This is a genomic window from Endozoicomonas sp. ALB115, assembly GCF_049310245.1.
Classification (GTDB): domain Bacteria; phylum Pseudomonadota; class Gammaproteobacteria; order Pseudomonadales; family Endozoicomonadaceae; genus Endozoicomonas.
In genome coordinates, this window is sequence record NZ_JBLYZG010000044.1 from 1 (window position 1) to 45293 (window position 45293).

Sequence of the window (45293 nt, forward strand, 5' to 3'; positions counted from 1 at the left end):
TCATGAAGGGGCTGATATTGCAGGGAGCACCTGAACCAAAAGCAAAAGGCAAGCGAGTTAAACCTGGTGAACAGCCAAAACGAAAAATGATCAGCATCCGGAGTTTATTTCCTGATACGGCATAGTTACCAATAAAAAACCATTTTCTTCAGTGTATTTAAATTAACCTATTGATCAGTTTTTTTTCTGATGGTTCTGGTTGTGTCTAAAAAATCAATAAAACAATTAAGGGAAAATCGTAGCTTCTCAAAAAGTGCTGGGAACCGATAAAAATATACAAAACAATAGTACTGTATCGGTGATTACCAAGGGCTTTAGATACTTGGTAGTTTGGTTACCCAGCAGTTTTTGAGAAGCTACGGAAAATCTTCATTTTTCTATTTTTTGCGGGAATTGCTGGCCTGGTTACGGTTATGATTCTCCGAAATGTCGTGACTATATTCAATGAACCGAGAAACCTATGTACGGGACAAAAAATCTGGAGGCCAGAGCTGGCAAGAGTTTAGATGGGATGAGCTGACTTCCCATGTAAGGTAATCTATGCGGTCTCTAACCTCCGAACAGATTATCGTAGTAGAAGTACATGGAAGAAGTCAGCTCATTAGCCAAGGAGCTTAAAGCTCATCTGCCCTGGCATCAAGCCCGGATTATATTTCTTGCACAATTCATTCTCGGCTTGATACGTGGGCGCTCATGCAATCTTTATCGTGTGGCAGAAGAGTTCCAAGGTCAGTCTCAGGCAGAATCAAGCTATCGCCGCATAAAGCGCTTTTTTGCCGGTTACACCTACTGTTATGAGCAGCTGGGTAAACTGATACTTCACTGGCTGAATCTCGACAGATACACACTCTGCATGGAGCGAACCCTGAAATTGATTCCAGCGGATAAGATAGATGAGCTACTTGCTGATCGTGAATTCATTGGCCGTGACTGGTTCAAATGGCTGGACAATCAGGGCATCGTCTGTCGACTGCGAATCAAGGAAAGCACTACTGTACTGGGTAACTGTGGCAAGAATATCAAAGCCGCACAATTATTTTGGAACATAAAGCTTGACCAGACAGTGACCTGGCACAGCAAACGCAAAGTCTCAGGTATTTATCTGTATATTGCTGCAAGGCGCACAATCAAGGGGCTTTTAATTGTCGTGGCAACCCAGAAACCAGACACCATGATTGAGGACTACTTTAAGCGTTGGTCGATAGAAACGCTGTTTGGTTGCCTGAAAAGTCGAGGCTTTGATCTTAAGTCTACCCACATGACGGATCTAGACCGCATGGAAAAGCTAATGGGCATGCTTGCATTGACATTTGCCTGGTGTTTGATTGCTGGTCACTGGCATTATGGTGAAGCGAAAGAACTCCCTCTGAATAAGCATATGCGGCCAGCCAAAGCTCTGTTCAGACTGGGAATAGACATGCTCCGCAGGGTTTTGAAAAACGAAGGTTCAAAAAATGATCAGATTGGATTTCAGACCCTGCTTCAGGTTTTGTCCCGTACATAGGTCTCAGATAAAACCGGGTAGTATAGGCTCTGCTTTGTCAACAGCCCCCTGTCCAGCGGTAACTTTGTCCAATTGCTTCTCAAGACCATCCCAAAATCTTATTCGTGCTGAAATAGCCTCTTTCGCCTTGGCAACGGCCGATGCTTCGGCAGTTTTGTCCCCATTTATAGACTGTTTCAGCAGGTTCTCTGCTGCCGGGCCATGCTCATTCCCATCAAGGTCAATATGTCTCTCAAGGTAGTAGGTCATGGCAGGAACGGACGCCGGGGGGATTTCCCAATGATTCAACAGGGAAGAAAACATCTGCGGAATGGCATCTTCACGGCCGAAAAGAAAATAACTGGCCACTTCCGGTAACGAACCATACTGGGCGATCTTCAGCGTATCCGAAACAAATGCCTGAATGTATTCCGGTACCTCAGCAACCACCAGGGCCTGCTGCCAGGGAACCCCTGTCTTGATGCTATAAATTACCTGTTCGATTTTGCTGGTATCCGCGGATACTTCATTCATGGCAGCGAGATACATTTCCAGATGACTCATGGGCGTGCCATGAAGATCCTTATCCGTCTCTTCATAGAGAATAATTTCATTAATGAAGCGGGCAGACGGGGCATCCGTAACTGGCACCCAGGGTAGCTGCATGGAAGTAAACTCAAGCTGCAATCTTTTCGCCAGCGACATAAAATCCCATACAGCAAATACATGAGCTTCCATAAAGGCCGACAACGTCTCCACACTGTTAATTTTCTGGTAGATGGAGTGATTGAAAAGTTGTTCTTGAAGAGGGCGTAAGTCTTCTGTAAACATGATAGTCTCCCGCTATAAGCAATTTGCTCTGGTAGGCCGACAAGACTACATAGATATTGGACACATGGCAGCCTGTGCTCATTTTTTTATCGGCAAAACATGTGTCGGCTGGAAGGCCCTGACTATATTTCCAAAACACAGAACTCCAAGGGCGCAGATGAAATTTATACAATCGATAACAGGCGCTGATAAATGTGCAGAGCTGCTGGATCAGCACGTACCACGCTGGAAAGACTTTATTCAACTGGCTCGCCTTGATCGCCCCATTGGCATTTATCTACTGCTATGGCCAACACTCTGGGCGCTCTGGCTCGCGGCCGAAGGCATACCCTCTGTTGGTAATCTGGTGGTTTTCATTCTTGGGGTGGTGCTGACCCGCAGCGCTGGCTGTGTTGTTAATGACTATGCTGACCGACATTTTGATGGTCATGTAAAACGAACCCGGCAACGTCCGTTGGTGACCGGAAAGATAACCCCGAAAGAAGCCCTGATATACGCCGCCAGCCTGTTTTTCGTGGCCTTTCTCCTGGTGTTGACCACCAATGCCCTGACCATCTATCTCTCCTTTGCCGCCCTGCTACTCGCCTCAGCCTACCCTTTTGCCAAACGACACACGTATCTGCCGCAAGTGGTATTGGGTGCCGCATTTGGCTGGTCCATCCCCATGGCATTTGCCGCCGAGGCCGACACACTGACCACTCAGACATGGCTGTTGTTTATCGCCAATCTGTTATGGACTGTCGCCTACGATACCCAGTATGCCATGGTGGACCGAGATGATGATCTGCAGATCGGCATTAAGTCCACCGCCATTTTATTTGGCGAAATGGATAATCTGATTATTGCCTGTTTTCAGACGTTTACCCTGATAGCCCTGCTGATGCTGGGTTTACAGCTGGAATTAGCCTGGCCATTCTATGTCAGCCTTGTTGCCGCCGCCGCAGGTTTTACCCACCAGCAATGGTTAACCCGCAACCGTGAAAGGGATCCTTGTTTCAAAGCCTTTCTTTCTAATCATTGGGTTGGTGCCGCCATATTTCTCGGTCTGGTCTGTTCTCTGTGATGACTGACTGAAACACCTGAATTTGAAGGTTGAGCCGAAAGCGCTCAACCTTCACCTCCCCTTTATCACTTCAACGACGGGAAAACAGTAACTCATGGGTTGGACAACCCGCAAAAAGTCCATCAAATTTTCCTCAACGTCATTTTTCTGTAACATTCCCTCGCTGTAATACCTGTCATAAAGATAAACGGTTACCAAAGCAATCTTCTCTCATTCAACCCCGGGGTATTCTCATGTCTGGCAAAACAATTCTAATTGTGGATGATGAAGCACCCATCAGGGAAATGGTCGCTATGGCGCTGGAAATGGCTGGTTATCAGTGCCTGGAAGCAGCTGATGCAAAGCAGGCGCACTCACTGGTGGTGGATAACCGACCCGATTTGATCCTTCTGGACTGGATGCTACCGGATATCTCGGGTATCGAACTGGCCAGACGACTTAAGCGTGACCAGCTGACAGCAGAAATTCCGATCATTATGTTGACCGCCAAAGGGGAAGAAGACCATAAAATCCAGGGGCTGGAAACCGGTGCGGATGATTACATCACCAAGCCTTTCTCCCCCCGCGAGCTCGCTGCCCGACTTAAGGCCGTACTGCGCAGAACTCATGGAATGGACGAACAGTCGGCTATCGTCGTCAAAGGACTGGAACTGGACCCTGTCAGCCACCGGGTCAGTATTGATGGCAACCCGGCCGAAATGGGGCCAACGGAATACCGGCTGCTGCAGTTCTTCCTGACTCATCAGGAGCGAGCCTATTCCCGTGGGCAGTTGCTTGACCAGGTCTGGGGTGGCAATGTGTATGTTGAAGAGAGAACGGTGGATGTCCATATTCGCCGCCTGAGAAAAGCGCTGGGCAGTGGCTATGAGAATTACATTCAAACCGTCAGAGGTACTGGCTACCGTTTTTCCACTAAAGCGTAGAATGCTGGAATTCAATGAAAATGGCTTCAGTGACGTTTTCCTCATCACCACCTGATGACATAAGAATGATGGTCAGGATCAATCACCATAAGCTCAACAAACTGCGGAACTGCCTGTGACCACCTCTGCCCGATCCTGGTTTACTGGTCGAATAGTGTCAATGCTTGCCATCGGGCTGCTGGTCGGCTGGCTGGCGGACCGGATTTTTCTGGGGCTTTTTCTTGCCACATTATTCTACCTTCTCTGGAGCCACCAGCAACTGCACCGATTGCTGATATGGCTTGATAAGGCTGCCCACAAAGAGCTGGATCCCCCGGAAAGCACAGGCGTATGGGGTGAGATCTTTGACGGTATTTATAGAATTCAGCGCAAACACAACCGCTCAAAACAGCGACTTGCCAGCGTGATAGAACGCATACAGGATTCAACGGCAGCATTAAACGACGGAATCGTCATGGCCGACCAGAATGGTTCCCTTGAGTGGTGGAACCGTGCCGCCGGAGAGTTACTGGGCCTGCAAATGCCCGATGACCAGGGACAGCTCCTGACAAACCTGGTCAGAAATCCAAAATTTGCCCGCTATATGAACAATAGCCACGGCAAAGAGCCCATTAAGATCGATTCACCGGTGCATGAGAGCCGACAGCTTCAAATAGCCATTACCGTTTATGGGCAGGGCAATCGACTTCTATTGGTCAGGGATGTCAGCCGGTTGCATCAGCTTGAAATCATGAGAACCGATTTTGTTGCCAATGTTTCCCATGAATTGAGAACACCTCTAACCGTGATTTCCGGTTACCTGGAGACCATGAGTGACGGTATAGCAATGAATCCGGATACACCGCCCATCTTTAATCGTGCCCTTGGTCAAATGCAGGAGCAGGCAACCAGAATGCAGCGACTGATTGAGGATCTTTTGTTACTTTCACGGCTTGAAGCGACGGAACCGGAAAGAATAAGTCAGTCAGTGACGCTTAAGTCTCTGCTTGCCGGTATCGTTAACGACGCCAAAGCATTGAGCGGTGAAAATCAGCACCAGTTACAACTTGAATGCGACGATGATGCCTTATTAACGGGTGATGCCGTGGAGCTGCGCAGTGCCTTTTCTAACCTGGTTTATAACGCTATCCGCTATACCCCGTCTGGAGGAAAGGTGCAGGTGAAGTGGTGGCAGGATCAGGAAGGTGGACACCTGATGGTTCAGGACAATGGTGTTGGCATTGACCCCGTTCATATTCCAAGACTGACTGAGCGTTTTTATCGGGTGGATAAGAGCCGCAGTCATGCCACAGGGGGGACCGGTCTTGGACTGGCGATTGTAAAACATGTGTTATTAAGGCATGAAGGTCGTATCAGTATCAGTAGTCATCCGGGAAAAGGCAGTCGTTTTATATGTCACTTTCCCCTGTCGAGAATCAAGCATGCCAACGTCGTCAACGTATAGCAGGCCGGTTGAACACGATCTTTCCGGTAAATGATGATATTAACGCCGTATTTGCCAAAATAGAAAATAAAAAAGGGTCTGCAAGACCCTTTTTTATTCAGAGCGAATAAAACTTACTCTTCGATCTGTTCCAGAGCGCAGTCCAGACGCTTCTTGCCAGTACGCTCCAGGTACGCCTGGAAATCACGTGGCAGACGGCCAGTAGTGGCACCTTCCCACTTAATGCGCTCACCCGCTTCGTTCTCGTATTCAAAAGTGTACTTTTGAATGTTTCTGCGACGCTTCTGTACTGTCTCTTCCGGTTCCAGATTACCCACACCCAGATCATTCATGGAAACACCACGGTCGGCCATAATCTGCTTGATGGCTTCAATGCTTTCCTGCTTCTTCTTACGCTTCTCTTCGTCTTTGGCACGCGCTTCCTGCTTCTCAGTCAGCACATCGTTCAGACGGGAAATGATGCGCTCCAGATCTTCCGCGTGTACATCTTTAAACAGTGAGCGAATACGGGTTTTGCTGCTGAGGCGATGCAGAACTTCTTCAAAAATATTCATTTACTCTACGACTCCTTGGTCTTGATAGAACTTCCTACTTAGGAATAAAGATGTTCAATTCGATGAACTTTATACAGCAAGATTTTTTTAGATGGAAGTACCATTATATAAATTTTAAAAATAATGTGAATCACTGATAGTAAAAACTGTCAGTTTATTAATCCAAAATCAGGCAGGTTGTTTTTTTGATCAAAAGGAATAAGTTGTATAACTCCGATATGGATCATGTTGAATGGGAACCACAAAGGACACAAAGAGCACGAAGAAGAGCTTTTCTTTTCCTTTGTGCTCTTTGTGTCCTTTGTGGTTCAAAAATTAATGGATAGTTACTTAATATTTACCGTAAGCGTACCAGCAATCAATCGACGTTTATTTGCGTTTCTTATTCTCACTGCACTGCCAGCTTTGAGTGACTGCGCCATTTTCAAACGACTCAATCTCCACATCAAACTGCCAGATCCGGTGTATATGCTTCAGCAGCTCATCGGTCTCTTTTCCCAATGGCCGACCTTCATGCTGGTAATGACGGAGGGTCAGCATGCGGTCACCCCGGATATTGACATTATAAACCTGAATGTTTGGTTCCCGATTGCCGAGGTTATACTGAGCGGCCAGTGACTCACGGATGGCTTTATAGCCTGTTTCATCGTGAATACTGTCCACCTCAAGATAAGTGCGGGACTCATCATCCAGAATTGAAAACAGTCTTAAATCTCGCATCACTTTGGGTGACAGAAACTGCAGAATAAAGCTTTCATCCTTAAAGTTTTTCATGGCAAAGTGCACAGTATCCAGCCAGTCGCTACCGGCAATATCCGGAAACCACTCCCGGTCTTCATCGGTAGGGTTTTCACAAATACGACGAATATCCATAAACATATTGAAGCCGAGGGTGTATGGATTGATACCACTGTATTGCGGGCTATCAAAAGGCGGCTGATAGATAACACTGGAATGGGAGTGAAGAAACTCCAGCATAAAACCATCGGACACCTTGCCCTCATTGTATAGCTCATGCAGAAGGTGGTAATGCCAGAAACAGGCCCACCCCTCATTCATCACCTGAGTCTGTTTCTGAGGGTAGTAGTATTGGGCAATTTTTCTGGCTATTCGCAACAGCTCCCGCTGCCAGGTTTCCAATAACGGTGCATTCTTTTCCAGGAAGTAGAGCAGGTTTTCTTCCGGGTCTTTAGGAAAGCGCTCTTCCTGTTCCTGCTCATCTTTCTCAACCTTTGGAATGGTGGTCCAAATGTCGTTCAGAGTCCTCTGGATATACTCCGCCCTCTCTTCCTGCCGGGCCTGTTCCTGCTCAGCGGATAAGGGCCGGGGCCGTTTATATCGATTCACCCCCTGATTCATTAATGCATGGCAGGCGTCGAGTATTTCCTCGACCGCCTCAATGCCATACTTCTCTTCACATTGTGCAATATAATGTTTAGCAAATAACAGGTAGTCGATAATGGACTCGGCATCAGTCCAGGTTTGAAACAGATAGTTCCCTTTAAAGAATGAATTATGACCATAGCTGGCATGGGCTAATACCAGTGCCTGCATGGTCATGGTATTTTCTTCCATTAAATAGGCAATGCAGGGATTTGAGTTGATCACAATTTCATAGGCCAGCCCCATTCTGCCCCGTTGGTAGTTTTGCTGGGTATGAAGAAAGTGTTTACCAAAACTCCAGTGGTTATACATTAATGGCATACCCGTTGAGGCATAGGCATCCATCATCTGTTCAGAGCTGATAATCTCAATTTGATTCGGGTAGGTTTCAAGGCGGAAGCGATCAGCAAGACGGGCCAGTTCCCTGTCGTATTCCTGAATTAGCTCAAACGTCCACTCCGGTTCACTGGAAATCAACTGGCTGCTCATGCATTTTCCTTTTTTTCAAACAGTTTACGGAAAACCGGGTAAATATCACTGGGCGATTTAATCTGCTGCATGGCAAAGTGATCTTTAAACTTCTCCGCTACACTCTGGTACTCACGCCATAAATTCTGGTGGGCACGGTCGGTGATTTCCACATAACAGTAATACTGAACCTTCTGCATAATCTGCTCGGTGAGAATCTTGGTGCAGACACTGGAATCTCCTTCCCAGTTATCACCGTCCGATGCCTGGGCAACATAGATATTCCAGTCCACCGGGCTGTAACGCTTGTTGATCACATCACGGGTCATTTCCAGGGCACTGGAAACAATGGTTCCCCCGGTTTCCCTGGAATAGAAAAAGTCATCCTCATCCACTTCTTTAGCGGCTGTATGATGACGGATAAAGACCACTTCAATCTCTTTATAATTACGCTGCAAAAACAGATAGAGCAGAATAAAGAAGCGCTTGGCCATGTCTTTGATGTCCTGAGTCATGGATCCGGACACATCCATCACACAAAACATCACGGCCTTATTACTGGGCGAAGGCACTTTGACCATGTTGTTGTATTTCAGGTCAAAGTCATCAATAAATGGTAGTCTTTTCAGCTTGGCATTGAGCTCTTTTATCCGTTCTCTTAATTCAACAACTCGTTGCTGGTCCGTTTCATCCGGGCTGACTTCCATTTCCCGGAGCTCTTTTTTCAGTGCCCGTATCTCCCGGCGATCACCACCGGATAAGGCAATACGCCGGGCATGGGCTGAACGCAGGGAGCGCACCACATTCAGGCGGTCCGGAGAGCCTGCTGTCGTATACCCTGCCTGTCGAATCTTGAATTCCGTCATATCCTCCAGCTGCTTCCGAACCAGGTTTGGCAGCTCAAGGTTATCAAACATATGCTCCAGGAACTCATCATGATTTATCTGGAAGCTGAATTCATCCATCCCTTCGCCGCTGTTGCCAGCCTTGCCCTTACCGCTTCCGGAGCCACTGCCGCCTGATGGCCGCTTGATACGATCACCACTGACAAACTCCTTGTTGCCCGGATGAACCTGCTTATAACGCCCACCCTGACCGTGCCGGAATACCGGCTCAGAAAGATCTTTTCGGGGAATGGTGACTTCGCTGCCAGAAACCACATCAGTAATGGAGCGTTTATTCACAGCATCAGACACTGCTTTCTTGATGTGCTTCTTATATCTCTCAAGAAACCGCTGGCGATTGACGGTACTTTTGTTTTTTCCATTCAACCGTCGATCGATAATAATACTCATGAACACGCTCCTTGTGTGTCCTTTATGACAAACAGGGCGAGAATCCATTCGCCCTGCCTCTCTACCCGGACGGCAGTTACTGCGACTTGCGCACCCGGATATACCATTCAGCCAGTAACCTGACCTGTTTCTCGGTATACCCTCTCTCTACCATGCGCTTAACAAACTCATTGTGCTTGCGCTGATCTTCCTGGCTGCCTTTGGCATTGAATGAGATCACCGGAAGCAGGTCTTCCGTATTGGAGAACATTTTCTTCTCAATCACGGTGCGCATTTTTTCGTAGCTGAGCCAGCTCGGGTTTTGGCCATTGTGATTGGCCCTGGCCCTGAGCACGAAATTAACGACTTCGTTACGGAAATCTTTTGGATTGGCGATACTGGCCGCTTTCTCGATTTTCTCCAGCTCATCATTGATGGCCGAGCGGTCGAGAATATCACCGGTTTCAGGGTCACGGTACTCCTGATCCTGAATCCAGAAGTCAGCATAGGTGATGTATCGGTCAAAAATGTTCTGCCCATACTCGGAGTAAGACTCAAGATAGGCGGTCTGAATCTCTTTGCCCAGAGACTCAATGTATTTGGGTGCCAGGAACTCTTTCACATAGCGCAGATAACGCTCATGCACCTCTTTCGGATACTGCTGCTGCTCAATCTGCTGCTCCAGTACGTAGAGCATGTGCACGGGGTTAGCGGCAATTTCCGTAGGGTCAAAGTTGAATACCTTGGAAAGAATCTTGAAAGCAAAACGGGTAGACAAACCTTCCATGCCCTCATCAACACCCGCTGAATCCTTGTACTCCTGCAGCGGCTTGGCATTGGGGTCGGTATCTTTCAGGTTTTCACCATCATAGATCCGCATCTTGGAATACACATTGGAATTTTCCGGCTCCTTGATGCGCGACAGGACGGTAAACTTGGCCAGCATTTTCAAGGTATCCGGTGCACAGGGGGATTCCTTGAGTGAGCTATTAGCCAGCAGCTTTTCATATATATGAATCTCTTCCGTCACCCGGGTGCAGTAAGGCACCTTGACGATGTTCACCCGGTCAATAAAGGCTTCATTGGTCTTATTATTCCGGAATGATTGCCACTCGGATTCATTGGAGTGGGCAAGAATAATACCGTTATAAGGAATGGCACCCATGCCTTCGGTACTGTTGTAGTTACCTTCCTGGGTCGCGGTCAGCAGCGGGTGGAGTACCTTGATGGGTGCCTTGAACATTTCCACAAACTCCATCATGCCCTGATTGGCACGGCAGAGTGCGCCAGAGAAGCTGTAGGCATCCGGGTCATCCTGAGAGTATTCTTCCAACTGTCGTATATCCACCTTGCCCACAAGGCTGGATATATCCTGGTTGTTCTCATCGCCGGGTTCGGTCTTGGCAATACCCACTTGATTCAGAATACTGGGATGCAGCTTCACCACTCTGAACTTGGTGATATCACCGCCAAACTCATTTAACCGCTTAACCGCCCAGGGTGACATGATGCCGCCCAGGTAACGATTGGGAATGCCATATTCTTTTTCCAGAATGTCGGCATCTTCATCAGGATTAAACAGATTCAGAGGTGACTCAAAAACCGGTGAACCTTTGATTGCATAGAATGGGACTTTCTCCATCAATGCCTTCAGCTTTTCTGCCAGAGAAGACTTACCACCACCCACTGGCCCCAGAAGGTAAAGTATCTGTTTCTTCTCTTCCAGCCCCTGGGCAGCGTGCATAAAGTAGGAAACGATTTGCTCAATCGCCTCTTCCATTCCATAAAATTCACGGAATGCCGGATAACGCTTAATCAGTTTATTGGAAAATATACGACTGAGCCTTGGGTCCCTTGAGGTATCCACCATCTCCGGCTCACCAATGGCCATAAGCATGCGCTCTGCCGCATTGGCATAGGCAGAAGAATCCTGCCTGCACAGTGCCAGATACTCTTCGATGGTCAGCTCTTCCTGCTGGGTTGATTGAAATCTCTGCTGATATGTATTGAAGATGTCCATGCCTTCACCCACCTTTGTCTGCTTGAATTCCTGAACAACGACCAGGAACGTTTGACCGATAGCTCATCTGGAAGCTTATCCTTCTCAATTACGCTATCGGCAGAGTCAGAACTTTGACCACATTTTTTTATAACTTTTATTGAGTAGCTATGAATGCCAGAAAAGCAGTTCATGCTGATCAACAATGCTATAGAAAAAGGTGGCATATAATGCCCGTCCGACAAACCAGAGAACTCGGTGTCATGACCGGCAAAAGCGGGATACGAACATTCAGTCGAAAAAATCTGGCCTACATTGATGCACTTTTCATAACAACTTATAACAACGGACTTCCTTGCAGCATGCTGGCAGAGATATTATTCTTCATCGCTCACAACTTCTGGTGGTCTCGCACTTAGCCTTGGAAAAGCTGCCCGACAAGCGTGGCACTATCAAAACAACCCTGCGTTTTTAACCGCAAAGTGATAGCGCATTTTTTCTTGCCCCAGAATTTATAATGTGGATTTTTGACTACTTCTGCAACTGTTGAATCATTGCATGGAGGAAACGTGTTGCTTCACCACCCGTTGCTGCGCGGTGATCAAACGACAGTGACAAAGGCAGGGTACGGTGGCTCTCAGGCTTGCCATCAACGCTGACGATTTCTTCCCTTAACCGGCCAACACCGATGATACAAACGGTTGGCGGCACAACAACCGGTGTCGCGTATTTTCCGGCAAAGACACCAAAATTACTTAACGTGATGGTTGCACCCTGAAGCTCTGAGTTTGGCAGACTTCTGTCTTTCACCCCTTCCCTGAGCTTATTGATACTCTCTCGTACTTCTGCTTTCTTCATTTTTGCCACATCACGCATCACCGGAACGAGTAGTCCCTCGTCACTATCTACCGCCAGGCCCAGGTCAACAGCATCATGAAGCTGACGGCTCATGGAAGCGCCATCAAACCAGGCATTAAGCGCAGGCTCCACGGCACTGGCTTTGGCAATTGCCTGAATCAGACGAACAGTGATGTCTTCTTTATCATCCCAATGATCAATATCCACATCATCAAACAGCGTTACCTGAACGACGGAAGCATGAGATTTTGCCATGGTGCGGGCCATATGCTTGCGGACACCTTTCAATGGCTCTGGATTGTCCAGGGGATAGGCAATGGCAGGTTGTGCAGCGGTTCTACGATTTGTGACAGCACCCAGATCCACCTGGAATTGCTCAGCCAGTGATTGAAGCCCACTTTGAACCTTATGAGATGAAGACGACGGTGGCATCTGGCCATCCGCTGGTGAGCCAATAATAAAAGCATCATCGCTATTGGTGCTGGCATCATCACTGACCAGTTTGCCGACTACCGTACCGCTATCTTCCCCATCGGTGACAAACTCCACCAGCGGGGCTCCGGTAAGAATAGTGTCACCGGGTTGGCCAAAAAGACGGGCGATCACTCCGGTGCAGGGTGCAGGAACTTCCACAACGGCTTTGGCTGTTTCGACTGAGACCATCGGCTGATCTTCCCTGATGCTATCCCCTTCTCCCACATGCCATTCGACAATATCGGCTTCAGGAATACCTTCCCCTAAATCGGGTAAATTGAAAAAGCGCATGAATGTACCTTTTTATTATAAAAATACTGACTGCTTCTGGTTTTGCAGTCCTACAGGTTCCTAGTACATCGTTTCAATGAGTTTGACGTTTACAATCTCCGTTCACCCTGAGCGGAGTCGAAGGGTGCTTGGCACGATCTATCAGAGTCCGGAGTTTCCGCCTTTAGGCCCTATGGGTCCTTCGACAGGCTCAGAACGAACGGAGTATGGAGGCACGACAACCCGTCAAACTCATTGAAACTATGTACTAGTGCCTGGCAAGACTCTTGATCGATGCCCTGACAATATCATCGACCTGGGGCAGATAATGGTCTTCCATCCTGTAGTAGGGCATTGTCGTATCAAAACCGGTCACCCGTTCAACGGGGGCCTTCAGATCATCAAACGCCCTTTCCATAAGACCGGCAGCAATCTCGGCCCCCACACCAAAACTCCGACAAGCTTCATGAACAATGACACAGCGTCCGGTCTTTCTGACTGACGTCAGAATAGTCTCCATATCAAGAGGCTTGATGGTAGCCACATCAATCACTTCTGCAAAAATGCCATGCCCCTCCAGAATGTCGGCTGCCTCCATGGTTTCACGAACCGATGCCCCCCAACTGACCAATGTGACATCCTGCCCGACTTTTAACGTGAAACAGGTGTCCAATGGCAGCGGGTCACTGGCAGCATCAATTATCTGCTTACTTGCCCGGTAGATGCGCTTTGGCTCCAGGAAGATAACCGGATCCGGCTCATTAATGGCAGCACGAAGCAATCCATAGGCTCTGACCGGTGACGATGGAATAACCACTCTTAGCCCGGGAATATGGGCAAACAGTGCTTCGGTGCTTTCCGAATGATGCTCCGGGGCGTGGATACCTCCGCCGAAAGGAGCCCGCAGCACCAGGGGACACGCCAACCGCCCCCGGGTTCGGTTTCTCATGCGTGCTGCGTGGCAGATTAATTGTTCCATTGCCGGAAAAATAAACCCCATAAACTGTATTTCCGCCACCGGTTTCATCCCCTGGGCAGCCATACCCACACTGATACCGGCAATCAGGGTTTCCGCCAGCGGGGTATCCATCACTCGCTTGAGGCCATATTTATCCCGCAGCCCCTGGGTTGCCCGAAAGACACCACCATTGACCCCAATATCTTCGCCAAGCAACACAACATCCGGATCATTGTCCATAGCATGATCAAGCGCCAGGTTGACGGCCTCAACCATGGTCAGTTTGTTATCCATTGAGATGGCCTCCGGCTGATTTCATGTTTTCCTGACGCATCTGCTCTCTGGCAAGCGCCTCGTTTTTCTGTTGCTCCAGTTGGGCTGGCATATTCGCGTAGTGATAATCAAACAGGTCTTCAATAGCGGGCAGCGGAGTGTTCAGGTAGGTTGCCACGGCCTGCTCAATGATACGGTCAGCCTCATCTTTTAAAGCCTGTTCTTTGTGCTCATCCCACAACCCCCGGTGGTGCAGGAAGTTACGAAGCCGCTTGATGGGTTCTTGTTGCCAGGCCTCCTTGAGCTCTTCACTGGCACGGTAACGGCTGGCGTCATCGGCCGTGGTGTGATCGCAAAGCCGATAGCTGACCGCTTCTATCACGGTAGCGCCCTTACCCTGGCGTGCACGGTCAATAGCGGCGCTGACCACTTCATGGAGGGCAATAACATCATTACCATCCACCTGGTAAGACGGCAGGCCAGCGGCCAGCCCTTTCTGGGCCAGCGTCGGTGCACCGGACTGAATTTTTCTGGGAACCGAAATCGCCCATTGGTTGTTGTTAATGATATAAACCACGGGCAGCTGCCAGGCACCGGCCAGATTCAGGGCTTCGCCAAAATCCCCTTTCGACGTAGCGCCATCACCCAGTGCACATAAGGCCACTTGCAACGGGTCACCGGCCTCATGGCGGATTTTAATGGCGGTGGCGATACCGGCCGCGTGGCCAGCCTGTGTCGCAATGGGAACACAATTCGGTAGATCCTGACCCCAGGCCGGACTGGCACTCCCACGCTCATCACCACCCCAGTAGAGCATGACATCACTCAGAGCGATGCCTCGTCGCATCAACCCCGGAAGATCCCGGTAATAAGGAATCAGAACATCTTCTTTTTCCAGCAGGGCAGCACACACGGTGCTGATGGCTTCCTGTCCAAGACAGGAAGGGTAAGTGCCCATCTTACCGGTCCGCTGCAATGCCACCGCTTTTTGATCGGCCTGCCGGGCGATCACCATGGAACGGTAGTAATCAATGAGAATGTCGTGATTGCTGACCCAGGCTGGCAGCCGCTTGATGACTTCGCCTTCAGCATCCAGAAACTGCGCCATGGCGAGGGAAGGGTTTGCTGTTAAATCCATTTCTGTTCTCCCTATGCCGTCAACTGTGAAGGGTTATCATCATGCACAATGGCTTCTGCCATCTGGTCAGCAATAACACTGGCGGGTAACCCGGCCTGATTCTGTCGGCTGAAAATCTCTAACAGGGTGTCATGAATGCCACGCAGGCGATGGTGCATATCACTCTGACTGCTTTGCAGGTAAGTCATGGCGACAAAAATCAATCCACCGGAATTAATCAGGTAGTCCGGGGCAAAGAGAATGTCGCGGTCGAAGAGGGCAATACCGTCTTCCTCCGTCAGTAGCTGGTTATTGGCTGAGCCGGCAACAGCAGCACACTGTAACTTGCCAATGGTGTCGCTATTGAGAACGCCGCCAAGGCCACAGGGGCTGAACAGATCGCAGGGCACCGAATATATGTCATCCGGTGCCACCACTTTGGCACCGAACTCCCGGACACACTGATCAACACGATCCTGATTGATATCGGCAACAATCAATTGTGCCCCATCGTTAAACAGTCGCTGACAAAGGGCATAGCCAACATTACCCAGCCCTTGCACAGCGACCCTTAACCCTTTCAGATTATCTGGCAGTGAGGGATGGGCTTTAAGGCAGGCAAGCACGCCATAATAAACCCCTTCAGCGGTAAAAGGTGCCGGGCTGCCACCGGATGAAGTACAGGTCACATGGGCTGACTGAGTAGCAATGGTGTCCATATCCGCCACCGTTGTGCCACTGTCCATAGCCGTTGCATAACGACCGCCAAGCTCATTGAGAAAACGCCCGAACGCTTTGAAAAGCGCGGTTCGGTCATAGTCACCTTCCGGTTCCATAATGACCGCTTTGCCACCCCCGAGATCCAGGCCAGCCAGTGCTGATTTGTAGCTCATACCACGGGCAAGGCGAATGGCATCCGTGATGGCTTCGTCAGAGGAAGAATAAGGAATGATTCGACATCCACCGAGGGCTGGCCCTCTGCGGGTACTGTGAATAGCGATGACGGATTTGAGGCCGGATTCTTCATCGAATTTGCAATGAAGATCGTTGATACGCGCCTCGGCAATCTGTCTGAACATGACGGGATCCCTCCGTATGTTGCAGAGCAGCAGGCTCTGGTTTAATGCCCTGTCTATCGGCATCCCGGGGTTAGGGCAAGCTGACAGACGTGGCTATTTATTGTTGTTTTACAGGGTAGAACTTTCATCACATTCAGCGGTTTAAGCTCTATCAACAACCAGGCTTTCTGATAACGCCTTATTCGATTACAGAGGAAGTTAAGCCCTATTGTCAACAGTCAATAAGTTTTAGAAAACATCATGCTCTGCCGCCATTGGCCGCTATTTAAATCAACTAATTGACTGAAAATCTCACCATCCATAAACCACGTTTTCATAAACACCTGTTTTGGCAAAACAGGTAAAAGATGCATTTTGAAAACAAAAGGTGATAACTTAGTTCTTCCTTCCCTCTAATCCATGGAGGCCAAAATGTCGCAAATACAACAAGAAAAGCGTCGATTTCCCAGAAAAACACTGGAAAAAACCGCAGAAGTACTGGATAACGACACCGGTCTGTCTATCGGCATTCTTGAAGATGTCTCAAAAGGAGGATTCAGCATCCTGACCGATCGGGGTGTCAGGCCATCAGAAACCCGGAATGTCACATTGATCCTGCCCGGGCCGCAGGAAGGTGCTTATCGAGTGTCCATGAGTGCCGAGTGCGTCTGGTGTCAAACCGTCAGTGAACAGGCTGATTTCGCCGCAGGTTTTGTTTTACGCAGTATCGAGGACCAGGACGAAGTCGCATTGAACTATTACATAAGGGATTATCAGGTAGCGGGCGAGCTTCAGGAAGGTTAAATACCTTTCTGAAGCCGATAAGAGCAGAAGCAAACACTCACAAACAACCTTTAACAAGCCAGGTAACGGTTAATCTGCAATTGGCAGGCTGAGCGTTTCCTTGAGTTCTTCCATCACGATATAGCTCTTGGACTCCCTGACCCCTGGCAACTTCAGAAGAATATCCCCTAACAACTCGCGGTAAGAGGCCATCTCTGAAATCCTGGCTTTGACCAGATAGTCGAAGTGACCAGAGACCAGATGGCACTCCAGCACGTTTGGCAGCTTGATGACCGCTTTGCGGAAGTCATCAAAGATATCAGCGGATTTGGTATAGAGGCTGATTTCCACAAACACAAGAAGCCCTGCCTGAAGATACTTCGGGTTCAGGCGTGCAGAATAGCCCTGAATAATACCTTCCCTTTCCAGGCGCTTGACCCGTTCCATACACGGCGTCGTACTCAGCCCGACCTTATCCGCCAGCTCTACATACGATATACGCCCTTGCTCCTGCAGGGTACGGAGAATATTACGATCGATACGATCCAACTGGCGAACAACTTCTTTTCGGCTTCTCATGATTTCAGTCGTTTATTGACAATGCGTGTTCAGGCACCAAGAAAAGTGGAACACAATAGCATAAGGGATTAGTGAGCTTTGTATTCATCTTTTTTAGGACAGATCCTGATTAAGACAACCGTTATTCTAATATCTAATGGGTAAATCACCTCCCCTCCTAGCAGAGGGAGGTTAGGGTACCAATGATGAATCTGCAAGTGAGGATTACTAATATCCTCCATCAGGGTTTATCGCAAAATCATTTTCAATCCCTGCATTTTTATGGACAATGCGCGGGCTTTTCACTTCCTTGAGGGTTTGAAGGCTCTTTTCATAAGCAAAGAACCCATGGTCACCACAAGCGAACCTGAGTTTCTAACGATAAACTTGTGTCAACAGAGCCTATTAAAGCACACTCACCGGGTTCTACCCTGTTCTTTATACTCCGGGCTGGAGAAAATTTTAGATGAGTACAGCATCTGCCTCCCCGAAACATTCCCCAACGCCGTCGACGCTTTCGACAGCTGCGACAAAAAGTCGCTCAGGCAATGAGATCCTGGTCAAAATCGACCAGGTCACCAAAAAGTTCGATGACGTTATCGCTGTTGATAATGTCAGTCTGAATATTAAAAAGGGTGAGATTTTCGCACTGCTGGGTGGCTCCGGATCTGGAAAATCCACATTACTACGGATGCTGGCGGGCTTTGAAACACCGTCTGAGGGCAAAATTTACCTGGATGGGCAGAATATTACTCACCTGCCACCGTATCTGCGCCCCATCAATATGATGTTTCAGTCCTATGCCCTGTTCCCTCATATGACGGTGGAGCAAAACGTGGCATTTGGATTAAAGCAGGACCGCCTGCCCAAAGACATCATTGCCCAGCGTGTAGAGGAGATGCTGACACTGGTGCATATGCAAAAGTATGCCCGCCGTAAGCCCCATCAGCTTTCCGGTGGCCAGCGCCAGCGTGTGGCCCTGGCGAGAAGCCTGGCAAAGCGACCAAAATTGCTGTTGCTGGATGAGCCCATGGGTGCGCTGGATAAGAAGCTGCGCAGCCGCATGCAGCTTGAGGTTGTGGATATCATCGAAGAGGTGGGTGTTACCTGCATTATGGTGACCCATGATCAGGAAGAGGCGATGACCATGGCCGAGCGCATTGGCATTATGGATGCCGGCTGGATTGTCCAGGTGGGTACCCCTATCGATATCTACGAAAACCCCAACAGCCGCATGACCGCCGAATTCATTGGCTCCGTCAATATGTTTGAAGGAGAAATCACCGAAGAAGAAGCGGGTTACGTCATCATTCAATCGCAACAGGTGCAACAGCCGATCTACATTGGCCACGGTATCATGGCACCACTGGAAGACCGCAAAGTCTGGATTGCCGTGCGTCCTGAAAAAACCATGGTGACCCGGGAGCAGCCGGAAGGGAACTACAACTGGAGCAAGGGTGTGGTGCACGACATTGCCTATCTTGGTGGACATTCGGTTTATCATATCCGGCTTCCGTCGGGCATGACGGTACAGTCCAACATGGCGAATGTGATCCGGACCGCCGACAACCCGACCTGGGGTGATGAAGTCTATATCAGCTGGGATGATGACAGTGGTGTCGTCCTGAATAGCTGATCAATCACCGCTAACCTTATTCAGTATTTTTCGTGTTTAAGAACAGTCTGAAGGCTTTCCATTGGCTAAAAGCCGAAGGCTTTCTATTTCGTAAACTATTCAGGCTTACCGCCGTACATGTAAGCCACTGGTAACGGATATTTTGTGGAATCTGTCATGTCCAACCTGTTAACAAAAGGTGCCTCCGCAGCCGCGTGGGGACCAGAGAGGCTAAACGCCTTAAGGGAGCTGTGGGGACGTCGCCTCGTTCTTGGCGTCCCCTATCTCTGGCTACTGCTATTCTTTCTTGTCCCCTTCCTGATTGTGGTCAAGATCAGCTTTTCATCGGCAGAAATTGCCATTCCGCCCTATTCGGCCATCTTTGAGTACTTTGATGAAGTACTGACACTGAATTTAAATCTGGGCAACTACCTGTTCCTGGCCGAGGACGAGATGTACCTGCAGGCCTATCTGACCTCGATACGGCTGGCTCTGGTCGCTACCTTTTTCTGCCTTCTGCTGGGCTATCCCATGGCCTACGCCATGGCTCAGGCATCGGGAAGAAAGCAAAGTTTCCTGCTCATGCTGGTACTTCTGCCATCATGGACCTCATTCCTGATCCGCATATACGCCTGGATGGGAATACTGAAAAATAACGGGTTATTGAACAACCTGCTGATGTGGTGTGGCCTGATTGACCAGCCCCTGCAGATCCTGAACACTAACATCGCCGTTTATATAGGCATCGTTTATGCCTATCTGCCCTTTATGGTGCTCCCTATTTACGCCAACCTGACCCAGCTGGACAAATCACTGCTGGAGGCGGCCAACGATCTGGGCTGTCGGCCATGGGAAACCTTTTTCAGAGTTACACTGCCACTGTCCATGGGTGGCATTGTCGCGGGCTGTATGCTGGTCTTTATCCCTGCCGTGGGTGAATACGTGATTCCTGAGCTGCTGGGTGGGCCTGAGAGCCTGATGATCGGTAAAGTGCTCTGGCAGGAGTTTTTCAACAACCGTGACTGGCCGCTGGCCAGTGCCCTGGCCATGATCATGCTGTTGATCCTGTGTCTGCCCATCGCCTTCTTCAATCGCCAGCAGGCGAAGCAATTGGAGGCCAGCCTGTAATGACGCTTTCTACAGAAACAGCAACTGAACGCACAAGCACCCTGGGAAGAGTCAAAACACCGGGTTTTTCCACCATCATGCTGATACTTGGGCTGATCTTCCTCTATCTGCCCATGTTTATCCTTGTGTTTTACTCCTTTAACGCTTCACGACTGGTGACCGTCTGGGCCGGCTTCTCAACCAAATGGTATGTGGAGCTGTTTCAGGATGAACAACTGATGGGCGCGGTATGGATCAGCTTGAGAATTGCTTTCTATAACGCGTCCATGGCGGTCATTCTGGGTACGGTGTCGGCTTTTGCCCTTGACCGCTTTGGCAAATTCCGTGGCAGAACCGCCTTCAACAGCATGTTGACGGCACCCCTGGTGATGCCCGATGTGATTACCGGCCTGTCGCTGCTGCTGCTGTTTGTCACCATGGCCGACCTGATCGGCTGGCCCATGGAACGGGGCATGCTGACCATCTGGATCGCCCACGTCACCTTCTCCACCGCTTATGTGGCTGTTGTCGTTGGCGCCAGGTTGCGGGAGGTGGATCGCTCTATTGAAGAGGCGGCGATGGATCTTGGTGCAACACCACTGCGGACGTTCTTTCTGGTCACGATTCCAACCATTGCCCCATCGTTAGCCGCTGGCTGGTTACTGGCGTTCACCCTGTCTCTGGATGATCTGGTGATTGCCAGCTTTGTCTCCGGCCCGGGCTCGACCACTCTGCCAATGGTGGTATTCTCTTCGGTGCGCCTGGGGATCTCACCAAAAATTAACGCCATGGCGACGCTGATTATTCTGGTGGTCTCTCTGGCAGCCCTGTTTGGCTGGTGGTTTATGCGTCGCTCAGAAAGGGAAAGGAGGGCCAGCCTGGAAAGGTTTGGCACCAGTTAGCATGATAATCAGATGCCGGATCTCATCCGGCTTTTTAATTCGTTCCTCGACTTTTACCAGACCCGTATGCTCCGGGATTGTCACGACGTGCATTTCTGCTTGACGTCCTCACTCCAAAAGCCTGCGACCTCAGTCTGGATCAAGCTCGTGCGGCGAGGAGCGTCCGTCCCCTGAATGGCTTATGTCCGAACCCGTTGTCGTTTGTGCAAAAGCATCACCGGGCATCGACTATGCTCCGTCTTTACGGACAAAATAGAGTTTTGGCAGCTCCCCTTGCCTGGCCATCGTTAATACCTGAGGATCTAAATAAACCTGCTTCAGTACAGCTTTGAGTTCACTATCTGTAGCCCCTCCAAGCTCATGCAGTGGGAACACCAGCCTTTCTTCCCGAGCAGCGTTGGTGATTAACGTTACCAGCTGCTGCGAAAACCCACTTATATCCGTTATTTTTGGAAAGAACACCGAATGAATTTTCTCGCAGCCTTTAAAGCCGTCAGTCTCTTTATATCGCCATGCCTGACATTGATAGTATCCCTCGCGCATGAAGGTAGCCTGACCGCCGCCCTTGGTCATGTGCTCGATATACCCCCCTCTATCACCCCCATGAAGCGCCACATCAGTATTCAGCACATTACCAAACCTCCGCACGGCATTTACCAGTGAGAATGGATCACTATCGCCATAGTGTTTCCGGGCAAAGCCAAGTACCCCACCTGGATTACTAAACAGCCTGGCAAAGTTTTTTGGTATGGGCGAATCGGCTGGCGTTGAAACCCGGGATTGAGGCCTTGACCTGGAGGGCACTGCTGATTCAGATCTGGCAGTTCCCGATTGGGCTGTCTGGAAATAAGAGGCAGTTTTCTTAGGGATTGCACCATGTCCTACAGCAAGCATAGTGCCTGAAACACCTGCCGGGTGGATACCGACAGGTGTTATCCCCGAGGGTAAATGTACCGGATTAGCCGCGTTCAGGCTCTTGAAAACTCGAATAAACTCGTCGTGTACTTCCTTATCCTTATTACTTTTATTATCCCAACCCACGAGTATTAACTTGGGTACTTTGGATAACTTCTGTATACGAGGATTCTTATAAGCCGCATAGAGCGCCTGGGCCATATCCTCACCACTGCCACCAAAAATTGCACAGCCTATAAAACAACTGACAATGGTATTGCTGCCTTTTTGGCTGGCTCCAAGGAGCAGTGAAACAAAAGCATTGGTGAAATCCTGCTGATACTTTATTACCCCTGCACCAGAACGGTTAACACTCAAATCATAATCTTTCCTATTTGGGGCAACCACGTTATGAATATGCTGGCAATGGCGCAAACCACGGGTGGAATCAGTGGCATATCCATAGGGCCCGGTGGTATAACACTCGCCAGTTCCAACCTTATGAATACTGGTATCGTGGTTAAATTGAGCGCCAAGATCACTGGCAAATTGTCCTGCGATACCCCCACGATGTTGCATTTGACTATTTGCAGCATTGACCAGATCGAATGGTTTTCCTTGTTTTGAGAGCTCTCTGGCACAACCAAACATGCCATAATCAGGGTGCATTGCTATTTCCAGCTGTCTGGGAAGCAGCTCTGTCGATGCCTTGTCAGCACGGCCTGTGCTTGCTGTCGTGTTAATTGCCGTGGCCACAGCCCCGGGGCTGCTCATTGCAGGGGGCGTTGTTACACGGCGAACCGGTGAACGTGTTGCGGAATTAAGTTGAGCCAGCATATTCCAGTGACTTGCAAAGTCTTGGCATGCTGTCCGGTCACTGTCTTCAGAAGACCTGCCCACCAGAACCAGTTGTGGTGCTTGCCTGCCTGTTGATTCAAATTGTTTCTTGGCTTTCGAAATCGCTTCTGCCAAATCTTCTCCTGTGCCACCCGCAAGACCACAACTGAGCAGAGGGCAGTAAATCCGACGTAGTTGATTGGTTTCAGCCGCTTTAAATAACTCAAAAAACGTTTTTTCAAGCTTTTCTGCAAACTTCTCATCATTTGCTAAAAGAACCAACACATTGTGAACTGCCCGACAATTATTGATATCAGATGGTTTGTCACCACGAATACAGTCATAAGTAAAACATTCACCGTGAGTGATACGATTCCCGGGCTGCTGAGACACCTGAACATAGTTACTATTGTTGCCACCAAACTTTTCTTTGATAACCTTTGCAATACCTGTATGAAATTGCATGTTCACGTCCACAGAGTTCACTATCCCATAGGGCATAAGTTCATCTTTACGCTTTACCCATGTCAATAATCCATCATTACAAGTAACCAGTGTTACCCTGCCAGGCAATGCTTGTTCAGTCCCATTAACCAGATTGGTACAATGTTGTGACACATCCTTATGTGTGACAAAGTTTTTGCCAACTATATGCCTAAGGGATGGATACTTTTCCAGTTGTTTAAGCAGGCAATCATTATCAGTTTTACGAACCGCTCGCCCAAAGACCGCTTGTTTCAATTCTTCATTGATTCCACATTTCTTCAGCTCAAGAGAACCGTACATCACTACCTGACCACAGAATTTTCCAATGGCATCATCCATTTCAGTCTCCTTAAATTATCGTGTAATTGATATTTATTTGTGCAATCAAATAAAAGCAACTGTAGATCCAATAATCGAATTAGACTGAAAATCGGTAATATAGTTCCAAAATTAGCAGGCATTTTCTCTCACGCGACTCCAGGATGGTGTCTTCATATCTCAACTATGTTTTTGAAATATCCGGGTTTAGCGGCTGTGTGAGCCATTTTGATCCGTCATCGGTAAAGGTTCCTGAACCAACTCAACAGCCCTTGCACCGATAGCCTTTTTACAGGCAAATGCACAACACACCCCTGCGGCATATACCATTAAACCGGTCAGGGCACCGTAGGTGACATTAACTTGTGTATCAACCTCATTCACCTTCAGCCCCCGGGAGTGGGAATAGAGAAAACCACCGCCCACACCACCGCCAACCAGCAGAACATACCCACCCAATAACCCGACAGTAGAATTCAGACAACAACGCCGTCCAAATGCAGACACTCTCACAGCCAGGGTAGCCGCAGCTTCATTGGCCCCGTTGGGTTGAGCAGCCTGTGGATATACGATACCTCCGGAAACACCGTTCACTGACCGGTCACCTCGTGATTTCACCAGTAAGTTCCCGTGACAGGCATAGCCAGTCTTGAGCATTGGTCATCTGACTTTTTGCAAAAAGCAGAGCGTGGACAGCCTTTAGATCGAAAAGTTCCGAATTGGTTCACTATTTAGTCAGACCATTAATAAATGTGTCCCAATCGAACTCATCTTTAATTAATGCTTTATTAAAATGTGCCTTTCTCATTCTGCCCAGGTGAATTCTATTATTTTCAATCATATTGGCTAATGAATCCACCTTTTCAGTTTTATCTTCAGTTTTTATTACTTGCTTAACCTGTAATGCAATGTTTAAAAAAGACAAAGCAAATGTTGTGGCATATTTCTCACCTTTTAAACTCATTCTGTTATTAATATCTATCGTTAATGAACAAATATGTGCTGTAAACAAGACATCCGCTGGATCTAACTGCACATTTTTGACTGGTAAAACCTCAGTTTCTGTCATCACTTCAGCAATTTCACCGGGCTGTAGAGGATTGCATGTAGAATCTAACTGCTCATTGTTGACTGACAAAACCTCAATTTCTGTCGTCATTTCAGCAATTCTATCAGGCTGCAGAGGATCATCTGTAGAATCTTCCGGTCGTTTGTGCTCAGTTACCGATGAATCACCCTTGGCGAGCATGCATAGTTGTTGAAATAATTTAACAAAATCGTATGGTTGATAGTCATTAATGCCAAAAATATCATTCATGATAAGTCTTGCCGGACCGGGAGATAGGGCAATAGACGGTATAATTACATTCAGAGACTGATCCGTTTTAATTTCTTCATCAATATCAAAAGGGTATTTTTCTGCTCTTTTTTTTAAATCCTCAAGCCTTTCAAGCATTCTTACTTTTAGTTTATTTTTAAAAGCCATTTTTACTAAAAGATCGTCCGATCTAAGAGAAAGGTAATTATCCACATTAATTGAGCTAAAGGCGAGAAAGTCCTTCAAATTAAGGTGTTGGGTAATTTTAAATCTTAATTCCTGGAATAATGGAAAATAATTATTTTCTGCAGGCTCTGAAGTCACCTTTCGTAACGGGGTGAATATATTAGCTGTTGGATTTTTTACAAATTCACTTGACCTATGATAATCAGAAATATTAGCAAAACTATCAACAATGGCATTTTCAGAATTCATCATTATGCCTACATTTCTGCAATTCCATATCGATTTGATCATCAGATTGGGAAAAAGTTCCGCTTTGGATTGATCAATGAAAATCCTGAGTCAAACCCCCACTTCATCACCGGTTTTATTTTTTGCTGGATACCATGAAAAGTAGATCGTGGACAGCCTAAAGATCGAAAAATTCCAGTTTTTTATTCTTCTTTAGTCGCAGAGAATCAATAAACTTGTCCCAATCGAACTCGTTTTTATTTTTTAATACTGATTTAAAATAATAAACTTTACTTAGCTTCCATCTTATAAGTTCATTGCTTTCAATCATATTGGCTAATGTATGTAGCTTCTTATCTTTTTCTTCAATACTTATCAGTTGGTTTACTTGTGATGCAATCCCTATAAAATATAACGCAAGAAGTGAAGTACCTTCAGTATTTTTACCGCATTTTAAACTCATTCTGTTATTAATATCTATCGTTAACGAACAAATATGTGCTCTAAAAAAGACATCCGTTGAATCATCATTGGCAAGCGTACATAGACATTGAAATAATTTAACAAAATTAGCTGATTGATATTTATAGTTTACAGGATCCTTCTTTAAGAGAAGTCGTGCAGGCCCGGGAGATATGGCCACAGGCGGTATTATTGCGTCATAATTCTCATTCAATTCAATTGGCCCATTAATTTCGAAGGGATATTGTCGTGCTTTTTGTTTCAAATCATTGAGCCTTTCAAACAATACTACCAGCGGTTCATTTTCAAGAACTCTTCTTACCAGAAGGTCGTCCGATCTAAGCGAAAAATAATTATCAACATTGATTGAGCTAAAGGCGATAAAGTCCTTCAAATTAAGATATCTGGCAATTTCAAATTTTAAGTCGTGACTCAATGGTAAATAATTATTTCTTGCAGGCTCTGAACTTACCTTTCGTAACGGACTGAATATATTGGCTGTTGGATGATTTACAAATTCGCTTGACCTTTGATAATCGGAAAAACTGACAAAACGATCAACAATAGCATTTGCAGCGTTCATGGTTATGCCTTTACTTTTTTCCCTTCCTTCAGAACATAGGTTTGGGAAAAAGTTCCGCTTCAGAAATTTGCAAATAGCATTGGTATCAGATCTCCATTTGATCAAAATCCAGTTGCTCAGGGATGAGAATGCCGTGATATAGCACAGGAACACGGTTCAAATTACAAAGCAGCTGATAAGGAATAGTACCTGCACCCATTGCCACCTCATTAATGGGCAAGTCATCTCCCCACAGGATGGCACGGTCCCCTATCTGCACATCGGGCAAATCGGTTAAGTCCACCGTCAGCATGTCCATGGATACTCTGCCCACCAGCGGTACACGGCAGCCATTAATATACACCGGTGTGCCATTGGCGGCATGGCGGGGGTAACCATCTGCATAGCCGATAGCCACCACACCGATCCGGGTGGTTCTACGGGCAATCCACTGACTGCCATACCCCACGGAACTCCCGGCAGGAATGGTTTTGATGCTGATGATGGCTGAACTCAGCTCCATCACCGGTTTTATTGTTTGCTGGATATCATGAATTTGAGCAAATGGAGAGACCCCATACAGCAGCAGACCAGGACGATTCCATTCGCTCTGCACTTCTTTCAGGGCAACCAGCCCGGCAGAGTTACAGAAACTGCGCTCACCAGGCAGGCCATGGGTATAAGTATTGAACGTTGTCAGCTGCTGTTGTGCATGATCACTGTCCGGCTCGTCAGCACAGGCAAAGTGACTCATCAACACAATGTCTTTGACAAAAGGAAGATCATTGAGTTGCTCCCAGACTTTGCGGTACTCATCAGGGGCAAAACCGACCCGCCCCATACCGGAATCCATCTTCAGCCACAGCCTTACCGGATGTTTGGGACGGTGGGCGACTAATGCATCAATCTGATACTGATGATGGATCACCGTATCCAGACGATACTGGTCAATCATTTCCAGTTCTGCAGGTTCAAAGAAGCCTTCCAGCAGCAGTATGGGTTGTTTGATGCCAGCAGCACGAAGTTCCAGGGCTTCCTCAATAAAGGCAACGGCAAACCCGCTGGCAATATCCGCCAGCGCGGTTGCACAGGCTGTTGCACCATGGCCATAGGCGTCCGCCTTGACCACCGCCATCACCTGACCATTACCAGTGCCCCTGGCAGACAGTTGTTGGATAATACGATAATTATGACGCAGTGCATCAAGGTTTATCTTTGCTGTTGCTGGTCGGCCCATGCCTTTTGAGACTCCCCCGGAAATGCCAGTAAAGGGCAGCATCCTATCAATTAATAACTAACAGCTCTTTATGTGTTTATCGAAATCATTATATTGAATAAATAATACCCTTTGATTGTATTTATCCATAGTTTTGATTGCTTTTTATTCTTTATTAGACGGTAAGAGTCCACTAATCAGAGTCAGTTTCTCAGTGAAAATGCCAACGTCAATGGGAATAGCGATTAAGGAGCAACCTGTCGCTGCTGGTGCTCCTTCAATGAGGCGGGAATTAAGACTATTCTGCTTTTTTTCCGGGATCTGCCATAGTCCGAAACCGGGCGTCCATGGCAGCGAGAATACTTCTGGCTAAACGACCAATGCCGGGTTTCTGACCATCAGCATAAGGAATTGGACGACAGAGCGCCATGGCCCTGAGCCCCATGCGGGCGGAATAAATACCGACACCAACCCCGCTGGCGGCCTGGGAGCTGACCACGCCCAGCAACCGGTTGGAAGTAAAGTCTGATAGCTGATCAGACAGCAGTTCTGTCGCACCAGCCAGCGCCATCTGTTCCAGAACCATGGTTAACAGGTGGCTACGGGCAGGCAATGAAGGCCTGACACCGTATACCTGACAGATCTCATCGAGCATCCGGATACTGCGCCAGACCGACAGCAGCATATCAACGGCAGCAAATGGGCTGAGAGCCACCATCAACGCAACTTGCTGGCTATGTTGTGAAATACAGGCAAGTGCCCGCTGGTCCAGGGTCTGGAAAAAATGGCTATCCAGGTAAGCCAGCAGCTCGCTGTCATCACTGTAATCCGGCATCTCGGACAACACTTGTTCCAGCAGCATCTGCTGGGGCTTACCCTGATAGAGCTTACTCAACTGCCCGGTCCACTGGCTGGTTAATACGGTCGTTCTCTGGTCTCGAAACTGTGCAGCCTGCGCCTGTAGTTCGGTGATCTGTCGAAAGTCCCGTTGATACAGGAAAAACTCCACCACGGCTTTAACGACAGTGACCGCCAGGGCCAGAAAAAGCAAGGCAAACACTAAGGCCAAAGACCAATGCAGTTGATAGAGAAAAAGGCCCAGTTCCACCGTTTGCCAAAGCACCAATATCAACAGCAGGGTCAGCAGCCCGTAACATGCCGACCGGATAAAGCGCAGTGGTTTGGCCGCCAGTTCGGGTCCCTGCAACACCGGATCCCGGAAACCATCACTGATGGACTCCGGAGTCTCCAGGGGTTGCTCTGGTTCCAGAGGGATAAAGTACGGATCGTGATGTCGGGTCATGAAAACCGGTCTCCCAGCAGATCATTAAGAATGCTATCCAGACGGATATGGGGTAATCGGCCACCTGCGACCAGCTGCAGCCCACCGGGCGGCATCAACCGGCGCAATTGCCACTGGCCCAGAGCCTGCCAGTCATCCAGTGTCGGAATCTGTTCCGGAATATCCGGGTGCAGCAGCACTCCCGGCCCCTGCTCCGTCATCCCCTGCAGAGACTGGTGCCCCTGGTAATCGACATATGTCGTTGAGCGAACGGCGGCAACCGCTTCACAGCGGACATCCGTCGCATTAAACGCCGCTCTGCGCCTGGCCTCCTGAACCAGGTTTGCCGTCAGCCCTCTCACGGCTTCATGCTGGTCAGGCAGCACCTGATCAATTTTACTGGCGGCAAAAACGACCCGGTCAATACGTGGCTGAATTAATCGTCTGAGCAGGCTGTTGCGCCCATAATCGAAACTTTGCAGTACCTGAGTCAACGAGAAGCGAAGATCATCAAACGCTTCCTGGCCACGGTTCAACGACTTGAGCACATCCACCAGCACCAGCTGTCGATCCACCTTCTGAAAAGTATTTTGATAGAAGGGTTTGACCCGGGTTTCCAGGTAACGCTGATAATGCCTTTCACACACTTTGAATAAAGAGTCCTCCACCGCTTCCTCCAACTGATCTTCTGAACAACCAGTGATGGCAAGCAGGGGGATAAACGGCAGTTTACTCTCGTCACCTGAAGGTGCGGCATGCAGCCAGCGTCCGGGTTGAATCATGGTCAAGCCCGCCTGCTGACAAGCCTTGAGAAAGGTCAGTTGTTCCTGCCACAGTACTTGCAGTTCCAGCTCGGAAATGGTCTCCAGAGGATTAATGGACTTCAGCTTTTCGATAAAACTCCGGCCAATAGACCGGCGTACGGCACTGTCAAAAAGGGCGTGACATTGCCCACACCAGGCACGGTAATCCATGGCCAGTAGCGGCAGATCCAGCAGCCACTCCCCCGGATAGTCACGAATCTCCAGATAAAGACGACTGATCCCCGGTTTTCCCCGACGCAATAACCCGGGTGGCTGACGGAACTTGATCTCCAGCAGGCAGCCAGACTCATCCCTTGTAGCTTCCGGCCACCGCCCTCTTGATAACGCGTCAATACCCCGCTGGTAAGGAAACAGTGTGACACCATTCAGAGCGGACAGTTTTACCCCCAATAAGCGATCCTGAAGCACCGGGGGGAAGGCAGCCAGAAGGGCATCAGGATAGTGCTGTAACTGATGAATAAGACTGGTGATCAGGGTGGTTTTGCCACTGCCACTGAAGCCGGTCACTCCCAGTGTCATTCGCCGGTTAAGCAGCCGGTCGACGCCATTTTCCAGGGAACTGGCTGCTGACCTGGCAAGATCCATCGCTTTATCCTGCCCAATCAGCAAAGACTGCTTGACCTTGGTCTTTATTGGTTTCATTGAACCATTCTCGATTTTAAGAGTCTAATTCTCTGGATAATTATTAAATCAGATTAAAAATCATAAGGAATACAAAAATTTGTTTCTGGAACTTCCCGCTGCGGTTAAAGTTCAGGAGCCCGATGAGGAAGTATCCGCTGATGCATAAGCAGTTAAAAGAGAACATAAAAAAATTACGAAAAGCAATCAGTGGTTCTTTATTAAATCAACATCTAAAGTTGATCAGAACTGACTGAATTTGTAGAAATACCTTCGGATAATATCAGATTCCAGTCTTTTCCGGTCAACTTGGCCAGGCCGCAATAAATTGCATTATTTTTGGATTCCATCATCAGCTCACGCACCTGTTGGAAGAAAGTCCCTCCAAACTCACCGCGCAAAAACAACGCCAGGTCATCATCAGGACTGCCTGCCTTTGGCTCAAGAAGCGATCTTATCTCTGCATCATAAGTCATGTTCCCATAAAACAATTGCCCAATAATTTTATCCAGCAGACTTTGCTGACCGTCCCCATCCCTGAACAATGACGCCAGTAGGGCATCATCGGAAAAATCCGCCCTGAGGATATGAAATAAAGTGGGAATCAAGAGTGAAAAATTATCACAAATATCACCAACCAATTCATTCACGTCTACATCGCGTCCAGCATCTTCCGTACTCACAGGACACTCCACAGTCGTTGCCCTGAAAACGTCAAAACGTCTGAAAGACAGGGGGGCAAGCTGTGATCTGAGGTTGGGCATATTTAAACCTGAAGTACGATAAGCAATCAGCTTTTCTAAATTCACATGGTTTCTTCGTAACGCTTTGCCACACCCTATGAGTTTTACCTTAAGGGCTTCAGGAATCGTCCCGGGTAACAGGCTATTGGCCAGAGAGAGGCGTGACAGCCATTCCTGCTGGTCTTCGCTCAATAACCCACTGCTATAGGTGATCGCTTCCAGGAGAGATGGACGAAAGTGTGATTCAGCAAAGTGATTGGCACCAACCATGCCTGCAAACCCGGACACCAAATCCTGAGTTGCTATCGGGGATAACAATGGCCTTAGCTTTTTACACAGGTCCAGCGCCACAGAATAGTAGTTGTATGCCTGCAAATCATGGGTGAGGCCTCTGCCAAGCTGCTCAATTCTTGCTCGCTCAACACTGGCAACAGGGGTATGCATGGCAGGGGTGTACTGCTGTTTGGCTGGAGGTGAGCCAGGCAGCTCGGGCAGCGGGGTATCGCCATCTGGCCGCAAAGGCAGATAAGCCTTGCCCAGCAGATTCATAAACGTAGCGCTGTTAGCCCCTTCCTGAATCAGGGGGCGATCAACACAGCTGATCCATTCAAATAATGGTTTGGGTACCGGGCCACAATACAGAAGCTCGACAGGTTCATGAACCGAGTTCTCCCATTCCCTGTTCTGCAAATCATAAAATGGCACCTGCAACGATTTTTGTAGTACCCGGAGCCGTTCAAGGCTTGCCAGTGGACTCAATACCAAAACCACCGTTTTCTCCAACTCTGATGTATGACTTTTCACGACCCCTGACAGCAATCTTCTGATAATCACGTCATGGGCAGGCTCCAGGGCATGATGGTGAATACCATAAAGGGGCAGCAAATGAATTCTACCGGCTTCCGTCTCTCTCAGGATTTTTATCAGGCTGACGGCTCTTGAGTCGCCCTTCATTAGCGCCGGGATATCAGGTTTTTGCAGTAAATAAGCGGTCTGATAGTTTGCCAGCGCCGGAAGGTCCAGGTTCTGATGCATGCCATTGCACCGCTCGATTCTGGGCGTCGTGTTGCTCCATTTGAAGGGCGGGATAACAATCGCCACTTTTGACACCAACCATGAGCGGTTACCGTTCATGGCCCAGAAACCAAGGGGTTGCTCCAAAGGTCTTTGGTTAATAGTGCAATGATCCGCCAACTGTTTAAAAGGAATACACTCACACACCAGGCCAGAATAATGCAAAGTCTGTACGCCATCATTCCCGGGGTTAAATTCTGGCATGAATAACCGGAGCTTATCCTTCATCCGCTGCCAATCATCCTCCCCATTAAATTTCAGAACCAGCTCAACCCTGCCTTTGAAACCAAGGTGAGCCAGCCCTTCGATGATACTGAAGGCAGCCGTATGGTCTCCCTGGCCGGGACTCTCCGCAAGCCCCACCCGGATAACAGGAATGGCACCCAGCTTCTCAGACAGGCTACTCTCTGCAGTATCAACCTTCCTCTTGCCCAACAGGGGTAGATCAATGTCTTTTTTGGGCGACTCATTAGCACAACCGGAGAAATGCTTGCGAACTGCGACAGCTCGAATGGATGAATAAACTGGAGAATCAGGAGATCGCTTGCCACCTCCATTCATCGATCGCCTGGTCAGGGCATTTACAGACAGTGACGAATTCACGGCTATATCCGATTAACAAAATTCCTTAATATAGCTCGTCCCTCGTCCCGCTGCCCTTACAAGGCAGCAAGTTATACTGACAATCAACCTGGGAAACCTATCAACCGAAACAAATAAACAAATCCTCCCCATATGGTCTACTTTTCTAACGGCGTTCCTGCTGCAGCATAAAAAGTCAATTGAACTGTGATACGGGATTCTATTCCCGGCTGTGGTGGCCGCTGATTCAATCTCATTTAATAAATGGTCTGCTACCCATGAAACGTTTACTGACATTTATAGTGACGCTATCACTGTGTTCAATTGCACAGCTCTCAATCGCCGCCCAGTATCTGGATATGCCGCCAAGCTATGAAGATGCCACTACCTATACGATTCACCTGAAACCGGGTGATGACCGGGAAATCAATATGAGTGAAATCTTTCGTCTTTCCAGTGAGGGCTATACGTCGATAAGAATCAAAGTGGCTACTACTAACAGGGTTAATAGAACCAAGCCAACCAGGCGGTATCCGTTTTACCATAACGACATAGCTGAACGAATCCCTCATTGCCGCCTGTTAAGGCAGCATGACTACGATGATAATTATCGGGTATTACTGGACAACACCATTTATCAGTCCAATCTCAGTTACGATGATGCCATTTTACTGATTGGCAAACTCGTATCGGTGAACTCCTGTACATTTTGATGTCCATGGGCACAGCTTAAAAAGTCCTGACCCGGCCCTTCATCACAGGGCCAGGGTGTAGGATGCTATAACCTATTGATTAAATTACTGATATTAAGAACCTGAATGGCTCGGAAAACTATTTCGGTTTTGCATACATTCTCTTTATGTCTCAATGAGGAACTATTTTCCAATTTATCAGTCTGAAGTTAGAGAAAACCCTTTAATTCTTACTATTTGAATAATTTACAAGGACTGATTCCATGAAACTCATCCACTTACTGTTCAGGCTATCTTCCCTGATACTTTGTACTACTGTACTGTCAGCCGGGGCTTTTGAACTTGCTGCACCTGCTTACCATAATGATTTACCGCCCAGCTATGAAGATTCCGTGGCCCATTCCACCTATACCATCCAGCTCAAGCCCGGGGACAACAGATTCATTAGCTTCGTTGAACTTTTTGGTCGGGGCTATTACAACCTGAGGGTCAATGTAGCCAGTGATTTGAAACAGCCACATTGCCGTCTCTTTAAGCAGAGCAACGGCTATTACCGTGTACAACTGGATAACATGATTTATGATTCAAACCTGCATTATGACGATGCTGTATTAGAGATTGGTAAACTCGTCTCTGTGAACGCCTGCCGGTTCTGATCTCTGCGAAGATTGTAATGGTGGGGGCCTTACTGCTCCCTTCACAGAGGAAGCGCAGTGGTGAACTTCATCTGTTCCATGGCAAAACTGGAGGTTACATCGGTCAATCCCTCCACGGTGTTGACCAGCGCCTTATAGAAGCAATCAAATGACTGAATATCTTTTTCAGCCAGCTCAGCCAACGAGGGAGTCGTATCCTCCTGCAACTCCCGTAATATGTTGCGGTCAATTTTATCCATAATGTTTTAAATGCTGTCACTGGTTAGCAGGCCCACCACATTCTGGTCACTTTGCTGCGCTTCGATCTGTCCGGCAACACTGTTGCGCATGACATCAGAAACCAGCAGGTTGTGGTCTAAATTCATGGTCCATCTCTTCTAATCATTTTCCATCAGTGTGACACAGAGAGGGTGATAGATAATTGATCAGGAGCATTGATGCAAAACATTTGGGTCAATGAACCTTTCACTATATTCAAGTGTCCATACAGGTACTTTTAACAGAAATTGGAGTCACCATGAATATTGGTAATATGGCAACTGGTTTGGCAGGGATTGGTCTGACAGCTGCCGTCAGTCTCAATACTGGTTTAGCTCACTCTTCCAATCTGACCAAGTGGCGAACCCGGGCTGTTATGGCTCTTTCTGGTACCGTGGGTACCGGCTTAAGTCTGTTGCAATGCATCCGGGAAGGCAGAAACATATCGACCAGAACACTGGCGACACTGGCAACGAACGCTGGCGTTCTTGCATACAGTTATTTACAACCCTGGGCTGATCTTCCAAAAGAGTTAATGATTTATAAGTCCGAAGCAGAATGTCATGTAGAATTCTTTAAGAACCAAGGAGAAATGAGCATGCCGCAATGTAAACCCTATCTGCATAAGGCTGAAATTATTGAAAAGACGGTAGAGCAAACAGGTCCCGGTTCGTTTAGGAAGATTGCGCAGATAACCAAATACAATTGGAAAGAGTAGCTGCCGATCTTCAACTCAGGTGGCGTGGGATTATCCAGCAGTTTGTACCGCCTGCTGCCCGCAGAAGGATAAGCAGTTCCTGCTTGACGGGTAGCAGGGGGCGGGCAGGACCTGTAGAAATGTGGGTATTATTTCAGGTAGACAACACCCTCAATGACTTCACACTCCAGGGCAGTCAGCATATCCCCCGGACAAGGCCCGGCAATACACTCCCCCGTCTCAATCAGAAACTGGGCACCGTGGGTAGCGCACTGAATCAGCCGTTTCTCTGAATCCAGAAACTGGTCCGGCTGCCATTCAAGATTAATCCCAAAATGCGGGCAACTGTTTTCGTAGACGTATACCTGATCACCTTTGCGTACGGCAAAGATATGGCCACGCTCATTACGGAAGCCTTTGCTACCGGGATCCTGAAGCTCATCGATAGAACACAAACGAATCATTATTTGCTTTCGGCCTCTTCTGGCAGACGAACGTCAAAAGGCATACCTCGCTGCAACACAATCTGACTGAAATAGAGATTAATGGCCTGGGAAGTGGTCAGCCCGAGTTGGCGCAGAATGTCTTCGGCCTCCTGCTTTAATGACTCATCAATTCGTGCCCGTACAGTCGTCTCTTTTGCCATAATCACTGCACCTCATGCATCTTTTTAGAATATTTCTGTCAATAGTAAAGATGATAAAAAACATCCCATGCGGCGGGAAAGCTCTACTTTACGCGCAAGCGCTACACCCTGTTATCAATCTGCCGATTGACTGTTACAGGCTGACAAAATATAACAATGTATGATGAGTTGCCATGAGAGCTTCACCAAACTTTCGTCAATGCTTTCGCAGGGTGAGCGACTCACGGCCAGCGCTTTTATCACACCAACAGTAAAACAGGACGTTTTACGCAGTCACTAACAGGGATCATAGAGATTGAAGCTTTTGTTATGTTGAACAAGTTATCTCATTGCTTACTCTTTTTTTCATTGGCCACATCACTTCTGCTCCCCACATACAGCCTGGCTAACGAGTCAGAACGGCAGCAGATGCTGTTCACGCGCGTTGAAAAAGCACTGAAGACAGGGGACCATAAACTTTACGAGAGTTATCGATCAGAACTCAGTGATTACCCTCTGGCTCCCTACCTTGAGTACCTCAGCCTCACCAACGATCTTGATCGCATCAACCAGAGCGATATTGACCAGTTTGCCAGCCAATACCCCGATTTACCGCAAACCAGCCAGCTCCAGTACAAATGGCTGAGGCATCTGGCCAGTAACCAGCGCTGGCAATCCTATCTTGCTGCCTATCAGCAGGATGATGGCGGCCGCTATCAGTGCCTGAAAGGCGTAGCCCTGCACGCACTGGGGCAGACCGAACAGGCCTGGCTGGAGGCAAAAAGTCTCTGGCTGAAAGGCCAGTCACAACACAAGGCCTGCGATCCGTTATTCGACAGCTGGAAAGCCTCTGGCGAACTCACTCAAAGCCTGATTATTGCCCGCTTTTGGATGGCTGCCGAGCAAAACAACCTGTCCCTTGCCCGCTACCTGAATAAGTCCATTAAAGATACGTCTTTCAAGGTATCGACAGAGCTGTTCTGGGAAGTCAACAAACATCCTGAACTGCTTCATACCGCCCGCTTTAATGGTGACCTGGAACATCAGCGGATCATTATGCTTCATGGCATCAAAAAACTGATTACCAAAGATCTGGACCTTGCCGTCAGCACCTGGCTGACAATGCGCAACCGCTATCCTTTTTCCCCGAAGCAGCGATCCGCTGTCGACCAGCGGATCGCCATGAAAGCGGCCAAGAACTTTGTGGACAACGCCGAAGAAATTATTGCCAGCATTGATCCCGATTTTCATTATCAAAAGGTCACCGAGTGGCGAATCAGACTGGCGCTGGCTGACCAGGACTGGGAAAGAGTCCTGATACTGTTAGAGCATCTGCCAGCGGCTATCAGAAACAGCAGCCGCTGGCGCTATTGGAACGAAGTCGCCCTGCTCAAGTTTCAGGAGGCAAGCTATCAGCTGGTCGGGATGCCTCTGCCGAGCAAACCCACGCTGTTGCAAACACCGACACTGAGCGCACTGGGCCAGGAACGGAACTTTTACGCTTTTCTGGTGGCAGATCTTAAAGGACAACCCTTTCAACTGAACCACCAGCAAAAAGCCATTCACCAGCAGGATCTGCACAGACTCAAGCAATATTACCCGGGCTTTAAACGTATTCGTGAGTGGCTGCACCATAAGCGCTTTTATAACGCCCAGATGGAGCTGAACCGGATAACCCCGAGTCTGGATAAAACCCAGCAACAGTTAATTCCCTATCTCGCCCATCAATGGGAATGGCACCATCAGGCGATTATGGCGGCTGCCCGGGCAACGCTCTGGGACGACCTTAGCCTCCGCTTTCCGACACCGGACGCTGATATTTTCAGTGCGCAGGCAGAAAAACGTAAACTGGATTATCCGTGGGTTCTGGCCATTGCCCGCCAGGAAAGTGCGTTCCATCCCATGGCGCGCTCCAGCGCTGGTGCCATGGGGTTAATGCAGTTGATGCCGACAACCGCGAAACAGGCGGCTAAACAGGCCGGAATACCCTATAGAAAGAAGTCAGAACTGTTTAAACCAGAAATTAACATCGCCCTTGGAACTACTCACCTTGCCTGGTTGTCCAAACGGTTTGAAGACAGCCGAATTCTGGCAACAGCGGCTTACAATGCCGGGAGTACTCCGGTGAAACGCTGGCTGAAGCAGAGAGGGCATCTGCCACTGGACATCTGGATTGAGACCATTCCCTACGATGAAACTCGTAAGTACGTCCAGAATGTTATGGCTTATCGCGTGATTTACAGTCTGCTGGAAGACCAGCCTGCACGTATGCTCTCATCTCAGGAGATGGCCTCCCTCAGTCTTAACCTGCAGGAGTCCAGGATTATTGCCCAGAGAGAGCAAGGGCAACCATGACAGGGTGCTTCGGTTTTCCTCTCAGGAAAAGTCTTCAGGTTCTGATACACTGATTAGTTCTAATTTTTATTATTTGGAGAACAACGTTTATGGACAGGCGTCATAAAACCCATGCTGTTCAGGTTGGACACGTCACCATTGGCGGTGATGCTCCCATTGTGGTTCAGTCAATGACGGACACCGATACTGCGGATGTCCAGAAAACCATTGACCAGATTCGCCTGCTGGCGGATGCAGGCTCTGAAATTGTTCGCGTAACGGTGAATTCAGAGGAAGCAGCGGCCGCTATTCCGGCAATCTACGAAGGGCTGGCCAAACACAACTGCAATGTACCCATTGTCGGGGACTTCCATTACAACGGTCACCTCCTGCTGACCAAGTACGATGAAACCGCCAGGCTGCTGCACAAGTACAGAATTAACCCCGGTAATGTCGGCTTTGGCGATAAGAAGGATGACCGCTTTAATGCCATGATTGATGTTGCCATCAAATACGATAAACCAGTACGCATCGGCGTTAACTGGGGCAGCCTCGACAAAGAGCTTTCTACCCAGCTGATGGATGAAAATGCCCGATCCGCCAACCCGAAGTCTTCCCAGGAAATCCTCCATGAAGCATTGGTCCTGTCTTCCCTGACCAGTGCCGATGCTGCGGTTAAGCGTGGTCTCGGTGCCAACAAAATCGTTATCTCCTGTAAAGTCTCCCGGGTACAGGATCTGATCAGCGTCTACCAGATGCTGGCTGATCGCTGTGAGTACGCCCTGCACCTTGGGTTGACCGAAGCCGGGATGGGCAGCAAGGGCATTGTGGCATCCAGTGTCGCCATGGGCATTCTTCTGCAGCATGGTATTGGCAACACTATCCGCACTTCCCTGACGCCAGAGCCCGGAGCCTCCCGCGATAAAGAAGTCATTGTCTCCCAGCAGATCCTTCAGGCCCTGGACGTTCGCAGTTTTGCTCCGGAAGTGACTGCCTGTCCTGGCTGTGGTCGTACCACCAGTACGTTCTTCCGGGTTCTGACCGATGAAGTGGACGGTTTCCTGCGCAGTAAAATGGTGAACTGGCGCCACCAGTATGTCGGTGTGGAGAATATGAAAGTTGCCGTGATGGGCTGTGTGGTTAATGGTCCGGGGGAAAGCAAGCATGCCAACATTGGTATCAGTCTGCCCGGTACCGGTGAGGCACCTTCAGCCCCGGTATTTGTTGATGGCGAGAAATTCACCACATTGAAAGGTGAGAACATCGCTGAAGACTATAAGAAACTGATCGAAGAGTATGTTCAGAAAACCTATGCTCCCCGGGAGCAGGTGATCGCCAGCAACTGATGATAAAAGACTGATACATCAGCACCGCCACACTGTGGCGGTGCTACCCTCTCTTCATTTTTCCCTCAGCAAAATTGACATCCATCTAATTTGCCAGCTTTGCCCTGATGGGTCTTTCACTTCATAGGGAAGACCGTTATCAGGACAAACTTAAGGTTATTTAAGGCGTCAGGGTCAGGGTATATTTTGCATCACCCGGTAAGAACGGACTGGCCTTCCCTTCCACCCAGTCCATATAACCTGCGCTAAAGAAAGGAGAGAGCGGGTGACCACTCTGACCACCCGGCATGTGAAATATTGCTTCATCTTCACGCCCGGGAGACACCACCAGCCGCTCAGATACCCCTTGATCGGCACGCTGGGCCCTGGGCATCCAGACATCGCCAGAGAGAGGTACGGCGGGCATCTCCAGCAGTCTGCCAAAGACAGGAATGGCACCACTCAAAGGGTGGCGGATATCAGCGGTATTTCTCTGTCCCCAGGTGGCATTGCCCAGCTGATCTACGCCTCCCAGATCACTCACCACCTGATCCACGGTTTCGATCAGCAACTCATCCCAATTTTCGTACTGAGGACTCAGCCAATGTAGCGGACGTTCTTCCAGAAGACGCCATATCATCTCGCTTTCATGGTTTAACTTCTGCATAAAGCCATCTTCTACATCCTCTTTGGCTTCTGGAGAGAGGGACAGAAAGTAGCGCCCCAGTGATGACATGATCTTCAGTTTAAGCGCATCTTTATACTCACGGACCAAACGGTAACCAACGTCGTCAGTGGCAGCCTTGCCAGACCAGTTGTTCACATAACGATAAAACGTCTGTCGGGAAAGGTTCCCCGCCATCACGTCTTCAGTGAGTGTATCCAGCAACAGTCGCCGCCAGTTATCCATATAGAGAGCACGATGATCCAGGGCAATCTCCAGCAAAGCCTGTTCATCAGCACGCTCAAGTGCCATCAGCGCATCACGAATCTGTATCTGCCGAGGTCCGAGGGCATAACCTCCGTTGCCCATCTTGTCGTAGTCTGCTCCGCTTACGATACGGGCATTGGCAGTCCAGACTCGTTGATCCGCAGGGTTATATACGCGGGGATAATGCACATCCGGAAGCCAGCCACCCCAGTTATCATCAGCCTGCTGCCAGGGCAGTGGGTAAGTGGAATCGATAACGGAACGGTTTGGAATCTGTCCGGCAACGGTCCAGCCAATATTGCCTTCACGGTCACCCACCGTAAAGTTCTGGGGTGGAATTCCGCTGCGGTTGGCAATGGCCATTCCCTGTTCTGCATTGCGGGCAACTTCCAGGCTTACCAGATTAACATTGGTCGCCTGCGGACGGTGGGCAGTCCAGCGCAGGGCATATTGCGTATCGTCATAGGCCGAATCAACCACCGGCCCCCAGTGGGTGCCTGAATAGTCAACGACAACCGGCTCCTGGTCTTTGATATGGATGGTTTCAGTCCAGCGTTCAAGGGGTTTCGGGCCATCATTGGTCATGTACTGGCCATCATCAATATCCAGCTCCACCAGATCGACCCAGTCACCAGCGGTATTGGTAAAGCCCCAGGCGATATGGGTATTGCTGCCAACCACAATAAACGGTGTGCCCGGTAATGTGACTCCGGTAATACGAACCCTGTCCTCTGGCTGGTCCGGGTGTGGATAACTCAAAGAAGCCCGATACCAGATGGTGGGTACCCGATGGCTCAAGTGCATATCATCCTGAATGATGGCTCCACCATGGTCCGTTAACTCTCCGGATACCGCCCAGTTGTTACTGCCAATAAGACTGTCTTCCAGCGTCGTTCCACCCAGATTGGCATATAGCTCTGTCTCTTTGCTGCGCAGGTCAACCAGCTCTGCCCCCGGGGTTGGCACATCCGGCAACTCACCGGGCTGCATTGGTGAGTCCCAGCGGGTTTTCAGCGGCGAAAGAAAATCGATAACAGCAGGTACGGTTACACGACTGAGGAAGCCTTTCAGGTTATCCAGTTTTACTTCATCATCGTTGAGATCCATGTACATGCTGAAGATCGACAGAAAAGAGTCTTCGTTTTGCCAGAGCTCAGGCTCCACACCCAGCAACAGATATTCAAAAGGCTTCTGTCCAAGATCTTTCAGGCCATGATTGACACCATCGGTATAGGCATTCAAAAGAGCCTGATGCTCAGCACTCATGATCTCAACCGCCTGCTGAGCAACCTTGCGGAAACGATGTTTTCTCTGACGTTTATCGTGATCCAGCGCCAGGTCACCCACCAGTTCAGACAGTTCACCCGCAGAGTTGCGCCGATTCAAATCCATCTGAAAAAATCGTTCCTGGGCATGGAGATAACCGGTAGCAAAGGCAACATCCATACGATCACTGCCGGATATCAGGGGAACACCCTGGGCATCCCGCTCAATCGTAACCGCAGCATTCAGGAAGGGAGCCTCCACTTCACCCTCAAGCATGGGGAGACTTTGGCGAAGAAGAACAAACGCCGTAAGAATGATCAGCAGGGATATTGATACAAGGAGAAAAAAGCCTCTCCTTAACCAGATCAGCATTGATACTACTCCATTGTTGTTATTATGTGGTTGGAAAAAATAGCACAGTTTTATCAGGCTGCCCATGGATTCATAAAACCCATACCAAAGAGACTGGTCGCATACAAATGCTCCAGATACATCGTCAGCCCTGATCAAAACAGCATCATACGCTTGCAAAAATTATCACTTGGTCCAACGTTGTAAATCCCGATAGAATACCGCTCATTTTTAATGGTGCTAACGTACTAAATTGGTACTGCGCCTGAGTTCCCTCACCTCAACTAAAAAGGACTTGCTATGCAAACCAGCAATCGCGGCCTGAACATTCTGCTTTTATTATCGATATTTCATATCGTGACCATCACTGCCAGTAACTATCTGGTACAAATACCGTTTCAATTCTTTGGTATGCACACCACCTGGGGAGCATTCACCTTTCCGTTTATTTTCCTGGCCACAGACCTGACCGTAAGAATCTACGGGTCTGAGCAGGCCCGGAAGATCATATTTACCGCCATGTTCCCGGCCCTGCTGATCTCCTACCTGGTGTCAGTCATGTTCGTGGATGGAACCTTTCAGGGATTGGCAAGCCTGGCCAGCTTTAATGCCTTTGTCGCCAGAATTGCCGTTGCCAGCTTTGCGGCATACCTGGTTGGCCAGATTCTGGATATCACCGTTTTCAACCGTTTGCGCCAAAATGCCATGTGGTGGGTAGCTCCGGCCTGTTCAACCATTGCTGGCAACCTGATTGATACCCTCAGCTTCTTCAGTCTGGCCTTTGCCGGTTCATCAGACCCTTTCATGGCGGCACACTGGATGGAAATTGCCCTGGTGGATTACGGCTACAAGCTGGCCATCAGCATGCTGTTCTTCCTGCCTATGTATGGCGTGTTGCTGAACTTCCTGGTGAACAGGTTGAATGTACCCATGCAAGTGAACTCTCAACAGGCTGCATAAAAGCCTGCGTATAAAGCAAAGCCCCGTTTAACGGGGCTTTACATAAATCCTGAGAAAGATAAGCTGATTGGGAGATCGGGGGATATAATAAAGCAATGAGTATTTCCGTAATAGCCAATCGCCTTACCCAAGGCGCTGACCTGAAAATAGCCGTGCAGGAACTGGTTAACAAGCACCGGATTTCTGCAGGTTCACTGGTATCCTGTGTTGGCAGTCTGTCCAGAATAAACCTTCGTTTTGCTGGCGCAGAAACGACGTTAGTTACTGAGGGCCCTTTTGAAATCGTCTCTGTCATGGGAACGTTGACACCGGACCATCAGCATATCCACATGGCTGTGGCTGATGCCAAAGGGCATGTTTTTGGAGGGCACCTGCTAGAAGGAAATATCGTTGATAGTACTGCTGAGGTGATTATTCACAGTTATACACAGCTGAGCTTCTCAAGAGCTTTTGATCCATCCACAGGCTACACGGAACTTGTTATTGATAAGCACTAGTTTTTAATTAGACGTATCATCTGAAGGCTGTCAAACATTTTCTTTTTATCGTTTTCCGATAGATGCCTGGTATTCACTGTTCTGACAAAGTCTTTCTGCTGTTTATTGTCAAAAGCCCCTCCATCTTTCAGGTATTCGCTGATTCTCACCACAATTTCATCACCAAGCGCCAAAATCTTTGGCCTGACCTCAGAAGCTAAATCCCGATATTCACTACGTTCAGGATGTGTAGATAACCAGTCAGCCATATAGCGATATTGAATCGCCTTGGCAGCATCCATCTGTGCCTGGAAGAAATCAGCAATAGAGTCCGGTTGCAAACCTGCCTGCTGCGCATTGACCAATGCCTTCTCAAGCACCTGCTGTTCTCTGGTCAGATCTTCGACCACACGATGGTTCCTGGCTTTGAATAAGGCGACATCCTGCATATAGCTCAACCGCTGGTTGATTAACTGAAAGATTCCATTCGACATTGTATCTGCAACCGCCAAGGTGGAGAGCGTCAAACAGAGCAACCCGGTTACGAAAAGCTTCATACTTCCCCAATAATCCTCAGAGCTTTGAACCAGTTTCATTCCATTGATTCAGCCAGTGACACCCAGCTCATATTTTACCCAATACCTATAAATATCTGCCAGGACCACAAGTGCTTGAGACAAAGCCTGACCTGATGAATTGGAAACGTTGTTAGTGTGGGATGTTCAGAAGTCACAGGATTAACTTCAAAAGTAACCGTACCTGTTCAAAACACAGGTGTTGTAGATATGGGCGCAATCGTCTGGTTTGGCTTTTCTTATCATCAATGCGCTGCCTGTCCATAAGAAAATTATGTGTATGCTGCGTATTTTCAATAACTATGCAATTCACTCCAAACCGAAATGATTATGTTAGCACCACTGACCGATCTGTTATCACCATTGCAGGGAACAAAAGGTACTGTCCTCGCATCAAACTCTCTGAAGAACCTACTGAGGATCACACCCATGCCAATAAAAACGCACCTGCAAGTATTCATTGCAACACTACTCTGCATTAGTTTTTTCAGCTTTGCTGAGACGGTTCAACCATGGAAAACGGGCAAAACAAGACGAATTGGTAGTGGCAGGATGCCAGTCATCCAGGTATACGAAGATGACGTCAATGGTTTTATTGCCTGTTATTCACATGACGATATTCCACCTGACCTTGTAACAGGAGATAAACACCTCCAAGGTTTTGTGGCTATGAAGGGAATATACAAAGGACGCATTTTTCATCCCGAGGGGTATTTAGATACAGATATCACCCCTTTTCATACAACGCCCAGCACCATGTGCCAGAACTACATTCCATCCTGCCGGGATGAGGGCAAAGAATGCTGGGCAGATGGTAATACTGGTGGATACTTCAGTCGCCTTATTAGAGCACTTGAAGCCGTCGATCGAATGCTGGACAGGCTGGAACCATACCGGTGGCAACTTCGGCAGCCTTGTTCAGGCACGTGAAGCTGTTGATCCAACCGTAACAATCTTTCTCCACAAAGCAAAAACCCCGATAGATTGCTCTATCGGGGTTTGCAGCCTTGAGCCTACTCAAGGCAAATAATGGTGCCTGGCGATGACCTACTCTCACATGGGGAGACCCCACACTACCATCGGCGATCGGTCATTTCACTGCTGAGTTCGGGATGGGAT

39 protein-coding genes and 1 rRNA gene are annotated in these 45293 nt (G+C 48.5%); 16 read left to right on the forward strand and 24 right to left on the reverse strand.

Annotated features, from left to right (window positions below; all coding sequences use genetic code 11):
* Positions 1-583 precede the first annotated feature (583 nt).
* Positions 584-1504 (forward strand): transposase, encoded by a 921-nt coding sequence (locus tag ACO6VE_RS17230; RefSeq protein ID WP_422444023.1) that lies wholly within the window; start codon positions 584-586, stop codon positions 1502-1504.
* 3 nt (positions 1505-1507) lie between these two features.
* On the opposite strand, the gene ACO6VE_RS17235 is transcribed toward ACO6VE_RS17230, so the two are convergent.
* The gene (locus tag ACO6VE_RS17235) at positions 1508-2314 is read right to left on the reverse strand and encodes a DUF3050 domain-containing protein (RefSeq protein ID WP_422444025.1); all 807 of its coding nucleotides are present in this window, start codon (positions 2312-2314) and stop codon (positions 1508-1510) included.
* 157 nt (positions 2315-2471) lie between these two features.
* Here ACO6VE_RS17235 and ubiA point away from each other — a divergent pair, with 157 nt between their 5' ends.
* The 3 genes from ubiA (at position 2472) to phoR (ending at position 5744) form a co-directional block, all read left to right on the forward strand.
* Positions 2472-3377 (forward strand): 4-hydroxybenzoate octaprenyltransferase, encoded by a 906-nt coding sequence (ubiA, locus tag ACO6VE_RS17240; protein ID WP_422444027.1) that lies wholly within the window; start codon positions 2472-2474, stop codon positions 3375-3377.
* 233 nt (positions 3378-3610) lie between these two features.
* The gene (phoB, locus tag ACO6VE_RS17245; protein WP_101748266.1) at positions 3611-4300 is read left to right on the forward strand and encodes a phosphate regulon transcriptional regulator PhoB; all 690 of its coding nucleotides are present in this window, start codon (positions 3611-3613) and stop codon (positions 4298-4300) included.
* 115 nt (positions 4301-4415) lie between these two features.
* Positions 4416-5744 carry a phosphate regulon sensor histidine kinase PhoR gene (gene phoR / locus ACO6VE_RS17250; RefSeq protein WP_422444029.1) on the forward strand — a complete coding sequence of 443 codons (1329 nt, stop codon included), beginning with the start codon at positions 4416-4418 and terminating at the stop codon, positions 5742-5744.
* Between the two features lie 113 nt (positions 5745-5857).
* Here phoR and ACO6VE_RS17255 read toward each other — a convergent pair whose 3' ends face one another.
* From ACO6VE_RS17255 to ACO6VE_RS17290, 8 genes are all read right to left on the reverse strand, one after another.
* Complete coding sequence (locus ACO6VE_RS17255) at positions 5858-6298, reverse strand: H-NS family nucleoid-associated regulatory protein (protein ID WP_209277133.1); 441 nt, start codon at positions 6296-6298, stop codon at positions 5858-5860.
* A gap of 369 nt (positions 6299-6667) precedes the next feature.
* Positions 6668-8170 carry a SpoVR family protein gene (locus ACO6VE_RS17260; protein ID WP_163371990.1) on the reverse strand — a complete coding sequence of 501 codons (1503 nt, stop codon included), beginning with the start codon at positions 8168-8170 and terminating at the stop codon, positions 6668-6670.
* A complete protein-coding gene (locus ACO6VE_RS17265) occupies positions 8167-9444 on the reverse strand; it encodes a YeaH/YhbH family protein (protein ID WP_101748263.1) in 1278 nt (425 codons plus the stop codon). Before ACO6VE_RS17265 ends, ACO6VE_RS17260 begins: the two co-directional genes overlap by 4 nt.
* 76 nt (positions 9445-9520) lie before the next feature.
* Positions 9521-11443, reverse strand: a complete 1923-nt coding sequence (locus tag ACO6VE_RS17270; protein ID WP_101748262.1) for a PrkA family serine protein kinase — start codon at positions 11441-11443, stop codon at positions 9521-9523.
* A 510-nt stretch (positions 11444-11953) separates the two neighbouring features.
* Complete coding sequence (locus ACO6VE_RS17275) at positions 11954-13045, reverse strand: dihydrolipoamide acetyltransferase family protein (protein WP_422462516.1); 1092 nt, start codon at positions 13043-13045, stop codon at positions 11954-11956.
* A 247-nt stretch (positions 13046-13292) separates the two neighbouring features.
* Positions 13293-14276, reverse strand: coding sequence for an alpha-ketoacid dehydrogenase subunit beta (locus tag ACO6VE_RS17280; protein WP_209203214.1), 984 nt, complete (start codon positions 14274-14276; stop codon positions 13293-13295).
* Positions 14269-15393: a pyruvate dehydrogenase (acetyl-transferring) E1 component subunit alpha gene (gene pdhA, locus ACO6VE_RS17285; protein WP_422462518.1), complete on the reverse strand. Its 1125-nt coding sequence runs from the start codon at positions 15391-15393 to the stop codon at positions 14269-14271. The genes ACO6VE_RS17280 and pdhA overlap by 8 nt, the downstream gene beginning before the upstream one ends.
* Positions 15394-15404: 11 nt before the next feature.
* Positions 15405-16451: a Leu/Phe/Val dehydrogenase gene (locus ACO6VE_RS17290; protein WP_422462520.1), complete on the reverse strand. Its 1047-nt coding sequence runs from the start codon at positions 16449-16451 to the stop codon at positions 15405-15407.
* A gap of 411 nt (positions 16452-16862) precedes the next feature.
* On the opposite strand from ACO6VE_RS17290, the gene ACO6VE_RS17295 reads away from it, so the two are divergent.
* Positions 16863-17234, forward strand: coding sequence for a PilZ domain-containing protein (locus tag ACO6VE_RS17295; protein ID WP_163371993.1), 372 nt, complete (start codon positions 16863-16865; stop codon positions 17232-17234).
* Positions 17235-17303: 69 nt separating this feature from the next.
* On the opposite strand, the gene lrp is transcribed toward ACO6VE_RS17295, so the two are convergent.
* Positions 17304-17792 carry a leucine-responsive transcriptional regulator Lrp gene (gene lrp / locus ACO6VE_RS17300; RefSeq protein WP_020582577.1) on the reverse strand — a complete coding sequence of 163 codons (489 nt, stop codon included), beginning with the start codon at positions 17790-17792 and terminating at the stop codon, positions 17304-17306.
* A 445-nt stretch (positions 17793-18237) separates the two neighbouring features.
* On the opposite strand from lrp, the gene potA reads away from it, so the two are divergent.
* The 3 genes from potA to ACO6VE_RS17315 all read left to right on the forward strand — a co-directional run bounded on the left by potA (position 18238) and on the right by ACO6VE_RS17315 (position 21395).
* The gene (gene potA / locus ACO6VE_RS17305; RefSeq protein WP_422444042.1) at positions 18238-19407 is read left to right on the forward strand and encodes a polyamine ABC transporter ATP-binding protein; all 1170 of its coding nucleotides are present in this window, start codon (positions 18238-18240) and stop codon (positions 19405-19407) included.
* Between the two features lie 156 nt (positions 19408-19563).
* Positions 19564-20514, forward strand: a complete 951-nt coding sequence (locus ACO6VE_RS17310; protein ID WP_422444044.1) for an ABC transporter permease subunit — start codon at positions 19564-19566, stop codon at positions 20512-20514.
* A gap of 77 nt (positions 20515-20591) precedes the next feature.
* Positions 20592-21395, forward strand: coding sequence for an ABC transporter permease subunit (locus ACO6VE_RS17315; protein ID WP_422444730.1), 804 nt, complete (start codon positions 20592-20594; stop codon positions 21393-21395).
* A gap of 228 nt (positions 21396-21623) precedes the next feature.
* Here the strand turns inward: ACO6VE_RS17315 and ACO6VE_RS17320 are convergent, their stop codons facing one another.
* The 8 genes from ACO6VE_RS17320 to ACO6VE_RS17355 all read right to left on the reverse strand — a co-directional run bounded on the left by ACO6VE_RS17320 (position 21624) and on the right by ACO6VE_RS17355 (position 33049).
* The gene (locus ACO6VE_RS17320; protein WP_422444046.1) at positions 21624-23951 is read right to left on the reverse strand and encodes a macro domain-containing protein; all 2328 of its coding nucleotides are present in this window, start codon (positions 23949-23951) and stop codon (positions 21624-21626) included.
* 186 nt (positions 23952-24137) lie between these two features.
* On the reverse strand, positions 24138-24548 hold the full coding sequence (locus tag ACO6VE_RS17325) for a hypothetical protein (RefSeq protein ID WP_422444048.1): 411 nt from the start codon (positions 24546-24548) through the stop codon (positions 24138-24140).
* Between the two features lie 109 nt (positions 24549-24657).
* A complete protein-coding gene (locus tag ACO6VE_RS17330; protein ID WP_422444050.1) occupies positions 24658-25686 on the reverse strand; it encodes a hypothetical protein in 1029 nt (342 codons plus the stop codon).
* Positions 25687-25840: 154 nt separating this feature from the next.
* Positions 25841-26707, reverse strand: coding sequence for a hypothetical protein (locus ACO6VE_RS17335; protein WP_422444052.1), 867 nt, complete (start codon positions 26705-26707; stop codon positions 25841-25843).
* An 85-nt stretch (positions 26708-26792) separates the two neighbouring features.
* A complete protein-coding gene (alr, locus tag ACO6VE_RS17340; RefSeq protein WP_422444054.1) occupies positions 26793-27923 on the reverse strand; it encodes an alanine racemase in 1131 nt (376 codons plus the stop codon).
* Positions 27924-28200: 277 nt separating this feature from the next.
* Positions 28201-29205 (reverse strand): TIGR01620 family protein, encoded by a 1005-nt coding sequence (locus ACO6VE_RS17345; protein WP_422444056.1) that lies wholly within the window; start codon positions 29203-29205, stop codon positions 28201-28203.
* On the reverse strand, positions 29202-30650 hold the full coding sequence (locus ACO6VE_RS17350; RefSeq protein WP_422444058.1) for a YcjX family protein: 1449 nt from the start codon (positions 30648-30650) through the stop codon (positions 29202-29204). Before ACO6VE_RS17350 ends, ACO6VE_RS17345 begins: the two co-directional genes overlap by 4 nt.
* 212 nt (positions 30651-30862) lie before the next feature.
* Positions 30863-33049 (reverse strand): hypothetical protein, encoded by a 2187-nt coding sequence (locus tag ACO6VE_RS17355; RefSeq protein ID WP_422444060.1) that lies wholly within the window; start codon positions 33047-33049, stop codon positions 30863-30865.
* A 257-nt stretch (positions 33050-33306) separates the two neighbouring features.
* Between ACO6VE_RS17355 and ACO6VE_RS17360 the strand changes: the two genes are divergently transcribed.
* Together ACO6VE_RS17360 and ACO6VE_RS17365 are read left to right on the forward strand one after the other, a co-directional pair.
* Entirely contained in the window at positions 33307-33741 is a 435-nt protein-coding gene (locus ACO6VE_RS17360; RefSeq protein WP_163372013.1) for a hypothetical protein, read from the forward strand.
* A gap of 242 nt (positions 33742-33983) precedes the next feature.
* Positions 33984-34376 (forward strand): hypothetical protein, encoded by a 393-nt coding sequence (locus ACO6VE_RS17365; RefSeq protein WP_422444062.1) that lies wholly within the window; start codon positions 33984-33986, stop codon positions 34374-34376.
* A 41-nt stretch (positions 34377-34417) separates the two neighbouring features.
* Here ACO6VE_RS17365 and ACO6VE_RS17370 read toward each other — a convergent pair whose 3' ends face one another.
* Positions 34418-34615 (reverse strand): AsnC family protein, encoded by a 198-nt coding sequence (locus ACO6VE_RS17370; protein WP_422444064.1) that lies wholly within the window; start codon positions 34613-34615, stop codon positions 34418-34420.
* 278 nt (positions 34616-34893) lie between these two features.
* Between ACO6VE_RS17370 and ACO6VE_RS17375 the strand changes: the two genes are divergently transcribed.
* Complete coding sequence (locus ACO6VE_RS17375; RefSeq protein ID WP_422462522.1) at positions 34894-35352, forward strand: hypothetical protein; 459 nt, start codon at positions 34894-34896, stop codon at positions 35350-35352.
* Positions 35353-35480: 128 nt separating this feature from the next.
* Here ACO6VE_RS17375 and ACO6VE_RS17380 read toward each other — a convergent pair whose 3' ends face one another.
* Positions 35481-35795: a Rieske (2Fe-2S) protein gene (locus tag ACO6VE_RS17380; protein WP_422462524.1), complete on the reverse strand. Its 315-nt coding sequence runs from the start codon at positions 35793-35795 to the stop codon at positions 35481-35483.
* Positions 35795-35977 carry a type II toxin-antitoxin system RelB/DinJ family antitoxin gene (locus ACO6VE_RS17385; protein ID WP_101748239.1) on the reverse strand — a complete coding sequence of 61 codons (183 nt, stop codon included), beginning with the start codon at positions 35975-35977 and terminating at the stop codon, positions 35795-35797. The genes ACO6VE_RS17380 and ACO6VE_RS17385 overlap by 1 nt, the downstream gene beginning before the upstream one ends.
* 408 nt (positions 35978-36385) lie before the next feature.
* Here ACO6VE_RS17385 and ACO6VE_RS17390 point away from each other — a divergent pair, with 408 nt between their 5' ends.
* Together ACO6VE_RS17390 and ispG are read left to right on the forward strand one after the other, a co-directional pair.
* Positions 36386-38311, forward strand: coding sequence for a transglycosylase SLT domain-containing protein (locus ACO6VE_RS17390; RefSeq protein ID WP_422444074.1), 1926 nt, complete (start codon positions 36386-36388; stop codon positions 38309-38311).
* An 89-nt stretch (positions 38312-38400) separates the two neighbouring features.
* Complete coding sequence (ispG, locus tag ACO6VE_RS17395) at positions 38401-39636, forward strand: flavodoxin-dependent (E)-4-hydroxy-3-methylbut-2-enyl-diphosphate synthase (RefSeq protein ID WP_101748237.1); 1236 nt, start codon at positions 38401-38403, stop codon at positions 39634-39636.
* 160 nt (positions 39637-39796) lie between these two features.
* Here the strand turns inward: ispG and ACO6VE_RS17400 are convergent, their stop codons facing one another.
* On the reverse strand, positions 39797-42184 hold the full coding sequence (locus tag ACO6VE_RS17400) for a penicillin acylase family protein (protein ID WP_422462526.1): 2388 nt from the start codon (positions 42182-42184) through the stop codon (positions 39797-39799).
* A 279-nt stretch (positions 42185-42463) separates the two neighbouring features.
* Between ACO6VE_RS17400 and ACO6VE_RS17405 the strand changes: the two genes are divergently transcribed.
* Together ACO6VE_RS17405 and ACO6VE_RS17410 are read left to right on the forward strand one after the other, a co-directional pair.
* A complete protein-coding gene (locus tag ACO6VE_RS17405) occupies positions 42464-43123 on the forward strand; it encodes a 7-cyano-7-deazaguanine/7-aminomethyl-7-deazaguanine transporter (protein ID WP_422462528.1) in 660 nt (219 codons plus the stop codon).
* Between the two features lie 95 nt (positions 43124-43218).
* Positions 43219-43620: a PPC domain-containing DNA-binding protein gene (locus tag ACO6VE_RS17410; protein ID WP_422462530.1), complete on the forward strand. Its 402-nt coding sequence runs from the start codon at positions 43219-43221 to the stop codon at positions 43618-43620.
* Here ACO6VE_RS17410 and ACO6VE_RS17415 read toward each other — a convergent pair.
* Positions 43617-44156 (reverse strand): chorismate mutase, encoded by a 540-nt coding sequence (locus tag ACO6VE_RS17415; protein ID WP_422462532.1) that lies wholly within the window; start codon positions 44154-44156, stop codon positions 43617-43619. The two genes, ACO6VE_RS17410 and ACO6VE_RS17415, sit on opposite strands and share 4 nt — an antisense overlap.
* A 348-nt stretch (positions 44157-44504) precedes the next feature.
* On the opposite strand from ACO6VE_RS17415, the gene ACO6VE_RS17420 reads away from it, so the two are divergent.
* On the forward strand, positions 44505-45104 hold the full coding sequence (locus ACO6VE_RS17420; RefSeq protein WP_422444084.1) for a hypothetical protein: 600 nt from the start codon (positions 44505-44507) through the stop codon (positions 45102-45104).
* 104 nt (positions 45105-45208) lie between these two features.
* Here ACO6VE_RS17420 and rrf read toward each other — a convergent pair.
* Positions 45209-45293: ribosomal RNA gene (gene rrf / locus ACO6VE_RS17425) — 5S ribosomal RNA — on the reverse strand; the annotation flags it as partial.

Coding starts and splice junctions, on each gene's coding strand:
- ACO6VE_RS17230 (WP_422444023.1), top strand. CDS start 584: ATGGAAGAAGTCAGCTCATTAGCCAAGGAGCTTAAAGCTCATCTGCCC.
- ACO6VE_RS17235 (WP_422444025.1), bottom strand. CDS start 2,314: ATGTTTACAGAAGACTTACGCCCTCTTCAAGAACAACTTTTCAATCAC.
- ubiA (WP_422444027.1), top strand. CDS start 2,472: ATGAAATTTATACAATCGATAACAGGCGCTGATAAATGTGCAGAGCTG.
- phoB (WP_101748266.1), top strand. CDS start 3,611: ATGTCTGGCAAAACAATTCTAATTGTGGATGATGAAGCACCCATCAGG.
- ACO6VE_RS17255 (WP_209277133.1), bottom strand. CDS start 6,298: ATGAATATTTTTGAAGAAGTTCTGCATCGCCTCAGCAGCAAAACCCGT.
- ACO6VE_RS17260 (WP_163371990.1), bottom strand. CDS start 8,170: ATGAGCAGCCAGTTGATTTCCAGTGAACCGGAGTGGACGTTTGAGCTA.
- ACO6VE_RS17265 (WP_101748263.1), bottom strand. CDS start 9,444: ATGAGTATTATTATCGATCGACGGTTGAATGGAAAAAACAAAAGTACC.
- ACO6VE_RS17270 (WP_101748262.1), bottom strand. CDS start 11,443: ATGGACATCTTCAATACATATCAGCAGAGATTTCAATCAACCCAGCAG.
- ACO6VE_RS17275 (WP_422462516.1), bottom strand. CDS start 13,045: ATGCGCTTTTTCAATTTACCCGATTTAGGGGAAGGTATTCCTGAAGCC.
- ACO6VE_RS17280 (WP_209203214.1), bottom strand. CDS start 14,276: ATGGATAACAAACTGACCATGGTTGAGGCCGTCAACCTGGCGCTTGAT.
- pdhA (WP_422462518.1), bottom strand. CDS start 15,393: ATGGATTTAACAGCAAACCCTTCCCTCGCCATGGCGCAGTTTCTGGAT.
- ACO6VE_RS17290 (WP_422462520.1), bottom strand. CDS start 16,451: ATGTTCAGACAGATTGCCGAGGCGCGTATCAACGATCTTCATTGCAAA.
- ACO6VE_RS17295 (WP_163371993.1), top strand. CDS start 16,863: ATGTCGCAAATACAACAAGAAAAGCGTCGATTTCCCAGAAAAACACTG.
- lrp (WP_020582577.1), bottom strand. CDS start 17,792: ATGAGAAGCCGAAAAGAAGTTGTTCGCCAGTTGGATCGTATCGATCGT.
- potA (WP_422444042.1), top strand. CDS start 18,238: ATGAGTACAGCATCTGCCTCCCCGAAACATTCCCCAACGCCGTCGACG.
- ACO6VE_RS17310 (WP_422444044.1), top strand. CDS start 19,564: ATGTCCAACCTGTTAACAAAAGGTGCCTCCGCAGCCGCGTGGGGACCA.
- ACO6VE_RS17315 (WP_422444730.1), top strand. CDS start 20,592: ATGCTGATACTTGGGCTGATCTTCCTCTATCTGCCCATGTTTATCCTT.
- ACO6VE_RS17320 (WP_422444046.1), bottom strand. CDS start 23,951: ATGGATGATGCCATTGGAAAATTCTGTGGTCAGGTAGTGATGTACGGT.
- ACO6VE_RS17330 (WP_422444050.1), bottom strand. CDS start 25,686: ATGATGAATTCTGAAAATGCCATTGTTGATAGTTTTGCTAATATTTCT.
- ACO6VE_RS17335 (WP_422444052.1), bottom strand. CDS start 26,707: ATGAACGCTGCAAATGCTATTGTTGATCGTTTTGTCAGTTTTTCCGAT.
- alr (WP_422444054.1), bottom strand. CDS start 27,923: ATGGGCCGACCAGCAACAGCAAAGATAAACCTTGATGCACTGCGTCAT.
- ACO6VE_RS17345 (WP_422444056.1), bottom strand. CDS start 29,205: ATGACCCGACATCACGATCCGTACTTTATCCCTCTGGAACCAGAGCAA.
- ACO6VE_RS17350 (WP_422444058.1), bottom strand. CDS start 30,650: ATGAAACCAATAAAGACCAAGGTCAAGCAGTCTTTGCTGATTGGGCAG.
- ACO6VE_RS17360 (WP_163372013.1), top strand. CDS start 33,307: ATGAAACGTTTACTGACATTTATAGTGACGCTATCACTGTGTTCAATT.
- ACO6VE_RS17365 (WP_422444062.1), top strand. CDS start 33,984: ATGAAACTCATCCACTTACTGTTCAGGCTATCTTCCCTGATACTTTGT.
- ACO6VE_RS17370 (WP_422444064.1), bottom strand. CDS start 34,615: ATGGATAAAATTGACCGCAACATATTACGGGAGTTGCAGGAGGATACG.
- ACO6VE_RS17375 (WP_422462522.1), top strand. CDS start 34,894: ATGAATATTGGTAATATGGCAACTGGTTTGGCAGGGATTGGTCTGACA.
- ACO6VE_RS17380 (WP_422462524.1), bottom strand. CDS start 35,795: ATGATTCGTTTGTGTTCTATCGATGAGCTTCAGGATCCCGGTAGCAAA.
- ACO6VE_RS17385 (WP_101748239.1), bottom strand. CDS start 35,977: ATGGCAAAAGAGACGACTGTACGGGCACGAATTGATGAGTCATTAAAG.
- ACO6VE_RS17390 (WP_422444074.1), top strand. CDS start 36,386: ATGCTGTTCACGCGCGTTGAAAAAGCACTGAAGACAGGGGACCATAAA.
- ispG (WP_101748237.1), top strand. CDS start 38,401: ATGGACAGGCGTCATAAAACCCATGCTGTTCAGGTTGGACACGTCACC.
- ACO6VE_RS17400 (WP_422462526.1), bottom strand. CDS start 42,184: ATGCTGATCTGGTTAAGGAGAGGCTTTTTTCTCCTTGTATCAATATCC.
- ACO6VE_RS17405 (WP_422462528.1), top strand. CDS start 42,464: ATGCAAACCAGCAATCGCGGCCTGAACATTCTGCTTTTATTATCGATA.
- ACO6VE_RS17410 (WP_422462530.1), top strand. CDS start 43,219: ATGAGTATTTCCGTAATAGCCAATCGCCTTACCCAAGGCGCTGACCTG.
- ACO6VE_RS17415 (WP_422462532.1), bottom strand. CDS start 44,156: ATGAAGCTTTTCGTAACCGGGTTGCTCTGTTTGACGCTCTCCACCTTG.
- ACO6VE_RS17420 (WP_422444084.1), top strand. CDS start 44,505: ATGTTAGCACCACTGACCGATCTGTTATCACCATTGCAGGGAACAAAA.